We start from the raw sequence: 57,671 nt of genomic DNA, 5'->3' as shown, positions 1-57,671 counted from the left end.
CAAGAGCGTTGGCTCCGTGACCTACACCCTGCTGCTCGACGACGCCGGCGGCATCCGCAGCGACCTGACCATTGCCCGGATCGGGGAGGACCTCTTCCAGATCGGAGCCAACGGCGGCATCGACTTCGACTACCTGGTCCGCCGCGCCGCCGAGTACACCGAGGCTCATCCGGACCAGTGGGTCCGCGTGGAGGACACCACGGACGACACCTGCTGCATCGGCGTCTGGGGCCCGCGGGCCCGCGACCTGGTCCAGCCGCTGACCCCGCAGGACCTCTCCAATGACGGGCTGAAGTACTTCCGCGCGGCCAGCACCACCATCGCCGGCATCAACGTGCGCGTCATGCGCCTGTCCTATGTCGGTGAGCTGGGCTGGGAGATCTATGCCGATGCGGCCGACGGGCTGAAGCTGTGGGACGCGCTGTGGGAAGCGGGCCGGGAGCTGGGCGTCATCGCCGCCGGGCGCGGCGCCTTCAACAGCCTCCGCCTGGAGAAGGGCTACCGGTCCTGGGGCACGGACATGGATACGGAGCACGATCCCTTCGCGGCCGGGCTTGGCTTCGCGGTCCGCGGCAACAAGGAGGACTACGTCGGCAAGGAGGCCGTGGAACGGCGCCGGGACGCGGAAGACGGCAAGCGGCTGCGCTGCCTGACCGTCGACGACGGCGTCTCCGTGGTGCTCGGCAAGGAGCCGGTCTTCATCGACGGCAAGCCCTCCGGCTACGTCACCAGCGCCGCCTACGGCTACACGGTGCACAAGCCCGTGGCCTACGCGTGGCTGCCGGCCTCCGCCACCGAAGGGACCAGGGTGCAGATCAGGTACTTCGACCGGATGGTTGACGCAACCGTCACGGCCGAGCCGCTGGTCGATCCCGAGATGAAGAAGATCCGCGCCTGACACCGGCCGGGGCCCGGAACCGCATGGTTCCGGGCCCTTTCCGTGTCCCGGGCGCCCTACAGGGAGCGCTGGACCAGCTGCTCGAAGTGGCTGACGTGCTCCTCGGCCAGGCGTGCCGCCTTGTCGGGGTCACCGTCGATGATTGCCTCCAGGAGGGCCACGTGCTCCTGGACGTTCCCCGAGATGGGCGCCAGTCCCGCCAGCACAAAGTTCCACATGCGCTGGGACAGGGCAAAGTACTGGATCAGCGTCGCTTCGACATAGCTGTTGCGCATGGTGGCATAAATGGTGCGGTGGATCTGCGCGTCCAGGTCGATCGAGGTCTGGTTGGTGCCGTCGGGCGCCTGCTTTAAGGCCTCCAGGCAGGACCGCAGCTTGCCGCGATCCTCCCCGGTAGCGCGTTCGGCCGCCCTGCGCGCGGCGAAGGCCTCAAGGACCCGCCGGGCGTCGGAAATCTCCCCGAGGTCCCGGATATTGACCTCCGCGACGAAGGTGCCCCGGCGCGGGTACACGACGAGCAGGCGGTCGGTTTCAAGGCGCTTGACCGCTTCCCGCAGCGGGGTGCGGCCGAGCTCAAGGCTGGCCATGAGCGACTCCTCGTCCAGGGGCTCGCCCGGGGGCAGCCGCATGTCGATGATGCGCTGGCGAAGCTCCCGGTACGCGAATTCCGCCCGGGTAAGCCCGGTTTCTCCCAAGATGTTGGCCTTCCCGTCCGATTCGGGGATCCGTGAACGATCCTCCAGCATGATAGGCGCCCGCGACCGGTCGCGCGGCCCCTTCCTGCTCAGAGCCCCTGCTCAGGGCCCTCCGGCACCCGGTCGGGGAAAGGCTGGCGTGCGTGCGGACCGGAGGATCGAAGAAATCCCGGCGTCAGATTGGCCGGACCATCCTTGACACTCACTATGGCGTTGATCACACTGGGGAAGTCGTTGCGGATAGTGAGACCTGTTGCACAAGACGCAATAAAAACGTGCGTAATAAAAAGTGCTCGCACTAAGAATGAGGAGGGTGAATGGAAACCCTAGCCATCGTCGGGGCATCCTTGGCCGGCTTGTCGGCAGCACGCGCTGCGCGCGCCAAAGGCTTTGCGGGCAGGCTCGTGATCGTCGGGGACGAGGCGGAGCGCCCGTATGACCGGCCTCCGCTGTCCAAGGATTTCCTGCTGGGCAGGATGACGGCCGGGGACCTCGCACTGGAGGCCGGAAACGAGGACCTCCAGGCCGAGTGGCTGCTCGGGCACCGGGCCCTCGGCCTGGACGGCGAGGCCAAGGCCATCATGCTCGAGGACGGGACGATCATTGCCGCGGACGGCATCGTGATCGCCACCGGCGCCTCCGCACGCCGGCTTCCCAGCCTGGAGGGGTTCACCAACGTCCACACCCTGCGGACCCTGGACGACAGCCGGCAGCTGGCGGCCGAACTGCTTCCCGGCCGCCGGCTGGTGATCATCGGGGCCGGTTTCATCGGAGCCGAAGTCGCCTCCACCGCCTCGTCCTTAGGGTTGGAGGTGACCCTCGTGAACGCCGAACCGGTTCCGTTCAGCGCCGCCCTCGGCGCGGAAATGGGCGAAGTGGTGGCGGGGCTGCAGGTAAGCCGTGGCGTGGCCCTGCTCCGGGACACCACCATCGACAGCGTCGAGAGCGCCGGTGGAAGGGTCACCGGCCTGAACCTCACCAACGGGCAGCGGCTGGCCGCGGACCTCGTTCTGGTGGGCATCGGTGCCGTGCCGAACACGGCATGGCTGTCCTTCTCCGGCCTCGACGTCAAGAACGGCGTCCTGTGCGACGCGGCGGGCCGGACAAACCTGCCGGGCATCGTCGCCGCCGGGGACTGCGCCGCATGGTTCGACGAGCGCGCGGAAACACACCGGCGCGTGGAGCACTGGACCTCGGCCACGGAGCAGGCGGAAATCGCGGTGGAGGCGCTCCTGGGCGCTGCCCCGTCCGCCGCGAAGCCCAAGCCGCACTACTTCTGGTCCGACCAGCATGGCGTGAAACTGCAGTTCGCCGGCAACGCCGGGGAAGCTGACCGGGTGGAGATCGAAGCCGGCTCCGCCCAGGCCCACGACCTCCTGGCCGTCTATTACCGGGCCTCGGAGCCCGTGGCCGTGCTGGGTATGAACCAGCCCCGGCTGTTCGTCAAGTGGCGCCGCGCCCTCGCGCAGGCCGCCGCGTCCGCCCCCACTTCTTCCGTCCCCGCCTGACCCTCCCCGCCTGACCCTCACCGCACACTCAAGGAGAAACGATGGCCGTTGAAGTAACCTCCCCCAGCCTCATCTCGACCCTGCCCGGGCACACCTACACCGACGCCGCAATCTTCCGCGCCGAACAGGAACGCATCTTCGAGCAGATGTGGTTCTGCGCCATCCGGACCGCCGACCTGGACAAGGCCGGTGCGTGGAAGACGGTCCAGATCGGCCGCGAGAGCGTCCTGATCAGCCGGACCCGCAAGGGCGAGATCCGCGCGTTCTACAACATCTGCCGGCACCGCGGCGTGAAGCTGTGCATGGAGGAGTCCGGACAGGTTGAGCGTTCCTTCCAGTGCCCCTACCACGCCTGGACCTACGACTTCGAGGGCAAGCTCGTCGCTGCGCCCAACCTGACCAAGATGCCGGATATCGACCGGCACGAGTACGGCCTGGCGAAGGTCCACATCCGCGAGTACCTGGGCTACGTGTGGGTCTGCCTGGCCGAGAACCCGCCGTCCTTCGAGGAAGACGTGATGGGGGCCATCGAGGAGCGGCTCGGCGACCTGGAGGCCATCGACGGCTATGGCGTGGCCAACCTGTTGGTCGGCCGGCGCATCAAGTATGACGTCAAGGCGAACTGGAAGCTCATCATCGAGAACTTCATGGAGTGCTACCACTGCGCCACCATCCACCCGGAACTGACCGAGGTCCTGCCCGAGTTCGCCGACGGCCTGGCCGCGCAGTACTTCGTGGGCCACGGCGCGGAGTTCGGCGAGGACATCAAGGGCTTCACGGTGGACGGCTCGGAGGGCCTGGACCTGATTCCCGGCGTGAGCGAGGACCAGGACCGGCGCTACTACGCGATCACCATCAAGCCGACCGTTTTCGTGAACCTGGTGCCCGACCACGTGATCATCCACCGGATGTTCCCGCTGGCCGCCGACCACACCATCGTCGAGTGCGACTGGCTCTACCTGCCCAGCGTGGTCGAGTCCGGCAAGGACGTCACCGCCTCGGTGGAACTGTTCCACCGCGTGAACATGCAGGACTTCGATGCCTGCGAGCGCTGCCAGCCGGGAATGGCCTCCAAGGTTTACTCCAAGGGCGGCGTGCTGGTGCCCAGCGAGCACCACATCGGCGCCTTCCACGACTGGGTGAGCTCCAGGGTCGGCGACGTGCAGCCTTCCGGAGAGGACCTGCTGGGCCTTGCCCCGGCCACGGCTCCACTGGAGCAGCGGGCCCAGGTGGTGGTGGGGTAGCCCTTCCTCCGGGCGATTTCCAGCCCGGCCTGCTTGAGGAATTTGGGCAGGCCGGGCTGTTCCTTGGGCCGGAACCGGAAGGGCGGGCCCGAGACGCTGGCGCTGGCGATGCGCCCGGCCGTCCCCTAGCCTCCGATGGCGCTCATGGAACGGTCTGGCTGGACGAAGTCCTCCGCGCCCAGGCCCGCATGGTCCATGCCGTGGGCGCGCGGCTTGACCCACATGGCCGCCCGCCACCGCCGGGCCACCTCGGCGTCGGCGGCTCCCGAGCGCAGCAGCGCGGACAGGTCGGTTTCCTCGTGGGAGAAGAGGCAGCTCATGACGCGCCCCTCGGCGGTGATGCGGGTGCGGCGGCAGTCCGCGCAGAAGGGTTCCGTGACGGAGGCAATGATCCCGACGGTGCCCAGGATCCGGTCCGGCTCGGCGGGGCGGGAGACCAGGAAACGCTCGGCGGGGGCCCCTTCCCGTGCGCGCGGGTCCGGCGTGAGCAGGTGGGTGCGCTGCAGCAGGGAGCGCGTGTCGGCTGCGGTCACCATGTCCTCCCGGCGCCACCCATGGTCGGCGTCCAGGGGCATCTGTTCGATGAAGCGCAGTTCGTACCCGCGCTCCAGCGCCCAGGCGAGCAGGTCCGGGGCCTGGTCCTCGTTGACGCCGCGCATCAGCACGGCATTGATCTTCAGCGGGCGCAGCCCCGCCGCGTCCGCGGCCTCGATGCCGGCCAGGACCCGGTTCAGATGCGCGCGGCGGGTGAGCTTTTCGAAGGTGCCCGCATGCAGGGTGTCCAGCGAGACGTTCAGCCGGGTCAGGCCCGCCTCCGCCAGGGCCCGCGCCTTGGCCTCCAGGCCGACGCCGTTGGTGGTCATCGAGACCGGCAGGTGCGGGTGTTCGGCGCGCAGTCCGGCGACAATCTCCACCAGGTCCGCCCGGACCAGGGGTTCTCCGCCGGTGAGGCGCACTTCCCGCACGCCCAGGTCGCGGACCCCGATCCGGACCAGGCGCAGGACCTCCTCAAGGGTGAGCAGGCGGTTGCGCGGCAGCCAGGCCAGCCCGTCGGCGGGCATGCAATAGGTGCAGCGGAGGTTGCACTTGTCGATCAGGGAGATCCGCAGATCGCTCGCGACGCGCCCGAAGCGGTCCAGCAGCCGGGCCTCCCCGGCCGGAGCGGGCGGGGGCGCGGCCGGCCCGCTCCGGTCGGGGAGCCGCGGCATGCCCAGCGCGATGCTCACCGGTTGCCCCCGCGCCCGCCCGCCCCGGCGGCGGCTTCCGCGGGCGTGGCCGGATCCGGTTCGCGGCCGTGCCGGCCCGCCGCGCTAGGCATGGCCGCCGGCACCGCCGGGGGAGGAGGCGGCAAGGGATGGCTGGCGGGCCCGGGCCAGGGCCGCCTCCGTCGTGTGAAGGACCAGGAGTGCCGTGGTCACGGTGCCGACGCCGCCAGGGACGGGGCTCAATGCCGCGGCGACCTCGCCCACCGACGCCGGGTCGGCGTCGCCCACCAGCTGTCCGTCCTCCTGCACGTTGGTTCCCACATCGACCACCACCGCCCCGGGGCGGATATCGCTGCCGGTGAGCAGCCCCGCCCTGCCGGCCGCGGCGACGACGACGTCGGCGTCGCGCGTATAGCGGCCCAGCGGCTGTGAGCGGGAATGGCAGACGGTCACGGCGGCGTCCCGGTGGAGAAGCAGCTGCAGCAGGGGCTTGCCGACCACTGTGGACCGGCCCACGACGGCAACGGACTTGCCCGCCAGGGGGAACCCGTAGTGGTCGAGGACCTCCACCACCGCGCGGGCGGTCGCCGGCGCGAAGGCGGGCAGTCCGGCGGTCAGGCGGCCCAGGCTCAACGGATTGGCGCCGTCGATGTCCTTGTCGACGCTGATCTCGGCGGCGAGCCCGTCGGCTGAAACCCCCGGCGGCAGGGGCGTCTGCAGGATGATCCCGTGGGTGTTGTCATCGGTGCTGAGCCCACGCAGGACCGCAGCGATCTCCCCGGCCTGCGCGGTGGCCCCCAGGTCGAGGACCTCACACTCCACCCCGGCCTTCTCGGCGGCCCGGGCAATGGAGCGGACGTACCAGAGGGTGGCTTCGTTGTCGGTTGCCAGCACGACGGCGAGCCGCGGCGTAATGCCCCTGCCATGGAGTTCGCGCACATTGGCGCCGGTGGTTTCGCGCAATTGCCGGGCCACGGGCGGCCCGGCCAGGGCAAGCGCCTTCATGCCGCCACCTTTTCCCGTACCCGCCGCGTCACGGCCTGGGCCAGTTCGAGGGCGTCCTCCGCGCGGTCGGCCGCGGCCCGGAGGCCTTCCTGCGCCTCGGCCTCCTTGAGGGAGCTGATGTTGATATGGAGCGTTACCAGCGCCGTCGCGATCGCTGCCCGTGCAGCCTCGGCAGCCGCGGCGACATCGCTGATGACGTTCGGATTGCTGAAATTGACCAGGTCGTTGCTCAGTTCCACGATTTCCGTGGCCAGAAGGATGAGGGCCTGTGGCGGCGCGCCGGCCTCAAGCACTGCCTCCTGGATGGCTTCAGAGCGTGCGGTGCGTTCGGCCTCCGTACCGGCGGGACGCCCGTAAGCCGCGATCACCGCCCCAAAAGCTGACTCGTCGTCGTCCGCCGTCTGCAGGGAGGCGGAGATGATCTCCTCCGCCCGGGAGGCGATCTGCCGGGCCCGGTGCTCGTGTTCGGCGTACTTTTCTCCCGTGGTGTAGCGGGAAGCCATGGCGAGCAGGGCTGCGCCTTGGGCCGCATGCAGGGCCCCGGCGGCTCCCCCGCCGGGTGTCGGCTCCCGGGCGGCCAGGCGTTTCAGGTAGTCGCTGATAGTTTCCGAACCGATCATGGGCTGGTCCTTTGAGGTAGCTGGGCGGAACAGGGCTGGGTACGGCGCCGGCCCCCGGGTGCAGGCCGGCAGGGTGTATCCGGCGGACGGCCCGGCACGGGCCTCCTGCGGTTTGCCGTCGCCGCGGGTGAAGGCGTCGGCCTTTTCAGCGCGGTCCTCACTGTCGAGGCCGTCACTGTCGAGACCGTCACTGTCGAGGCCGTCACTGTACTGCTCCGGGGGGATTTCATGAAGCAGGAGGAGGCCGAGAGGGTGGGGCCGCCCATGCCACGGTCCAGGCCGGCCTTCTTGTAGTACCCGACGCCCTGGACCAGCGGCGTGGCACGGCTGCCAACGCCAACAATTGCTACCCGGATGGGATGAGTGGCGGCAGGGAAGGTGCCGCCGTCAAGGCTGAAGGTGCCGGAGGTGGCCAGGTTTTCCACGCGCGCGCCCGCCTTTGCCTCCACAGCGTCTTTCCGTGTGGCGGCAGTGGACTCATGTGCCATGGTGCAGGCGTTCCTTCCAGCCAGAACGGATCCTTCCCGGGTGCCGGCGCGGTCAGCAAATGGCCGGGAGCGCCCGTAGGGATGCTCGGGGTGCTCACGGGACTCCGCCGCCGTGCCGGGGCCTGCCAAAGGATCCCGCCGAAACCGATTCCGCAGTGACGCACGGGACGCAACAAGTCTCGGTATGTGCAACAGAGTGACCCACGTCGCTTTGCGGTGTCAACCCTCGACCGCTCGCCGGGCAGCTGCCGGGCCGGTGGCGGGGAGGGGCGGGTGACGGGGAATTGGGGGAGGAGTGTGACATTGGTAACCCAAAGTTGACAGCCTCCTGTGAAGTGAATCACTGTTGCTCATAATGAGTTAAGTTGATCAATGCACAACCGGGATCAATGCACTAATGGACTGCGGACAAGTGAGCCCTGTACCACCCATTCAGGCACCACTGGTTCGGGCACCCCTGATTAAGGCACGCCAACGGCTTCACGAGGATTCGGACGAGGCTCCGAATCTTCCACCCGGACCGATCTTCGACGGCCCCGTCCAGCCCTTCCCGCAACCCACACCATTTCCCTGACAAGGAGCAGCATCCATGGCACATAAGGTGAAGGCCGTCGTCGTCAAGGCCAAGAACGCCCCCGTCGAGATCGAAACCATCATCATCCCCGATCCCGGACCCGGAGAGGCCGTGGTCGACATCCTCACCTGCGGAGTCTGCCACACCGACCTGCACTACAAACTCGGCGGCATCGGGGACGACTTCCCCTACCTGCTCGGCCACGAAGCCACCGGCATCGTGACCGAAATCGGCGAAAACGTCACCGGCATCACCATCGGAGACCGCGTCATCCTCAACTGGCGCGCCGTGTGCGGCTCCTGCCGCTCCTGCGCCAAGGGCAAACCCCAGTACTGCTTCAACACCGCCAACGCCACCCAAAAAATGACCCTCGAAGACGGCACCCCCCTCTCCCCGGCCCTGGGCATCGGAGCATTCGCCGAAAAAACCCTCGTCGCCGCCGGCCAGTGCACCAAGGTCGACGAAGACGTCGACCCCGCCGCCGTAGGCCTGCTCGGCTGCGGAGTCATGGCCGGCATCGGCGCGGCCATCAACACCGGCGAAGTCACCCGCGGCGAATCCGTCGCCGTCATCGGCTGCGGCGGCGTCGGCATCGCCGCCATCGCCGGGGCCCAACTCGCCGGAGCAACCACCATCATCGCCGTGGACATCGACCCCGCCAAGGTCGCCCTCGCCCAAAAACTCGGCGCCACCCACGGCATCAACTCCTCCGAGACCGACCCCATAGAGGCCATCCGCAACCTCACCGGAGGATTCGGCGCCGACGTCGTCATCGACGCCGTCGGACGCCCCGAAACCTACACCCAGGCCTTCCACGCCCGCGACCTGGCCGGACGCGTCGTCCTCGTCGGGGTCCCCACCCCCGACATGAAACTCGAACTGCCCCTGCTGGAGATCTTCGGCCGCGGCGGATCCCTCAAATCCTCCTGGTACGGCGACTGCCTGCCCTCCCGTGACTTCCCCATGCTCGTGGACCAGTACAAACTCGGACGCCTGGACCTGGACGCCTTCGTCACCGAACGCATCACCCTGAACGACATCGAAGACGCCTTCCACAAAATGCACGACGGCAAAGTCCTCCGCTCCGTCGTCGAAGTGGCATCGGCCGGGGCGCTGTCCGGAACCGGGAGCCTCGCCGGACAGGCGGACCCCAAGGAATCCCTGGTTCGCTAGGGCCCACCCCTGGCGGACCCGGGTGCGGCCGTGCCGCCGGACCGCCAGGCTCCCCGCCCAGGGCAGCGCCCGGGCGCCTTACCTTTCACCAGCCCACATGTATCAGGAGGGCCAATATGGAACTTGGCAGACGGAACGCTCCCGTCAAAGACATCGACGAAAACGACCTTGAAGTGCATGGGCCCAAAACCGCGGCTGCGGGTGTGAAGGCCGTCATGGTTTCGCTCGACAGGGGCTTTTCGCAGGGAGGGGTCGCCCGGACCGTTCGCTCGATGCTGCGGGTGAACCAGCGTGGAGGATTCGACTGTCCCGGGTGCGCGTGGCCGGAGTCGATCACCGGGGCCCGGAAGCCGGCAGAGTTCTGCGAGAACGGCGCCAAGGCCATCGCGGAAGAGAACACCCTGCGCACCGTGACCCCCGAGTTTTGGGCCGCGCACCCGATCGAGGAGCTCGCCGGGAAGACGGAATACTGGCTGGGTAACCAGGGCCGGATCACTGAGCCCGTCGTGATCCGCGAAGGGGAGACGCACTACTCGCCAATCTCGTGGACCGATGCCTTCGAGCTCATTGGTGAACACATCCGTGCCACCACCCCGGACCGCTGCATCTTCTACACGTCGGGACGCACCGCCAACGAGGCCGCGTTCATGTACCAGCTCTTCGCCCGCTCGATCGGCACCAACAACCTGCCTGACTGCTCGAACATGTGCCACGAGTCCTCGGGCTCGGCGCTCAACCCGACCATCGGCATCGGGAAGGGCACCGTCTCGCTGGAAGACATGCACCACGCGGAGCTGATCTTCGTCGTGGGGCAAAACCCGGGGACGAACCACCCGCGCATGCTTTCCGCCCTCGCCGAGTGCAGGGAGAACGGCGGCAAGGTGGTCGCAGTGAACCCGCTGCCCGAGGCCGGCCTGCTCAAGTTCAAGGATCCGCAGGATCCCCGCAACCTGGCGCGCGGCGGGGCCCAGATCGCCGACGAATTCCTGCAGATCAAGGTGGGAGGCGACCTTGCCCTGATGCAGGCGCTGGGGCACCTCCTGCTGGAGGAGGAGCAGCGGCGTCCCGGGTCCGTGGTGGACGCGGAGTTCATCAAGGACAAGACCAGCGGATTCGAGGAGTACCGCCAGGCCCGCAGCAGCATCGACTGGGAGGAGACGGAGAAGGCCACCGGGCTTTCCCGGCTGGACATCACCCGGGTTGCCGGGCTGCTGGCGAAGTCCAAGGCCACCATCTTCTGCTGGGCGCTGGGCGTGACCCAGCAGCCGCATTCCGTGAACACCCTGCGGGAAATCATCAACCTGCTCCTGCTGCAGGGGAACTTCGGCAAGCCCGGCGCCGGTGCCTGCCCGGTCCGGGGCCACTCCAACGTCCAGGGCGACCGCACCATGGGCATCTGGGAGAAGCCGGCGGAATGGCTGCTGGAGGCCATTGACGCCGAATTCGGCATCACCAGTCCGCGGGCGCACGGGGTGGACGCCACGGAGACCCTGGAGGCGTTCGAGAAGGACGAGGTGGACGTCTTTGTCTCCATGGGCGGCAACTTTGCCCTGGCCTGCTCAGACACTGAGGTGCTCGAAGCCGGGATGAAGCGTGCCGGACTGACCGTGCACGTCTCCACCAAGCCCAACCGCTCGCACGTGGTGCACGGGAGGACATCCCTGATCCTGCCCACCCTGGGCCGCACGGACAAAGACGACAAGCACCCCTCGGGGGCACAGTTCCTCTCCGTCGAGGACTCGATGTCGGTCGTCCATTCCACCCAGGGGCGCCTGGAACCGGTCAGCGAGCACCTTTTGTCCGAACCGGTCATCATCGCCCGGATGGCCCAGGCCACCTTTGGGGAGGACCACCCCGTGGACTGGCGGGCGATGGCCGAGGACTACGACGTCATCCGCGACCACATCTCCCGCGTGCTGCCGGGGTTCGAGAACTTCAATGAGCGGATCCGGCAGAAGAACGGATTCGTGCTGCCGAACCCGCCGCGGGACACCCGGTCGTTCGCCACGGACATCGCCAAGGCGCGGTTCTCGGTCAGCCCCCTCGAGTACCTGCAGGCACCGGAGGGGCATCTGATCCTGCAGACCATGCGCAGCCACGACCAGTACAACACGACCTTCTACGGCCTGGACGACCGCTACCGCGGCATCTCCAATGGCCGCCGCGTCATACTGGTCAACCCGGAGGACCTGCAACAGCTGGGCTTCGCCGACCGCGAGCTGGTGGACGTGATCAGCACCTTCAACGGTGCGGAGCGCCGTGCGGACAAGTTCCGCCTGGTCTCCTATCCGACCGCCCGCGGGTGCGCGGCCGCGTACTTCCCGGAGGCGAACGTTCTGGTGCACCGGGAGCTGGTGGCCCGCGAGTCCAACACCCCGGGGTACAAGGCGATGACGGTCCGCTTTATCCGGCACGACTCCCCGCAGGGCAGCTAGCCACGGCTTGGTTGGTGCAGCGGGCTCAGGTGGTGGTGGGGTAGCCCATCCTGCGGCTGATTTCCAGCCCGGCCTGCTTGAGGGATTCGAGCAGGCCGGGCTGTTCCTTGGGCCGGAACCGGAAGGACGGGCCGGAGACGCTGACGCTGGCGATGACCTTGCCCAGGTGGTCCCGCACGGGCACGGCCGCGGCGTTGAGTCCGATCTCGTACTCCTCCTCGGTGAAGGCCAGCCCGGTCCGGGCGACCTCGAGCAGTTCCTTTTCCAGGCGCGGCCGCGAGGTGAGGGTCTGGGCGGTGAAGGCCGGAAGCCCGGTCTCCCCCAGGATCCGCTGGCGTTCCTCGGCCGGCAGCGCGGCCAGGAGGACCTTTCCGCTGGCGGTGGCGTGCAGCGGGGTCAGGCTTCCCACCCAGTCCTGGGTGGCCAGGGTGGCCGGTCCCATGGCCTGGTCCACGTTGACCGCGTAGTTGGCCCGCAACACGGCCAGGTTCGCGGTTTCCCTGTATTCCGCGGCCAAGTCCTGCAGGACCGGTCCGGTCTCCTGGACCAGGCTCAGCCGTCCGGGAATGGACGCGGCCAGGCGCAGGATGCCGAAGCCGAGCTGGTACTTGCCGCGTTCGCGGTTCTGCTGGACGATTTCCCGGGCCACCAGCGCTCCCAGAAGCCGGGAGGCGGTGGATTTGTGGATGCCCATTTCGGAGGCAACTTCGCTGACTCCTGCATGGCCTTCGCGCGAGAGGATCTCCAGCACGGTGATTGCCCGGTCCACGGACTGGACCCCGCCGTGCTGGGCGCCTTCGGCCGAATCTTCCCCGAGGGCTTCCGGCATCGCTTCTTCGTCCACACCTGCCACAGCACGGCTCCCTTTTGCTAGCCCAACTCCGTCATCCGGTCACAACCCCACCCTGACACATCTTCGCCAAACCTCTTCGCGAAACGCCCTACCGGGCATTACCCAACCGTACCGCTGTCCGGAACTCCCGCCACAGCGGCATCCTCGGCCGGCAGGAGTTCCGGCAGGGGCCGCTTAAATGGGGGGAGCGGGGGTGTTCTGAGCCGAATACCCCCGCTCCCCATCCGCGCGGCCGCAAGGCCGGGGTGGTTACTTCACCAGCTTCGGGTAGTGGATCGCCGCGGTCTGCGGGTGGGCACGCAGCCAGCCCTTCAGGACGTTGGCGCCATAGGAGGAGAGCATCGGGTTGTCCGGATCATCGGAGACGCCGCGGGCGTCAGCGGCGAGGTGCTCCGGCAGCGGTACGACGTCGATCGTCGCGTCCAGGCGCGGGGACCAGAAGAACGGCACGGAGTAGCGGTCCACGCCGGCCGGGGGCGCGGTGACGCGGTGGATGGTTGCCTGCAGGTAGCCGTTGGTCGCCACCTCCAGCATCTCGCCGAGGTTGACCACCAGTGCGCCCGGAATCGGCGGCACGTCGATCCATTCGTCCTGGCCGTAGGGCTTGACCTCGAGGCCGCCGACCTGGTCCTGCAGCAGCAGGGTGACGAACCCGTAGTCCGCGTGGGAGCCCACGCCCTGGTCACCGGCCTCCGGGACCAGCCCGCCGCCCACGTAGTGCACCAGCTTGCCCATCCAGGCCGGGGTGCCGGCGAAGGGCTCATCGAAGTAGTCGGCCGGCAGTTCCAGCGAGACGGCGATGGCGGAGAGCAGTTCCGCGCCGATCCTCGACATCAGCGCGGCCCAGTCCATCGCGGCCCGCTCCAGTTCCGGGAAGGACTCGGGCCACTGGTTGGGGCCCTGGAGGTTCAGGTAGGGGCGGTCCGCCGGGACGTTCTCCAGCGGCTCGCGCTCGGGGCCGTAGTCGATCTGCTCGCGGGAGTCGGCGCGGCCCTGCGTGATCTCGGTGCCCAGGCGCGTGTAGCCGCGGAACTGGGGGGAGTTGCGGTTGTCCAGCTTGAGGCGTTCCTCCAGCGGCAGCTTGAAGAAGCGCGCGATCGTGTCCAGCAGGGCCTCCGGCTGCCCCGGCGCGGCACCGTAGCCGGTGATCTGGAAGAAGCCGACGTTGTGGGTGGCGTCGCGCAGCGCGTCGATGAACGCGGGGTTGAACGTGCCGTCGGCCAGGCGGGCCCCGGACATGTCCAGAACGGGAACGGAGGTGCGGACTGTGTTCATGCCAGCAAGGTAGCAATCCTGTTACGCGCGGGGGTAGTGAATGTTACGGACGGTTCAGCGCTGTGTCGCAGTGTGACTCAGCCCTTGACTTTGGGGCCGTGCGGGGGCGCAGTCTCCGCCATCCGCCTTGGGTGCGGCCGCGCGGGCGCGGGGGGAGAGGAGGTCCCCGCGGAAGTGGGAAGAAAGCTGGTCATTCCAAGTATTGGGGGGAGTACCTAAGCTGGTGCCGTGATCTTCAAAGCGGTTGGCGACTCGCGCCCGTATCCGGAGCACAGCTGCGTGTCTCCACGCGACTGGGCCAAGGTCCCTCCGCGCCAGGTCCGGCTCGACGAACTGGTGACCACCAAGCGGACGCTGGACCTGGAGGCGCTGCTCGCCGAGGACTCGACGTTCTTCGGGGACCTGTTCCCGCACGTGGTCCAGTGGCGCGGCACAAAGTACCTGGAGGACGGGCTGCACCGGGCAGTCCGCACCGCGCTGCACCAGCGATCCGTCATGCACGCCCGGGTCCTGGTGCTGGACGACTAGCCAAGGAGCACGGGTGGACGCAAAAGAGGCAGGACGGCAGGATCCGCTCGAATGGCATGGCCACCGCATCGTCACGGAGGAGGATCTGGCCTACAGCTTCCCCGGCGCCCTGGATCCGGCTTCCCGGCGGCGGCGCACCCTGCGGCACGCGTTCCATGCGGCGGTGCTGGTGTTTTTGGTCCTGCTGCTGGCCGTTTCCGTCGCAGGCGCATACCTGCTCCTGACCCGGCAGATGGTGATTCCGGCCTGGGAGTACACCCCGACCCCGGCCGCCTCCGCCGCGGTGTCCGGCTGTCCCCGCGACATCCTGGCCTACGCCGAGCCGGGCACCGCCGTCGTCAATGTCTACAACGGCACCCGCATTCCCGGCCTGGCCAGGAAGGTGGCGGAGGATCTGCGGCAGCGCGGCTTCCAGGTCGGGGAGGTGGGCAACCGGACGCTCAGCAACACCAGCATCGTCGCGGCCGTGGTCTCCGGAACCGACGGGAGAACGGCCGCGCTGACCGTCCAGCGCCACATCAAGGGGACGGAGTACGTGGCCGACGCCCGGATGGGGGCGGCGGCCGTGGACCTGGTGGTGGGCCGCAAGTACGTGGGGCTGGTGGATGCGGAAAGGGTCTCCACGGAGGAGGGCCGGCTCAGCTGCCCCCGCGACGAGGGGTGACGCGAGGGGCAGGGCAGCCGGCCGCCGGGCCCAGGGCAGCCGGCCGCTAGGCGCAGCCGTCGGGGCCGCAGGCCTGCCCGTCTCCATGGGTGCTGTGTCCCTCGCCGCTGTGTCCCCCGCCGCTGTGTCCCTTGCCGCCGTGGGCGCCGATCAGGGTCAGGCCGGATCCGCGGATCTCATCCCACACCTGCGTCAGCGCCTGCTCGAACAGTTCCGGGGGCTGGGCGCCGGAGACTCCGTACTTGTTCTCCAGCACGAAGAACGGCACCCCGGTGATCCCCAGGGCGCGGGCCTGGGCGATGTCGGCGCGCACCTCCTCCGCATAGGCGTCGGATTCCAGGACCCGCACGACGTCGGCGGCCGGCAGCCCGGCCTCCTCGCCGAGGGTGCGCAGCACCTCCCGGTTCCCGGTGTCCAGGCCGCGTTCGAAGTGCGCGGAGAGCAGCGCCTCCTTCACCCCGTTGCCCAAGCCGTGCTCCTTGGCCAGCGCCAGCAGGCGCAGGGCGGTGAAGGAGTTGGCCGGGCGCAGCGAGGCAAAGTCGTAGGAAAGCCCCTCCCCGGCGGCCTGTTCGGTGACGTGGGCGAGCATCTGGCGCACCTGCTCCGGGGCCAGGCCCTTGACCTGCGCCAGGTACTCCTCCTCGGACCCCTCGTAGTGCTCGGGCAGGGAAGGGTCCAGCTGGTAGGCATGCCAGGTGATGTCCACCTGGTCCTTGAACGGGAGGGCGTCCAGCGCCTTCTCGAAGCGGCGCTTGCCGATGAAGCACCAGGGGCAGGCGATGTCGGACCAGATGTCGACGCTCAGTCGGGGAGTATTCACCCTGGGTGCAACCGGGTCTCCGGGGGCGGTATTCCCGCGGCCCGGGAACCTTTGCCCCACGGGATGCCTAGGAGCCCACCGCCTGGGCGACTTCGCCGAGGAGGAAAGAGGACACGAGCGCGGCCGGCAGCAGTGTTCCGGCCAGGACCAGGGCGGAGCGGTCATGGCGGGCGGTGACCGTGAACAGGCCGGCGGCGATCGCCAGGAGCCCCACCCCCAGCCCGGCCACTGCAAAGTGGGTCCCGAGCAGGATGACGGCCGCCACGAACAGTCCCAGGGTCAGGTACCCGGCCGGCGTGGAGGGGGCGATCGTCAGCGCCTCGCCCCGGTTGTGGTGGTCGGCCAGGATACCGATGCCGGCGCCGGTGAGGAGCACCACCACGGCGGTGTTGCAGGCCACCAGCCGGTAGGGGTCCCCGGGGACCAGGAAGGCCACGGGCAGGCCCACCAGGCCCACCGCCACCAGCCCCAGCGAGACCCTGCCGGCAGTGCCCGCCGCAAAAATCCTCATTGCCATCACCTTCGACGGACCGGCCCCCCACTGAATAACGCTGGCGGAACAGCGCTGGCCAAACACCCGCAGAACCCTCCGGCGCAACCGCTCCCGCGCCCCGGGCATGGCGTGGGGCGCGGGAGCGGGAGAGCTAAATGTCCGGGGGGTCCGGGGCCTCCTCCGGCTCGGGCCCGTCCTCCGGATCGTCGTCGGGGATCACGGGACGTTCGCTGTCGAGCAAGGCATCGTCGTCCGGCGGGCCGACGCGGCGGGCATCCTCCGCGTCGATCCTGCCATCGGCAAGGGCGTCGCTGTCGGCGGGGTCCGGGGGGTCCACATTCGTGCCCATGGCGGGTCTCCGTTCGTCGGGGCACCAACGCTAGGCGAAGCCCCCGCCCCGCCTCAAGGGGTGGGGCGTCCCTCCTGCCGGAGCGGCGGCCCCTGATGGCGCCCGTGGACCAGATGGTAGACGCCGATAGCCGCGACGGCGAGCGCGGAACAGGCCGCATACATGCCCTGGAAGCCGGCGGCCGGAACCAGGAGGCCCAACGCCACCGGCCCCAGGCCAACGCCGACGTCGAGCACCAGGTAGAAGGTGGAAACCGCAGTGCCAATGTGCGTGGACGGCACCTTGGAGACGGCGATCGCCTGCAGGCCGGACATCAGGGTGCTGTAGCCGAAGCCGGCCAGGAGGGCAGCCGCGGCGATCGTCGCCGGGGAGGGCGGGAACGCCAGCATTCCCACGCCCGCCGCGAAGGCGGCCAGTGCCGGATAGATCACGGCGTTGTCCCCGTGCCGGTCCTGGAGCCGTCCCATGAACAGCCGGGAAAACGCCACCGCCACCGCATAGGTCAGGAAGAACCCGCTGGCCGCGTTCGCCACCCCGCGGGAGTCCGCGTAGGAGGCCAGGAACGCGACGACGCCCGAATACCCCACTCCGGTGAGCAGGATGACCATCGTCACCGGCAGCACGGTCCGCTCCACCAGCGAGGCCAGGAACCTGCCCTGCCGCAGCCCGCCCTGCCGCAGCCCGCCCTGCCGCAATCCCGGCTGGCCCGCGGCGGGCCGGGTCCGTTGGGGCCGCCGGGGCATGCGCAGCATCAGCGCGATCACAAAGGACGCCACGGAAAAGGCGGCACTGGCGTAGAAGATGGCGGTGTAGTTGCCGCTGCTGGAGAGGGAGACGGCCAGGAACGGGCCGGTCGCGGTGGCCAGCGTGGCGGAAAGGCCGTAGTAGCCGGTGCCTTCGCTGCGCCGGGCGGGGGGAATGATGGCCTGGACCGAGGCGCCCAGGGCCGTGTTCCCGGCCCCGAACGCCACGCCGTGCAGGAAGCGCAGTCCGATCAGCCCCGGGAGCGTTTCGGCGGGGATGTACAGGAGCGAGAACACCACGAAGGCGGCCAGTGAAACCATCAGCATCCGCTTGCGTCCCACGACGTCCAGCAACCGCCCCGCAAACAGCCGGGCCAGGATGGAGCCGATGATGTAGGCGCTGGAGGCCAGTCCCGCGGCGCTGTCCGAGGCCTGGAAGCGCTCGGCGGCGTAGAGGGCCATGGAGGTCAGCAGCAGGTAGAACACCATCATGGAGAAGGCGTTGGCGCCGAAAGCCAGAATGAAGTCCCGGCTCCAGAGCCGTGCGGGCGGGCGGCTGTCCCCGGTCACCTGGTTCCTCGATTCCGTTCCCCGCGCCGGCACGGGCCACCGGGCGCACGGCTCCCATTATGGTCTGCACGCCCTGCCGGCTGGCACCCACCCGTTCCCGCACGCCAAACGGCGGGTCTCCTGGCGCCATTGCCAGGAAACCCGCCGTCGTTCCGGCGGCCGCGCCGGCAAGAACGCGGCCGCAATGCAACCCGGCCCTACACGGTGGTCATGACCTTCAGCGGCGATTCCTCGCAGAGGAAGCGCGAGTACGCCGGCAGGGTCAGGAACGCCGGGAACTCTTCGGCGAGCGCGCACTCGGCGAAGATCTCGCGGGCGTCCTCGAAGCGGTCGTCCTCGAAGCGCTCCAGCTTCGAGAACTCCTGCTCCAGGAGCTCCTCGACCCAGTGGCGGGTGATGATCTCGCCCTCGTCGGTGACGGCGTGCTGGTGGATCCACTGCCAAATCTGGGAACGGGAGATCTCCGCGGTGGCGGCGTCCTCCATCAGGTTGTGGATGGCCACCGCGCCGTTGCCGCGCAGCCAGGACTCGATGTAGCGCAGGCCCACCTCGATGTTGTTGCGCAGCCCCGCCTCGGTGATGAGTCCCTGGGTGCCGGCGATGTTCAGCAGCTCGCGGTCATCCGGGATCACGTCCTCGCGCTGGCGGTCCCGCTGGTTGGGACGCTCGCCCAGCACCGAGTCGAAGACCTCCCGGGCCACCGGAACCAGGTCCGGGTGCGCCACCCAGGAACCGTCGAAGCCGTCGTTGGCCTCGCGGGTCTTGTCCGCGCGGACCTTCTCGAACGCGACCGCGTTAGCCTCCGGGTCGCGGCGGTTGGGCACGAACGCGGCCATCCCGCCAATCGCCATCGCCCCGCGCCGGTGGCAGGCCCGGACCAGCTGCTCGGTGTAGGAGCGCATGAACGGGGCGGTCATGGTGACCATGTTGCGGTCCGGGAGCACGAAGCGCGGGCCCCGGTTCCGGAAGTTCTTGATCACCGAGAAGATGTAGTCCCAGCGGCCGGCGTTCAGGCCCGCGGCGTGGTCGCGCAGTTCGTAGAGGATCTCCTCCAATTCGAACGCGGCGGTGATCGTCTCGATCAGCACGGTGGCGCGGATGGTGCCCTGCGGAATGCCCAGCAGGTCCTGGGCCAGGACGAAGACGTCATTCCAGAGGCGCGCCTCCAGGTGGTTCTCCGTCTTGGGCAGGTAGAAGTACGGGCCGCGGCCCTGGGCGATCAGGCGCTGGGCGTTGTGGAAGAAGTACAGCCCGAAGTCCACCAGGGCCCCGGCCACCGGCTCCCCGCCCACCAGCAGGTTCTTCTCCGGCAGGTGCCAGCCGCGCGGGCGCACCACGATGGTGGGCAGGTCGGTCAGGCGCTCGCCGGAGAGCCGGTACTTCTTGCCCTCCGGGGAGGTGAAGTCGATCCTGCGGTCCAGAACGTCACGCAGGTTCAGCTGCCCGTTGACCACGTTGGACCAGGTGGGGGTGGAGGAGTCCTCGAAGTCGGCGAGCCAGACCTTCGCGCCGGAGTTCAGCGCGTTGATGGTCATCTTCCGGTCCACCGGTCCGGTGATCTCCACGCGGCGGTCTTCCAGGCCCGGGGCCGGGGAGGGGACGGACCAGGTGGCGTCCTCGCGGATGTGCCGGGTTCCGGGCAGGAAGCGCGGGTCCGCGCCGCGGGCAATCTGGTTCCGGCGGACCTTGCGCGCCCGGAGCAGCTCCTGGCGGCGGTCCTCAAAGGCGCGGTGCAGCGTGGCCAGGAAAACCAGGGCCTGGGGCGTGAGGACTTCCTCCTGCCGGCAAACCGGCACCGCGGTGAGGGTAACTCCGTTGAGGGTGATCGGATCGTTCATGGTTCTGGCTCCTGCCTGGAAAAGTTCTGGTGTGCGACGGCGGCGCGGTGGTCCGGTGCTGCGTGGAGACCGCGCCGCCATCAAACGGGGTGGGGTATTAGTGGAACTGGCCCTCTTCGGTGGATCCCACCAGGGCGAGGGTGGAGGCGTTCGGGTTGAGCGCCGTGGAGATGGCGTCGAAGTAGCCGGTGCCGACTTCGCGCTGGTGCTTGGTGGCGGTGTAGCCGCTGGACTCGGCGGCGAACTCGCGCTCCTGGAGTTCCACATAGGCGCTCATGCCGCGCTCGGCGTAGCCGGAGGCGAGGTCGAACATCGAGTGGTTCAGGGCGTGGAAGCCGGCCAGGGTGATGAACTGGAAGGTGAAGCCCATGGCGCCGAGCTCGCGCTGGAACTTGGCGATGGTGGAGTCGTCCAGGTGCTTCTTCCAGTTGAAGGACGGCGAGCAGTTGTAGGAGAGCATCTGGTCCGGGAACTCGGACTTGACGGCCTCGGCGAACTTGCGCGCCAGCTCCAGGTCCGGGGTGCCGGTCTCCATCCAGATCAGGTCCGAATACGGGGCGTAGGCCTTGGCGCGGGCGATGCAGGGCTCGATCCCGTTGCGGACCTTGTAGAAGCCCTCCGCGGTGCGCTCGCCGGTGATGAATTCCTGGTCCCGCTCGTCGACGTCGGAGGTGATCAGGGTGGCGGCCTCGGCGTCGGTGCGGGCGATGATGACGGACGGGACGTTGGCCACGTCCGCGGCCAGGCGGGCGGCGTTCAGCGTGCGGATGTGCTGCTGGGTGGGGATCAGGACCTTGCCGCCCAGGTGGCCGCACTTCTTCTCCGAGGCGAGCTGGTCTTCCCAGTGCACGCCCGCGGCGCCGGCGGCGATCATGGACTTCATCAGCTCGTAGGCGTTGAGCGGGCCGCCGAAGCCGGCCTCGGCGTCGGCGACGATCGGCACCAGCCAGTCCTCGACGGACTGGATGCCCTCGGAGTGCTCGATCTGGTCGGCGCGCAGCAGGGCGTTGTTGATGCGGCGGACCACCTGCGGGACCGAGTTGGCCGGGTAGAGGGACTGGTCCGGGTAGGTGTGGCCGGAGAGGTTGGCGTCGGCGGCAACCTGCCAGCCGGAGAGGTAGATGGCGCGCAGGCCGGCCTTGACCTGCTGCACGGCCTGGTTGCCGGTCAGGGCGCCGAGGGCGTTGGTGTAGCCGCCGTTGGGGGCCTCGGTGGTGAGCTGGTTCCACAGCTTCTCCGCGCCGCGGCGGGCGAGGGTGTGCTCCTCCTGGACACGTCCACGGAGACGGACAACGTCCGCGGCCGAGTAGTCCCGAGTGATACCGTCCCAGCGGGGGTTGGCGTTCCACTCGAGCTCCAGGGCCTCTTCGCTGGAAGCGGGGGTGTTCTGGTTCTCAGTCATTGCGGTCTCCTTGGAGGGGGTTCGGTGTGCCGGCGACGTTGCCGGTTCCCGTTTTCTTTCCTGTGCCAACTACTTTTCCGCGGATCTTCGAGGGCCTCTAGGGGTTTTCTCTGGAAAGAAATGCAGTTCTTCGCGTATCCTCAAGAAGTGACCCAATCCACGTGGAACCGTTCCCCGAAGCCCGCCTCCCGGAGCGTCGGTGGCGCCGCCGGCGCCCCGGATGCCGCGAACGACGCCGGCACGGACGTGATCGCCCTCGGCCGCCGCGTGCGCCACCTGCGCAAGGCCAAGGGGCTGACCCTGGACGCGCTGGGGGAGCTGGTCGGCTCCGCCCCTTCGCAGTTGTCTTTGATCGAAAACGGCAAGCGCGAGCCCCGGCTGGGGATGCTCACCGCGCTCGCCTCGGCGCTGGGCGTGGGCGTGGACGAGCTGCTCGGCACCGAGCCGCCCAGCCGCCGCGCGGCCCTGGAGATTGCCTTGGAGCGCGCCCAGCGCGGGCCCCTCTACGGGTCCCTCGGATTGCCGAAAGTCCGCGTCAGCTCGCGGTTGCCCCTGGATGTGCTGGAGGCGCTGGTGGGGCTGCAGCATGAGCTGGAGCGCCGCCTTGACGAGCAGGCTGCCACCCCGGAGGAGGCCCGCCGGGCCAACACCGAACTGCGCGTGGAGATGCGGGACAGGAACAACTACTACGGGGAGATCGAACGCCAGGCGCAGGAGCTGCTTGCCGCCGTCGGGCACTCCTCCGGACCGCTGTCCCACAACGTGGCCGCGGACCTGGCCGATCACCTGGGGTTCGCGGTGCGCTTTGTGGGAGACCTGCCGCATTCGACGCGCTCGCTGACGGATTTGAAGAACCGCAGGATTTACCTTTCGCAGGGCCGCTCCAGTGATTCGGACCCGCGGACGGTGCTGCTGCAGGCGCTGGGACACTACGTGTTGGGGCACCAGACGCCGGTGGACTATTCCGATTTCCTGCGCCAGCGCGTCTACACCAACTACTTCGCCGGGGCGCTGCTGATGCCGGAGCAGGCCACCGTGGAGTTCCTGCGCCAGCGCAAGGCCGCCAAGGAACTCGCCGTGGATGACCTGCGGGACGCCTTCGCGGTCTCCTACGAATCCGCCGCCCACCGCTTCACCAATCTGGCCACTGAGCACTTGGGCCTGACCTGCCACTTCCAGAAGGTCCACGAGTCCGGGATCATCCACAAGGCCTATGAGAACGACGGCGTGAATTTCCCGGCCGACCACACCGGGGCCATCGTGGGGCAGTCGGTGTGCCGGTACTGGACGTCCCGGGCGGTGTTCGAGGTGCCGGATAAGTTCCGCTCCTACGAGCAGTACACGGACACGGTGACCGGGACGTACTGGTGCACCGCGCGCACCGAACGGCACTCCTCCGGAACGTATTCGCTCTCCATCGGGGTGCCGTTCCAGCATGTGAAGTGGTTCCGGGGGCGGGACACCACCGAACGTTCCAAGTCCAGGTGCCCGGAGGAGTCGTGCTGCCGGCGCCCGCCGGCGGCCCTGTCCGAGGTGTGGGCCGGCCAGGCCTGGCCGGCGGCGCGAGCGAATACGCACCTGCTGGCGGCGATGCCGTCCGGTGCGTTCCCGGGGGTGGACGAGACCGAGGTGTATTCGTTCCTGCAGGCGCATGAGGGGCGTTAAGCCGGCGCACCTAGTGCCATATGGTTTGAGTGTGCGCGGTCCCGTTCGTCATAGGCGCCGCGAACGGCGTCGGCCTGAAGCACCCGTTAGCGCGTTGATGAACGTGGTCAGCATCGATCACATCGGGTCCAGGGAGGCTTGGGCGGGCTGCTCTGACAGGAAGCGGGCAGGGCCGGCAGCATGGGGTGCTTGTCGATCGCACGGAAACCCCCGGGAGAAGACTTTGGCCGGTCTTGCCAGGAACTGTGCGATCGCTGCCTCACGTTCCGGAGCAAGGCGCCCCTGACCGGGGCCGTTGCACCATGTTAAGGGGCGCGCTACTTTCAAAGCCGTGTTCGCTTTCGCTGGGGAGATGTCCGACATAATCATCTGATGATGCGCACACTCAACTCGTTTTCGCGTTTCCACAGGGCGTTGGACCGGATCGGATTTAATCGCTTGGCGACCAGGGCCAGTCTGGTCTTCTGGCGACCTGCCGAAACAGCAGGCGAAAACTTCCAGCGCGTGCTCGACGCGGCGGGGGATGGCATGTACGGCGTCGATGAGACGGGCCGGATCACCTTCGTCAACCGCACACTGTGCGAACTGCTCGGCGCAGACCGGGCGGAGGCCCTGGTGGGCCGGGACCACCACCACGCGCTGGGCCACCGCCCGCCGATAGGGGAGGTGGCTGCGGGGAACCTGGAACGGGGTGACCTGGACGAGTGCGCGTTGTGTGCCTCCGTCGGCCGCGCCGCACCCGCCGATGGTTACATGTCCCTTGGGAGCGTCGACCAGGAGCCGCTGCCCATCGAGTTCATCTCCCGTCCGGTCACAGCGACGGGGATATACCGGGGCACCGTCATCACCGTTCACGACCTGCGGGAACGCCGCGCCCGGGACGCTGAGCACCGCCGTGCACAGACGGAACGCAACCGGCTGCTCTCCGTCGTGGAGGCCAGTGTCAATTTGGTTGTGGTGGGCAGGTCCGATGGGCAGGTGCAGTGGATGAACGCCAGCGGGCGCAACCTGCTTGGCATCGCCGCCGACGAGAACGTCGGGGCCTACAGCATCGAGGACATGTTCTCGCCCGAAGAGCTGGCGCGGATCCAGGAGGAGGACATGCCGGCTCTTGTTAGGGACGGGCGGTGGCGGGGTGAGCGCACCTTGCTGTCCCGCGCCGGAGAATCGATTCCCGTGGAGGTCGCGTCTCAGCTGCACCACGACGAGGACTTCCCCCAGGGCTACTACGTCACGGAAATAATGCGGGACCTGCGGCCACAGCTTGAGCAGGAGCGCAGCCTGCGGCTGAGCGAGAACCGCCTTTCCACCGCCGAGACTGTGGCCCGGCTGGGCAGTTGGGAATGGAATCCCGAGACAGGTTCCGTCAAATGGTCGCGCGGGCTCTACCGGCTGTACGGTATGGAGCCCGGCAGCGGGGAGGAGTCCCTGGACACCTGGCTGATGACTTTGCATCCGGATGATCAGGAACGCGTCACGGAGATATGCGCACGGGTAGCCGAGGGAGAGGGCGCCCTTGATCTTGTGTGCCGTTCCAGCCGCGCCGACGGTACTCCAATGGTCGTCCATAGCCGGGGCGAGGTCGTCGATGAACCCGGCACCCCGCGCGTCGTCATAGGTTCCCTGCTGGACATCACGGAGCATCATGCCGCCCTTGCAGCGGTGCAGCGGAGTCAGGAACGGGCCCGGCGGATCCTGGAGTCCGCGGGCGAGGCCTATGTGCAGTTCAGTGCGGAAGGACTGGTCACCGAATGGAATGTCCAGGCCGAAAGGACGTTTGGATGGACCCGGGCTGAGGCGATGGGCCAGCCGCTGGCCTCGCTGGTCATGAGGCCAGCGGAGCGGGAATCCCTTGAGCGGCTGCTCGGGCTGCCCCATGGATCCGACGAAGCAGGGAATCCCGCAGAGCATTTTGAACAGCCGATGCTGCACCGTTCAGGCCATGAATTTCCCGCTGAAGTAACCGCCTGGACCACGGACGACGGCGCGAAGCGCGTCTTCAGTTGCACCATCCGCGATATCAGCGAACGGCACGCCGCCGAGCGGGTCAAGGACGAGTTCGTCTCGGTGGTGGGCCACGAACTGCGGACTCCCCTGACCTCCATCCACGGGGCATTGGGCCTGCTGCGGGCCGGCCTCTTGGGCGAATTGAATCCCCGCGGAAAGCAGATGGTGGACATTGCCGCCCATAACACGGACCGTTTGGTCCGGCTGATCAATGACATCCTGGATATTGAGCGGCTCAATTCGGGCAAGGTGGCCCTGGAGTTGCAGGCATGCGATGTCGCCGCCCTGGCGGGGCGGTCCCTGGAGGTCATGCGGTCCATGGCTGACGCTGCCGGGGTACGCCTGACGCTCGACGCCCGGCCAGCCGTGCACTGGGTCGACCCGGATCGAATCGAACAAACCATGACCAACCTGCTCAGCAACGCGGTCAAGTTTTCCCCCGCTGGTGCGGAGGTCCGCTTGGTGGTCCGTTCGGATGCAGGCGGGCTGACCATTCAAGTCCGCGACCAGGGCCGCGGCATCCCGGTTTCAGACCTGGAACGGATCTTCGACCGTTTCCAGCAGGTGGATGGCTCTGATGCCCGAGAGAAGGGCGGAACGGGCCTGGGCCTGGCCATTTGCCGCACCATCGCGGAACAGCACGGCGGCCGGATATGGGCCGAAAGCAGCCCTGGCGGCGGGGCGTGCCTGACCATGACGCTTCCGGCCGCCTGCGCCGAGGGCCTGGAGGCGAGCATCGAGGCGCCTGGCGGGCCAAAGATCGTCGTTTGCAGCGAGGACGCCTCAGTACGTGCCCGCATCGTGGAGATGCTGTTGCCGCATGGTTATGAGCCCATCGAGGTCACCACCAGCTCGGTCCTCCTCGACGCGTCACTCCAGCACCGTCCTTCACTGATCCTGCTCGAACAAAGGACCCCGACGGTGGCCAACTGGGAGGCGATCGCCGGCTTGCGCGACCACTCCGAGACCCGGAACCTTCCGGTGGTCTTCCTGAGCTTCGAGGGTGACAGCATCCGGGCCGAATCTGACGTCCTTACTTGTGTGGGCGAGCCCCTGGAAACAGGGGGGCTGTTGGCCGCCATCGGCGAGGCCATCGGCAAGCGGGACACGGGCCCTCAGTTGCTGCTCGTCGAGGATGACGCGGGCTTGGCCGCCGTCCTGACGGAGGGATTCCGGCAGCTCGGCATCGAGGTGCATCACTCACCCACCGCCCGGCAGGCCCTGGCGTTGTGTGCCCACATCGTCCCGGACCTGGTGGTGCTTGACCTTCAGCTGCCGGACCAGGACGGTTTCGCTGTCGTGGCGCAGTTGCGCCGGGACGCACGGCTGGAAAGCGTGCCGTTGGCCGTTTACAGTGCCCGCGACCTGAGCGAGGACGACCGAAAGCGGCTCCGTCTGGGGAAGACCGGGTTCTTCACCAAAGGACGGGTCAACCCGGAGGAGTTTGAACGACACGTGGTGGACCTGCTCGGCCATCTGACCCAAAACGCAAAGGTAAAGACCCATGGATAACCCCCGGCGCATCTTGCTGGTTGATGACGACTCAGGCATTCGGGAAGTGGCCCGCACCGTCCTGGAAATGGTGGGCGGATACGACGTCGAAACGGCCGCCTCCGGGCTGGAGGGCCTCGAGAAGGCGCGCACCAGCCCGCCGGATGCGATCGTGCTGGACGTCATGATGCCCGGGCTCGACGGGCCGGCAACCTTCGCCCGGCTGCAGGAGCAGCCGGAAACGCGCGACGTGCCGGTCATCCTCCTGACGGCCAAGACACAGGCAGCCGACCGTAGCCGGTTCGCATCGATGGGAGTGGCCGGCATGCTCCCGAAACCTTTTGACCCCATGGCGCTCTGTGACCAGATTGCGGGCATGCTGGACTGGCAGCCGTGAACGGCGCCGTCCAGACGGCCCCCGGGCTTGATCCGACGGCGGCGATCCGGGCCATCTGGAACAGCAACCGCGATGAAGTCATGGGTCGCGTAGCCGTGCTCGAGGACGCGGTAGCGGCCGCGATTGAGGGGCGGCTTTCCCCGGAGAATCGCGTCGCCGCCGAACGTGAGGCCCACAAGCTGGCCGGCGCCGCCGGCACCTTCGGCTTCGGGCGGGCCTCCGAGGCGGCGCGCAAGCTTGAAGGGATCCTGGCCGGAACGGACCCCATTCCGCTTGACCGGACCCTCGTCGCGGCCGACGAAGTGGTGGCCCTCCGGGGCGACCTCAGCCGGGACCCCTCACCCCCTGCGGAACCTGCACCGGACCGCCCCTTGACGCCGGTCCCGGCCACCCAGGGCAGCCCGCTTGCGGGTGGCCCCCCACGGCAGGAGGCACCCTCCGGGCCGCTCGTGGCCATCGCGGTGGCCGGCCAAGGGCGCCGAAAACAATTGGCCGCGGCCGCGATCGACCGCGGTTTCCAAACTCTGGTCATCAGTGAGAACGGCTGGCTTCCGCAGGAGGGACCACCGCCCGCCGCCGCGCTCGTCGACCTTGGTGAGGGTGACGGCAGCCTTGTCCTCCTAGCGGCCCTCGCCGCGCTGGATCCTCCCGTTCCCTCGCTGGCCCTGACGCCGTCGAACGCACCCTGCGACCGGGTTTCGGCGGCGCGCGCGGGCGCCCGCGGATTCCTCAGCGCCGAGGCGTCCCCCGGTGAGCTCTTCACCGCGGTGCAAAACCTGCTTGCACCCCCCAAGGCGCCCGAAAGCACAGTGCTGGTCCTCGACCACCTGCCGGCGAGCCTGTCCTCGGTGCACGCCGCGCTGCAGAACGCCGGCTTGGCCGTGGTGGGGCTGACGGAACCGGCGCGGCTGTGGGAGGCGATGGAGGAGACGCAACCGGACCTGCTGATCCTTGAATCCAGTTTGCCCGGGGTTGGGGGAGCGGAACTATGCCAAGTGCTGCGCAGCGACGCCCGATGGGCCAGCCTGCCTGTGCTCCTCTTGACTGCATACGACAATGCGGCCGCCACGGCCGCTCTCTTCGACGCCGGCGCGGACGACGTCGTGGCCAGTCCCTTCGACGGCGCCGACCTGGCCGCGCGGGTACGGAACCGGCTGAAACGCACGCGGGCGCTCCGCGGCCACGCGCCCGTTGCCCGGGACGGGGATCCGCTTGCCGTTGACCACCCTGCCACGCGGACAGCCGGAACTGTCGCCGCTGAAGACGATGTTCAAGTCGTAGTCGTCGAGGATGATCCGCTGCTCGCAGAGCTCCTCCGGCATGCCTTGACCACGCGCGGTTACCGGTTCCGGCACTTCACCGACGGGCAGGCCGCAGCGGACGAGCTGGCGGGCAGCCCGCCCGCGCTGCGGCCGCGCGTGGTCCTGCTCGACGTCGGTCTGCCCGCCCTTAACGGGTTCGGCGTGCTGCGGCAGATGGCGCTCACGGACAACCTCGCGTCCACCCGGGTGATCATGCTGACCGCCCACTCCAGCGAGACGGAAATCCTCAATGCCTTGGAACTGGGCGCGTTCGACCACGTGGCCAAACCCTTCAGCATGCCCGTGCTAATGCAGCGCGTGCGCCGGGCCCTGGGAGACTGACCTGGTGCTGTACGACGTGCTTATCAGTGTTTTGCTCGCCGAAATCGGCATCCTCGGCGCCGGGCTGGGCTTCATTTTCGGCCATGCAGCCCTCCGGCAGGTGCGTGCCGCGCGACTGCGGCCCGACATGCGGGTCAGCATGGATATCTTGGCACGGGTCCTGGCCGGCTCCCCGGACCCTCCGCCCCTTCCAAGGCTTCCGCTGGACAAGGCGATCGAAGCGGTGGCCGCCGCAACGCGCAGTGTCGACGATGCGGGGCGGGCACGACTTGCACAGCTGCCCGCGTACGTGGCACTTACGGAGCGCTCCGTCCGCTGGTGCACCAGCCCGCGGTGGCCCCGCCGGCTCAAGGGCGTCCGGCTGCTGGTCATCCTGGGCGCCGGCCACACCACCGTACCCCTTTTGCTCGAGGACCCGCGCCCGGAAGTGCGCAGCGCCGCGGCCGTCTGGGCGGTCAACCATCCGAGCCCGCAGGTCACCACCCGACTGGTCCAGATGCTCGGTGACGAGGCTCTCGCCTGCCGGCTGACCGCCCAGGATGCCCTGATCAGGATGGGCCGCCACGCCGTTCCCGCCATCATCGGACACTTGTCCGAAGCGGTCCCGGCCGCGCTGGCCACAGCGCTCCTCGTCGCGTCCCGCGTGCGCGACTCCGCGCTGGCCGGACCGGCGCTGGAGCACCGGAACCACAGTGATCCTGCGGTTCGGGCCGCCGTCGCGCAGGTGCTTGCCTCCGGCGGGGGGACGGACGGCGTCGAGGGGCTTGAAGGGTTCCTGGCCGACCCCGCGGCCGCGGTGCGGACCGCAGCCGCGGCCGGGCTGGGCGCTCTGGGGCACTGGCCCAGCTCCCCCCTGCTCGCCGACAGGCTGGGCGATCCTGCCTGGGAAGTCCGCCGCGCAGCCGGCCTGGCACTCGACCGGCTCGGCGGCCCGGGTCAGCTGTACCTTCAGCGGGCACTCCACAGCCCGGACCGGTTCGCACGGGACATGGCCCAGCAGGTGCTGGACCGGGCCGGGCCAGGGCGCGGCAGGCCCACACCGGCAGCGTTTGCCATGAAAAGACAGGAAGAATGATGATCTTCGAGGTCGTCCCCCTGGTCCTAACGGGTTTCGCCTGGGCAGTATTCGCCTATTTCATTGTGGTCAACGGCTGCCAAACCGCCCTTCTGTGCAGCGCCACGGCAGCCATGCGCCGTCACCGGCAGCGGGTATGGGAAGAGGACCGGGTCGGTCTGCTCGGATCCGCCGTGACCCCGACGATCAGTGCCCTCGCGCCCGCGTACAACGAAGAAGCCAACGTAGCCGAAAGCGTCCACGCGCTGCTGATGCTCCAGTACCCGGCGCTGGAAGTAGTGCTCATCAACGACGGCTCCGGTGACTCGACCCTTGACGTACTGATCCGCACCTTCAACCTGTACCCAATCCACCCGATCTTCCGCAACCAAGTGCCGTCCCAACCCATCCGCGGCCTCTACCGCTCACGGATTCATCCCCAGCTGCTGGTGGTGGACAAAGAGAACGGCGGGAAAGCCGATGCCCTCAACGCGGGCCTCAACTGCGCAACCGGCGAGCTTGTCTGCGCCATCGACGCCGACACGCTCATCGAACCGGACGCGTTGCTGCGGATTGTCCGGCCGTTCTTGACCGACGAGAACGTAGTGGCCGCCGGCGGCACCATTCGCGTTGCCAATGGTTCGAAGGTGGCCCACGGGCGCGTCCTGGACGCACGGGTTTCCCCGGGGCTGCTGGCAGGCTGCCAAACCGTGGAATACCTCCGCTCGTTCCTGTTCGGAAGGCTGGGCTGGAATAACCTCGGCGGGAACCTGATCATTTCGGGGGCCTTCGGTCTGTTTCGCCGGGAATCCGTGCTCGAGGTGGGTGGCTACGTCCACGACACGGTCGGTGAGGACATGGAGCTCATTGCCGACCTGCGGCGCCAGGGCCAAGACCGCGGAACCCCCAGCCGGGTGGACTTCGTTCCCGACCCGGTGGCGTGGACCGAGGTCCCGGAGTCCTGGCGTGTGCTCGGACGGCAGCGGGACCGATGGCACCGGGGCCTGACCGACGTGCTGTGCCGGCACCGGGGCGTACTCTTCAATCCGCGGTACCGGGCCTTGGGCCTGGTGGTCTATCCCTACTATCTGGGGGTGGAACTGCTGGGTCCCGTTGTCGAGGCGCTGGGGCTGATTGCGGTGCCGCTCGGATTGATGCTCGGAGCGGTCGATGTGACGTTCGGCGCGTTGTTCCTGGCGGTGGCCTACGGCTGGGGCGTGCTGTTGAACGTGGCGGTCATCGCGCTGGAGGAATTGACGTACCGACGGTACCAGCGTTGGCCAGACCTGCTTCTGCTGCTGTTTTGGAGTGTCGTGGAGGGTGTTGGCTACCGTCAGCTCACAGTCATCTGGCGGCTGCGCGGACTCTGGCGTTATGCCCGGGGCAGCAAGGACTGGGGCGTCATGAGCCGGAAAGGCCTCGGAACTCCAGCACAGGTCTGATAGAGCAATCCCAGGGACCGTAAACCCAATATGATCTGGTGGCCCCAACGCCTGTCGGGAAGCCTCCGGGCACGCGGGTCTTCCCACGAAAACGGTGCTGCTGCCGGCCTTCGAGGAAACCCTGGCCATGCTGGGCAGGATCGGCAACCGGTAGCCGCACCATCACCGGCCGCACGGGCCACGACTCCGGCTGCGCCCCGGCGGGGCGGCCGGCTTGTCTGGTGTTCTTGAACGAGTGAGGCCCCAGCCTTGGGGGGGAAGGCTGGGGCCTGCAATCACTCATCACTCGCACCGTTCTGAGGTATTTCCAAAGTTACCGAGCCAGCCTGCGAGGTTCCTGTGTCCGGGGTGGGAAAACCCCCAGACGGCCGTGGTTGCTGGTCCGGTTTGGCCCCGGGACCGGCCCGCGGGCTCTACTCGACCAGCTTGCCGGCTACCGAGTCGTCGGCGTTGGCCTCGGCCAGGGACCGGAACGAGTCCGGCGCCGGGGGCAGGGCCTCGAAGCTGACTCCCCCGGCCGGGGACCAGGTGAAGTTGCCCTGCAGTGAGGGGTCCATGTCGGGGAAGTCCGAACGGTTGTGGCAGCCCCGCGTCTCGCGCCGCTCCAGGGCGCACTCGAGCGTGGCGCGGGCCGCGAGGAGTGAGCCCAGCAGGTCGTAGGCGTGGGCCAGGTCGTCGAACCCGGCGATGTCGGGATGGGCAGTGACGTGCTGGGCGCGCTCTTCGAGGGCATCCAGCTTGCGCAGGCCCTCCTGGAGTCCCTGTTCGGTGCGCACGACGCCGGCGTGTTCGGTCATCAGGTTGCGCACTTCGCGCTGCAGTCGCCGGGCCGATTCGGTTCCGCGCTCCTGCAGCAGGGACTGCATTTCGGCGCGGGCCAGCCCGACGGCGGAGGGGTCCCGGAGGACCTTGGTGCGGGAGGCCACGTATTCTGCGGCGTGCGTGCCGGTGATGCGCCCGTAGACGAGCAGCTCGATCAGCGAGTTCCCGCCCAGGCGGTTGGCCCCGTGCAGGCCCGAGGAGGCCTCGCCGATCGCGTACAGTCCCTCCACGCCCGTGCCGTGGTCCTCCGGCGCCACCCACACTCCGCCCATGGAGTAGTGCGCGGTCGGGGCGATCTCCATTTTCGTGGTGGTGATGTCCAGCATCTGCAGGTCGATCAGGGTGCGGTAGACGCGCGGCAGTTTCTGGAGGATGACCTCCCGGGGCAGGTGGGAGACATCCAGGTACACCCCGCCCTTCTCGGTTCCGCGACCCGCGGCGATCTCGGTGAATCCGGCCAGGGCCACCCGGTCGCGGGTGGAGAGTTCCATGCGCTCGGGGTCGTAGCGCTCCATGTACCGCTCACCCAGGGCGTTGGTGAGGATTCCGCCCTCCCCGCGCGCGGCCTCCGAGACCAGGGTGCCGGCGGCGTCGTCGGGCTCCAGCAGTCCCGAGGGGTGGAACTGGACCAGCTCGGCGTCCCGGATCCGGGCGCCGGCCAGGGCGGCCAGGCGGAAGGAGTCGCCGGTGTTCTCGTCCCGCCGGGAGGAGGTGTGGCGCCAGATGCGGGTGTGCCCGCCGGCGGCCAGGATGACCGCGTCGGCATGGATTTGGACGGGCGTGCCGTCCACGATGTCGAACCCGTAGGCTCCGAAAACCGTGCCCCCGGCCACCAGCAGGCGGGTGATGTAGATGCTGTCGATGATCTGCACGTTCAGCTCGGCCGCGCGGCGCATCAGTGTGCGCTGGATTTCCAGGCCCGTGTAGTCGCCGGCGTAGGCGGTGCGGCGGTACTTGTGGGCTCCGAAAAAGCGCTGGGAAATCCGCCCGTCCGCCTCCCGGGCGAAGGGCATCCCCCACTTTTCCAGGTCCTCGATCCCTTCGGCCGCGTTGCGCGCCACGGTTTCGACGATGGCCGGGTCGGCCAGGAAGTAGGACTCGCGCAGGGTGTCGGCGGCGTGCTGCTGCCAGCTGTCCTCGGGATCCATGGTGGCCAGGGCAGCGTTGATGCCTCCGGCCGCCAGGGTGGTGTGGGCATCGTGCTTGCGCCGCTTGCCCACCGCCAGCACCTGGACCCCGCGCTGGGCCAGTTCGATCGAGGCGCGCAGGCCCGCGCCGCCGGTACCGATAACGAGGACGGAGGTGGACATCAGGCGTTCAGGTGCGTGCTGTGTGGTCATGTATTCAATGCTAGGAAGGCCCGTATGATGAGTCCAATGCATTATGTGACTGATCTCGATGCGCGGAGGCTATGATGAAACTGGAGCAATTGTCCTCCTTCGAGGCTGTGGCCCGGATAGGCCACTTCACCCGCGCCGCCGAGGAGCTCTTCCTCGCCCAGCCGTCCCTGAGCCGGCAGATCGCCGCCCTGGAGGCCGACCTGGGCGCCAAGCTGTTTCGCCGCGGGCCGGCCGGAGTGGCGCTGACCGACGCGGGCGAGGTGCTTTTGCCCATCGCCCGCCGGATGCTTGGTGACGCGCGGTCAGCACGCGAGCAGATGGACGAACTGGCCGGGCTGCGCCGCGGGCACGTCCGCCTCGGCGCTCCGCCGACCCTGTGCGTCTCACTGGTCGCAGACGTGCTGGCCGCTTTTCGGGCCGCGCACCCCGGCGTGGACCTGCACATCACCGAGGGCGGTTCACGTTCCCTGGTGGACGCGCTGAACGAGAACGCACTGGATTTGGCCCTGGTGGTCACCCGCGGGGCAAACCCATCCGTGCCCGGCACCGAACTGATCCCCCTGCTGTCCGAGGAACTGGTGGTAGTCTCTGCGGCAGGTGCCCCGCTGCCGGGACCGGCGCACCAGCAGCGGGGCGAAAGCCCGACCCCGGCCGAGCTCACCCCGGCCGAGCTCACCTTGGCGGAGCTGGCGCAGATCCCCCAAGTCGCCTTCAACCGCAGCTACGACCTGCGCGGAGCCACCGACGCAGCCTTCTCCGCGAGCGGACTTACCCCGACGATCGCCGTCGAGGGCGCCGAGATGGACGCCGTGCTCCGGTTCGTGGAGCGGGGGCTGGGAGTGGCCGTGGTTCCGGCGATGGTGGTCATTGACCGCCCCGCGCTGCGCAGCACCCGCCTGGTGCGCCCCCAGCTGACCCGAACCGTCAACCTGGCCCGCCGCACCGACGTCGGACCCTCGGCCGCCGCGGCGGCCATGCAACGGTTCGTCTTCGAAACCGTGGACCGGCTCGCCGCGCCGGGCACCGACCTCGCCAAACTGGTCACCGTGACACCGCGCGCGACCGGTCCGGGGCGCTGAGCTGGATGGCACCGCCGAACATCCAGGAACGCCCCATCCCGGACTCCGGCCCGTACAGGGAATTCAGATACGGAGCCTGTTAGCGGTCATGAAAAACTGCCCATGAGCGGTCCCGAAAATGCCTGCGGGCGACTCATCGCTCGCGCCGGCCGACGTCGGCGCCTCCGCATGCCCGAGGGTCTTGCTCGTAATACAAGAATTGCCAGCTTTCCGCGGGAGGGCCCACAGCCGATCCGTTTGCTGCGTCCAAGAGGTGTCGGAACCAGACCGGAATCGGGCTCCGGGAAACTAAAGGATTCGAACCTGTGCCTTCGGCCAGCAACGTAAGCGCCGTGACCGGCCTTAAGGGATGGCTCATAGAGGCGTGCCATGGGCTGGAGGCCTCCGGGGTTTGTCTGCGGGTAAGGCCGCTGCCGTGTGGGACACGCCGGTAGCCATCAAACAGGTGCGAAGGACAAGAAGCCTGCCTGTCCGGGCCGGCCCAGCTGCCGCACCAACCAGTGACGCGCGTGGTCTCGCCGGTCGTTCTCCCTTATAAGGTCTCGGACCTGTACCGCCGGTAAGGGGGATTACCGGCGGTAGGGTGGGGGTGACCCCATTTAAGGCTGGAATGACCAAAACCGCCCCCTGAAGAGACAACGGAGCCTGCGTGACCGAGATCCTTGCCCCCGCCGCACCCATTGACGTCGCGGGGACCGTGCTCGCGCACGCGGACGCGGAGCGGGTACGGCGCACCCTGGAGAGTTCCATCTCACCGGCCACGAAGCGCGCGTACGCGTCGGACTGGCGCTCCTTCGCCGCCTGGTGCGCCGCGAAAGGCTACCCGCCCCTGCCGGCGTCGGCCGAGACAGTGATCGCGTACCTCAGTGAGGCCGCCGCGACGGTCCGGCCCGACGGGGGGTGGGCGTACGCGGTGTCCACCCTGACGCGGAGGGCCGCGGCGATCAATGCCGCCCACGTGAGCGCCGGGGTCCCGGCCCCGGGGGCGGGCGGCCAGGTGGCGAGGGCCCTGCTCGCGATCCGGCGGGAGCGCACGCAGGGGCCGCGGCGGGTGGATCCGCTGCTCACCGATGACCTGAAAATCCTCCTGCGCGCCCTAGCCGATACGACGTGGCCGGGCGCGGTGGCCGCCACCCGGGACGCGGCCGTGCTGCTGGCCGGGTTCGCCGGCGCGTTCCGCCGCTCCGAACTGGCTGCCCTGAACCTCTCGGACGTGATCCCGTCCCGGCACGACGGCGTGCACCTGCGGGTGCGCCGGTCCAAGACCGACCAGGAAGGAGCGGGCCTGGTCAAGGCCCTGCCGTTCGGGCACGATCCGCTCACCTGCGCCCCGTGCGCCCTCTACCGGTGGATGGACCTGCTCACCGCCGTCGACGGGGCCGGGGGCCGGGTCGCGCTCATGCGCGCCGTCCGCGACATGAACGCGCAGGAGACGCACGTGTGCCGGCGGGAGAGGGCCCGCACCGACTCCGAGGCGCCTTTGTTCCGCTCCCTGGCCGGAGGAGGAGCCGTCAAGGACGCGCGGATGAGCGGGCATGCGGTCAACGAAATGCTCAAGCGCCGCGCGGCCGCCGCCGGCCTGGACCCCACCCGCTACGGGGGACACTCCCTGCGGGCCGGGTTCGTCACCCAGGCCTTCCGCGCCGGGGCCGACTCCCGCGCGATCCGCCGCCAGACCGGACACAGGAGCGATACGGTCCTGGCCGTCTACGACCGCGAATACGCGCCCCTGGTCGGCAACGCCGTCACGGCCATCGGCCTCTAACCGTGGACGCCGTGAACAGGGAACCCGTGAACAGGGAGCCGAAGGGCAGGGGCGCGACCGCGAACCCGGCGTGGGTGCTGTTCCGGGACTGGTGCGAGGCCGCAGGCCTCTCCGCCCTGCCCGCCACCGCGGATACGATCGCCGCGTTTGTCGCCGAGGTGCCGGCCGCCCCGGCCACCCGGGCCAAACGCCTGCAAATCATCCGCCGCGTCCACCGCCACACCGGACACCCCCTCGCCCTGCCCGACCCCACCCCCGCCTTGCCCTGGCGGGAGGGGGAAGGCTGGCTGGACCTCACCCAAACCTTGGCCCGCTGCCCCACCGCCGGATGGCCGGCCGGGCTGGCCGGGCGCCGCGACGCGTACCTGGCCGTCCTGGCCGGGACCTGCCGCCTCACCCGCGAAACGGCCCGCCAGGTGGGAGTCGCCGACATCACCCAGGGCCCGGACGGGGCCTGGGCCATCTGCGGCATCCCCGTCGAACGCACGCCGGAGCCGGCCGGGTGCCCGGCCTGCGCCCTTACCCGATGGCTGACAGTCCTGGTGCTCTGGGAGGAGCGGGGCAGGGCCTCGGTGCGCTCCCTGCTGGCCGGACACCGAACGACAGGCACCCACGCCTGCCGGGAAGCCTCCGGGCACCGGGGTCTTCCCCCGGGAACGGTGCTGCTGCCGGGCATCGACAAGCACGGCTGGCTCACCGACTGGGAACCCGTCTCGGCCCGCACCGTCTCGGCCATCCTCGCCCACCGCCAGGACGCCTCCCGCGCACCCCTCCCTGAATTCACTGCGGGGCGCGACCCCGACCGGGAGGTCGCAGAGGACTACCAGCGCGCCTCCCTGGACGAGCTGGCCGGAATCCTGGAGGCGCTCGACACCCAGGCCGCCCAAGCCCTGAAGGCATCCGACGCGGCCATCGAAGAGACCCTGGCCATGCTGGGCCGCATCGGCGACCACTAGGCACGCTCCCGTCTGCCGCCCGTACCGGCCGCGACTCCAGGCGCGACGGGCGGGGGCGGCCGGGCCGTTCCGGGCCTCAACGGGTGAGACCCCAGACCAGGGGCGGATTCGACGGATCCAAGCTTCTTCGGCAACTATTCCGGATTCAAATGTGTTCGCTCAATGAACAAACTGCCCTCATGTGTTGCGCATCACTTGATCATGAAGACGAGTCCAAACTGTCCACATGATCGAAGGGGTTGCTCCTTGTCCACCTCCAACCTTTTGTCGCCACGTCGCGTTCACCCGCTTTGGGTGGTTGTCCTTTGTTGGCTCGCAGTCGTCTTTGATGGCTATGATCTGATCGTCTTTGGGGTCGCCGTCCCCGAGTTGCTGGAGTACAAGGCGTGGAACCTCAATCCAGTCCTCGTCGGCCAAGTCGGCTCGCTGGGTCTGGTTGGCATGTTCTTCGGCGCATTGGCCTCCGGCACGCTCAGCGGGCGCTATGGGCCTCGCAAGCTCCTCATTACCAGCCTCATCGTCTTTTCCTTGGCCATGCCCTTGGCGGCAATCGCGCCGACGCTGTTCGTTTTCGGCCTCTGCCGCTTGGTTGCCGGACTCGGCCTGGGGGCTCTCATGCCTGTCGCGATCGCACTCACCGTCGAGTTCTCCAATCCGGCCAGGCGCCAGCTGAACAACGCACTGATGTTTTCCGGCTTCTCCGTCGGCGGCATTCTGGCCGCCGTCGTCGGTCTTGTGGTCCTTCCTGTCGCCGACTTCCGTGTCCTCTTCGCCCTCGGTGCCGCCCCCTTGGTACTCGTCCTGCCCTTCATGCTGCGTTTCCTCCCGGAATCCATCGCCTTCCTCAAGCATTCGGGCCGGGAACAACAAGCTCGGGAAACCGCTGCCCGCTATGGCATTCCCTTCGCCGAATCGCCGGCATCCCAAGAGAAGGCCAACCCCGCCGCACTGTTCAAGAACCGTCTGGCCACGCCGACCCTTCTGTTCTGGCTGGTGTCCTTCTGCGGTTTGTTGATGGTTTACGGGCTGAACACCTGGCTGCCGCAGATCATGCGTTCCAGCGGATACTCCCTCGGTTCCGCGCTCACTTTCCTCCTCGTCTTCAACATCGGCGCGGTTGTCGGGGTGATCGTGGCAGGCGGACTGGCGGATAAGCTGGGCGAGCAGCGAGTCATCGTCGTTTCGTTCCTCATGGCTGCGGCCGCTGTCCTGCTCCTGGCCACAAAGCCGGACGGCTTCTTCCTGTACTTCCTCATCGCCGTTGCCGGTTTCGGGTCCAATACCCAGACTTTGGTCAATGCATTTGTCGCCGGCTTCTACCCCGCCCACCTGCGTCCCACGGGTCTGGGTTGGGCCCTTGGTGTCGGCCGTCTTGGCGCCATCGTCGGCCCGACCTACGGCGGGATCGTCATGTCTCTGGTTGCCGCCGGCGCCGTCGGGAACACCTGGAACTTTTACGCGTTCGTCATCCCATCAATCATTGCCGCAGTCTTGCTCAGCCTCGTGAAGAAACGCCCGCTGCTGGCAACGCCAGCGGTTCCGCCACTTGGCGGAGATGAAAAGGTTGACGCCGAGAAGTCAGCGAGTGCATGAGGTTTCGGCTGTGTCCGGGACGTGGCAGCAATAGCGGCCACGTCCCGGTGTTCGTCCGCAGCGGTGGGCGGCAACCCATCAGGTGGTGGACGCTGGGACGCGTGAGAGCCCACCGGATAGGAGCCGATGCGGCGAGACCATGTCGGGCTGCAGTGACGATCCGAACGCCGGCTCGGGCGCCGCAGGATGCGCCTGAGCCGGCCGGGCCGGCGCTGGGACTCCTGCGGGGTGCGTCTTGGCCGGTTCGGCGGCATCCGCATGGATGCCCGGCATCCGGGTGCGGCCATTCGGGTCTCCTTGCCCCAGCCCCTGCCAAGGAAACCGGCAGGGGCTGGGGCAGGGTTGCCTAGCCCATCTTGCGCATCGCGCCGGAGACGCCTTTAGCCGCCGCCACCACGGCGGGCGCCAGGCTGGACAGGGACACCGTCCTGCTGGGCACGACCACGGACAGCGCGGCGATCACCTCGCCCGTCGGGGCAGTCACCGCGGCAGCCACCGAGTCCGCTCCCGCGCTCGTCTCCTCGCGGACCATTGCGAAGCCCTGCGTGCGCACGTCGGCGAGTTCCCGGGCCAAGGCGTACGGATCCGTGATCGACGCCGGCGTCAGCTTCGCCAGCGGCTTGGCGAGAACCCGGTCGATCTCCTGCTGGCCCGCGTGCGCCAAGAGGACCTTCCCGACCCCCGAAGCGTGCAGGGGCAGACGCCCGCCAACCCGTGAAACAACCCCAACCGCATGCTTGGCCGAGAGCCGCTCGACCACCACCGCCTCATCGCCCTCGAGTACCGCCAGCTGTACATGCTGGCGCAGGGACTCGTTCAACACGCTCATGAACGGCATGGCCACCTCGCGCAGTGGCAGTGTCCGTGGAGCCAGGGACCCGACTTCCCAGAGCCGGATCCCTACGACAAACGTTCCACGTTCCGTGCGTTCCAGGAGCCCGGCATCGACCAGTTCCCCCGCGATCCTGCGCGCCGTCGCGTGTGCAAGTCCGGACCGGCGCGTTACCTCGGCGAGAGCCAGCTCCGCCCGTCCGGGTGCGAAGCAGCCAAGAACGTCCGATGCCTTGGCAATGACGCTCCGCGGATCTTCCGGGCGGCGCCTCAGGGTTCTCCCCTCCAGCAGAATCCAATGTTCATTGAGTAAACACTAGCTCCCGGCCCTCGCATCGGCCAGTCAAGAATGATGCAAACGCCGGGAGATCCCTTCCATCCTCCGTCCGAAAGGTAAGCCATGGACACCTCAACCATTCCCTCCCCACCACTGCACGTTGCAGTGGTGGGCGGCGGCATCGGCGGCTTGGCGGCCGCGGCCTTCCTCGGCCGGTCCGGCCACCGCGTCACCGTCTTCGAGCAGGCTCCCGCCCTCGGAGAGGTCGGTGCCGGTTTGGTCGTGGCTCCCAACGCCGTCAGGCTGCTCCGCCGCCTCGGCGTCATGGACCAACTCCAGACCCGGGCCGTCCGGCTTGAAGCCGGTTGGGAATTCCGTCGCTGGTCCGACGGCACCGTGCTGTCCGTCGAGGACCTGGCCAGCCGTTGCGCCGAACTTTACGGCGAAGACACCTACGTGCTGCACCGAGCCGATCTTCTCTCCGCGATCCGATCCGCCGTGCCCGACGAGGCGCTGCGTTTGGGCAGCCACGTCGACTCCGTCGAACAGGACGCGGATGGGGTACGCCTGACTCTCGGCGACGGAACGACCCACCACGCCGACGTCCTGCTCGGAGCCGACGGCGTGCACTCCCTGGTCCGCGGCATCGTGGCCGCCCCGACGCCGGCGGAGTACTCCGGCATGTGCGCGTTCCGCGCTCTCGTCCCCGCGGACAAGGCACCCGACTTCGCACGTCGTCCCGCGCAGACCCTTTGGATCGGACCGGACCACCACCTCGTGCACTACCCCATCTCGGGAGGCGAGTATGTCAATGTCGTCGCCTTCGCCCCGGCGGGGGAGTTCACCCGCGAATCCTGGAGCGCCACGGCTGAACTCGAGGAACTCCTCGTCGAGTTCAAGGGCTGGGACCCCCGTCTCGAAGAGCTCATCAAGGCTGCCGACCGTCCCGGACGTTGGGCACTTCTGGACCGCAAGCCGCTCGACCGGTGGACTCATGGACGCATTACCCTCCTCGGCGACGCCGCGCATCCGATGTTCCCCTTCTTCGCGCAGGGTGCGGCACAAGCCATCGAGGACGCCGCGGTCTTCGCAGGATGCCTTACCAAGCACGCTGACGAGCCGGAACTGGCCCTGAAGACGTACGAGTCCCTGCGCATCGAACGCACCACTCGGCTCCAGGAAATGAGCCACGCCCGCAAGGACATCAACCACCTGCCGGATGGGCCCGAGCAGCAGGCTCGCGATGCGCAACTGGCGGACGGCGATGCGCTGACGAAAGCCTCCTGGATCTATTCCTACGATCCGGCGCGGGAACTGGACGGGGCGGTGCTCTGATGCTGACGTTTGAACATGTGACGTTGGGCCAGCGGGTCCTGTTCGGTTCCGGGAAGGCCGCGGAGTATCTGGCCGCGGAGGTGGCCCGGTTGGGTGCTTCGCGGGTGATGGTGATTGCCTCGGAGTTCGAACTTCCGATGGCCCGAAAGGTGGCGGCGGACATTGAGGTGGCTTTGTGGCACCACGAGGTCATCATGCACGTGCCGGTCGAGGTCGCCGATCGCGCCCGTACCGCCGCGATCGAGGCGGGGATCGACTTGATCGTGTGCGTGGGCGGGGGCTCGACCACGGGTTTGGCGAAGGCGGTGGCGATGACCACGGGGATCCCGATTATCGCGGTGCCGACCACCTACGCGGGGTCGGAGGCGACCAACGTGTGGGGCCTGACCGAGGCCGCCCGCAAGACCACCGGGGTCGACGACAGGGTCCTGCCGGTGACGGTGATTTACGACGCGTCGCTGACCCTGTCCCTGCCGGTGGACATGTCGGTGGCCTCGGGCCTGAACGGGATGGCGCACTGCGTGGACTCCCTTTGGGGTCCGCGGGCGGATCCGATCAACAGCGCGCTGGCCGCCGAGGGAATCCGTGCCCTGGCTGCGGGGCTGCCGGCCATCGTCGCGGACCCGTCCGGGTTGGAGGGCCGGGAACAGGCCCTCTACGGGGCGTACCTGGCCGCGGTCGCCTTCGCCTCCGCCGGGTCCGGGATGCACCACAAGATCTGCCACGTGCTCGGCGGGACGTTCAACCTGCCCCACGCCCAAACCCACGCCACCGTGCTGCCCTACGTGCTCGCGTTCAACGCACCCTTCGTCCCGGAGCCCGAGGCGAGGATGGCCGCGGCGTTCGGCGCGCCCACCGCGCTGGAGGGGCTGCAGGGACTGCGCGCGAGGCTGGACGCGCCGAAGGCCCTGGCCGACTACGGGTTCACCGCCGACGGGATCGCCGAGGCCGTTCAGGTGGCCCTGCCCGCAATTCCGGCCAGCAACCCCCGCCCCGTCACCGAGGCGAACCTGACCGCCCTGCTTCAGGCCGCGCTCACCGGTGCGGACCCCGTGACCCTGTCCGAGCAGGCCCTGGAAGGAGCCACCCGATGAGCGCCGACGCCACCTCCCACGCTCCCGGAACCACCATCAACGGCGTCAGCCCGCAGCAGCGCACGATCGAGGAAACCCTCACCGACACCGTGCTGGCGTCCTTCGAAAAGTGCGAGGACCCCCGTCTGAAGGACCTCATGCAGGCCCTGACCCGGCACCTGCACACCTTTATCCGCGAGGTCCGCCTGACCGAGGCCGAGTGGGACGCAGCGATTGCGTTCCTCACCGCGGCCGGGCATATCACCGATGACAAGCGCCAGGAGTTCATCCTGCTCTCGGACGTGCTCGGAGCCTCCATGATGACCGTGGCCGTGAACAACGAAGCGGTCGGGAACGCGACCGAGGCCACTGTGTTCGGGCCGTTCTTCGCCGAGGACGCCCCGGAGATCCCCCTCGGCGGGGACATCGCCGGCAGCGCCTCCGGCCAGCCCTGCTGGGTTGAGGGCACCGTCACCGACACCGACGGCAACCCGGTCCCGAACGCGCGGATCGAGGTCTGGGAAGCCGACGACGACGGGTTCTACGACGCCCAATACACCGACGGGCGCATCGCCGGACGGGCCCACCTCTACTCCGACAAGGACGGGAACTACAGCTTCTGGGGGCTGACCCCCACCCCGTACCCGATCCCGCACGACGGACCCGTCGGCATGATGCTCGAGAAGGTCGGCCGGTCCCCGGTCCGGGCCTCCCACCTGCACTTCATGGTCACCGCGCCGGGCCTGCGCACCCTGGTCACCCACATCTTTGTTACCGGCGACCCGCAGCTGGAGATCGGTGACTCCGTGTTCGGCGTCAAGGACTCCCTCATCAAGGACTTCGTCCCCCAGCCGGCCGGAACTCCCACCCCCGACGGGCGCGACCTGGAGGGCACCGGATGGGCCCGCACCCGCTTCGACATCGTCCTCGCACCAACGGGGGCCTGACTGGGGTAGCACTTCACCCCAACGCTCCCCGGCGGCATGTCCACCGGGGAGCACCTGTCATATGCGCCGTTATCGGCGTTAAACCCACCGGAGTTGTATTAGGTGTGGATACTCCCGGGCGAGGCCGAATGCGTATTTGAGCTGTTCGGAGGACGGTTGTCGGGCGAAGAGTCGTCATCGATACCTCCAACGACCGCATATCTGCGCAAACCGCCGTGGTGTTCCTGCAGCTAATGCATGTTTCCACGGTTTGGGTCGCCGGTCGTCCCGGCGCTACAGTGCGATCCACAACCATTGCCACTAGGCGCGGCCACGTTGGCCGCACACCATTGGAAGGCGCAAAATTCCATCAAAAAGACCCGCTTCCGTCTATGCGTTCACTGACGGGCCACCTCTATGAACGCCGCTGGCAGGGAACATACTCCCGGCCCTGGAATAGCCGCCTTTAGGAGCGCGCCGGGGCAGGTGGGACGCGGGTTTCGGACATTGGCCCTATGGCCCCGGCAGCTCCGCGGCGATGTACCAAGCGGTAAGCGGGTCGCAGTCGAGCACGATGGGCCATGAGGTGGAGGCCGGCCCTGAATGCCTTCCGATGGTGTTCGGAGGAAGAAGTAGCTAACCGTGCGGCAGGCCAAACCCCTCATTAATCTCACAGTCCCGACAGGCCTTGGGCACGGCCGTGCTCAGCCGCCGAGGATCAGCCGCACGGCCAGCACGACGGCGCCGGCCGCCGCGGCGAACAGGCCCGCCAGGCGCAGCCGATCCGCGTCGAGGAAGCGGTTGAGCCAGCGGGATGCGAAAAAGCCAGCCAGCACCACCGGGACCAGCAGCAGGAAGGCCTGCACCACCGCGGGCGTCACGAGGCCGGCGAAGGCCAACAGACCCACGGACATGAGCGATCCGACCAGGAAGAACGCGCTCATCGTGGCCCGGATGCGCGCCGGGGGAAGGCCCTGCCAGATGATGGCCATCGGGGCTCCGCCCACGGACGTGGCGGTACCCATGATGCCGGAGAGGACGCCGGCGATGGCCAGGGTGGCGGGAGTCCGGGCCGGGCGCCATCCGAGGAAGGCCGATCCGATTCCAGTGAGCACCGCAATGGCCACGATCCAGGAGAGAGTGGTCGCCGACACCGCCACTACCAGCCAGGCGCCCAGCATGCTGCCGGGAGCCCGCCCGGCCAGGGCCCAGCTGGCGCCCCTGACGTCCAGCGCCGCTCTGTCGCGGATCGCGACCAGCAGCGTCAGGACGCACGCCAGCATGACCACCAGGGCGGGCAGCAGAGAGGGCTCCACCAGCGCTATGACCGGCGCGGCCACGAGGCCGGCACCGAAGCCGATGGAGCCCTGCAGCCCGGACGCCACGAACATCGTGGCGCCCAGGACGGCGTAGTCGGCCGGGCTCACGTCCCGGCCGCGGTGGCCCGCAGGCCGGCGTCCTGCGGATCCTCGAGCGGGAAGTGGCACTCGGCGGCGTGCGCCGCCGGTGCGGCTCCGCGCAGGGTCGGCACGGGCAGGGCGACCCGGCCCGCTTCGGAGGCGGTGCGCCGTGGGGGAGCCTGGGTAGCGCAGACGTCCTGGGCCTTCCAGCAGCGGGTGCGGAACCGGCAGCCGGAGGGCGGATCCAGCGGCGAAGGCAGCTCACCCTGCAGGACGATCCGCTCGGCGGGGCGGGACGCGGCATCCAGCTTGGGGGAGGCGGACATCAGCGCCGCCGTGTACGGGTGCAGGGGACGTTCGAAGACGTCCTCGGTGGTGCCCGTCTCAATGATCCGGCCCAGGTACATCACCGCGACGCGGTCCGTCACGTGGCGGACCACCGACAGGTCGTGGGAGATGAAGATGTAGCTTACGCCCAGCTTCTGCTGCAGGTCGTTGAGCAGGTTCAGTACCTGGGCCTGCACGGACAGGTCCAGCGCGGATACGGGTTCGTCGAGGATGATCAGTTCCGGGTTCAGGGCAAGTGCGCGGGCGATGCCGATGCGCTGGCGCTGGCCGCCGGAGAACTCCTGCGGGGACTTCTTCGCGTCAGAGGGACGCAGGCCCACCAGCTGCAGGAGCTCGTGCAGCCGGGCCTCGCGCTCGCGTCCGGTCTTGTAGAGGCTGCGGTGGGTGGCCCACGGCTCGGAGATGATCTCCCCGGCCGTCATGCGGGCGTTCAGCGAGGCGAAGGGATCCTGGAAGACCATTTGGACGCGCCGCCGCCAGGCGAGCAGCTCCTTGCCCTTGAGGCCGAACGGGTCCTGCCCCTCAAAGGCCACGGTTCCGGAATCCGGCTTCTCCAGCAGCATCAGCGTGCGCGCCAGGGTGGACTTGCCGCAGCCGGACTCGCCGACGAGCCCCAGGGTCTCGCCGCGGCCGACCGTGAGGTTGATTCCGTCCAGGGCCCGCAGCCGGTTGTTGCCGGAGGCGCTGCGCGCCACCTGGAAGGTCTTGGTGACGTCGTGGACCTCGAGGGCGACGTCGGCGCCGGAGTGGGAACGATCCAGCAGAGCGGTCATGACTTGATCTCCTCAAGGGTTTCGTCGGTGGCCAGGAGTTCGGAGAAGTGGCAGGCGGCCTGCTGGCCGGGCGCCACTTCGCGCAGCACCGGGCGCTCCTGGCGGCACAGTTCCCGCGCCAGCGGGCAACGGTCCTGGTAGACGCAGCCGGCGGGAATGTTCTTCAGCTCCGGCGGGCTTCCCGGGATCGAGGAAAGGTTGCTTCCGCGTTCTGCGTCCACCGGCACCGATTCGAGCAGGCCCTTGGTGTAGGGGTGCCGGGGAGTGGCGAAGACCTGCTCCACCGGCCCCTGCTCGGCGACGGTGCCGGCATACATCACGGATACGTCGTCGGCCTCCTCGGCGACCACGGCGAGGTCGTGGGTAATGAGGACCACCGCCATGTTCTCCTCTTGGCGGAGGCGGCGGAGCAGGTCCATGATCTGTGCCTGAACCGTGACGTCCAGGGCGGTGGTGGGTTCGTCAGCGATCAGCAGCTTGGGGCTGAGCGCCACCGCCATGGCGATCAGGATGCGCTGGCGCATGCCGCCGGAGAACTGGTGCGGGAACGCGTCCACGCGGGATTCGGGCTCGGGGATGCCCACGCGCTTCATCAGCGCGATGGCCTCCTTGCGGGCGGCCTTGGCGGAGAGCCCGCGGTGGATGCGGAAGGCCTCGCCGAGCTGGACGCCCACCGGGTAGACGGGGTTCAGGACTGTCAGCGCGTCCTGGAAGACGATGCCCAGTTCGGCGCCGGCCACCTTGCGGCGTTCCTTGGCGGACATCCGGTTCAGGTCCTTGCCGTCCAGCTCCACCGTGCCCCCGGAGACATGGGCCACCGGGTCCAGCAGGCCGGCAATGGCCTTGGCCGTCATGGACTTGCCGCAGCCGGACTCCCCGAGCAGGGCCAGGGTCTGGCCGGCGCGGGCGACGAAGCCCGTGCCGCTGACTGCTCGAATTTCCCCCGAGGGGGTGCGGATGTCGACGTCCAGGCCCGCTACGCGCAGGACGACGCGGTTCGGCTCGCCGGGGCGCCGGGTCCCTTCGTTGGTTGCCGTCATGGTCACTTGGACTCCTTGGCCGGGATGCGGGTGATGAGCTTTTTGCGGCCGGGCACCGCCAGGCGCCAGCGCTGGGACGGGTCGGTGGCGATGCGCAGCCAGGCGGCCAGCAGGTTCGCCGAGATGGCCGTGATGACGATGGCCAGGCCCGGGAAGATGGACAGCCACCAGGCGGTCTGCAGGTACTGGCGCCCCTGGGAAACCAGGAGGCCCCAGCTGACGTCCGGCGGCTGGATGCCGATGCCGAGGAAGCTCAGCGAGGACTCGGCCAGCATGACGTAGCAGAACTCCAGGGTGGCCAGCGTCAGGATGGTGGGAATGACCACCGGGATGACGTGGCGGCCAATGATGGCGTTGGGGCGCGCGCCGAAGGTCCGGGCGGCGTCGACGAAGGTGCGGCTCTGCAGTTCGGCCGACTCGGCACGGGCGGTGCGCAGGTAGATGGGGATGCGGGTCAGGGCCAGGATCGCCACGATGTTCGCCACGGACGGGCTGAACACGTACAGGACGACGACGGCGAGCAGGAGCGAGGGGAAGCTCATGATGATGTCCGCGAGGCGCATCGAGACGTTCTCCCGCCAGCCCCGGTGATAGCCGGCCCAGACACCCCAGAGCGAGCCGATGATCATCGCCACCGCGACCGCGGGGACGGCCACCATGAGGGTGGTCCGGGTGGCCACCACCAGGCGGGCCAATACGGAGCGGCCCAGCGAGTCCGAGCCGAGGAAGTATTCCCAGCCGTTGGCCGGATTGAAAGGAGCTTTGTTTGCGAAGAGCAGGTTCTGCTTGGTGGCCAGGTCGCCCATCAGTGCCGGTCCGAAGATGGCGGTGAGCAGGACGGCCAGCAGTACCACGGCACCGGAGCAGGCGAACTTGTCCCGCAGCAGCAGCCGGAACAGGCTGGGGGTGGTCGACTTGGTTTCCCGCAGGGCCTTGCGGTTCGCGTCGGGCAGGGCGGGGCCGGCTGGGGCCGGGCCGGTACCGGGGAGGTCTTGGGTGGTCTGGCTCATGGGTTCCTCCTAGGGATCGGGGCGCTCCCGCCGTGTCGGCTTCGTCGCCACGGCGGGAGCTTGCGACCCTACTTATTCAGGGATGCTCTGGGCGGGCACGGCGGGCACGGCGGTCCTTGGTGGGCCAGCGGACCTTGGCGGCCCCGCTCACGCAGGGGCGCTTTGGACAGGCACGGCGGCCTGGCGGGCCTTGGCGCGCCGGGATGCGGCCGATGCCGGGCGGACGCGCGGATCGAGCAGCGCGTACAACAGGTCGATGACGATGTTCAGGACAAAAATGGCTAAGGCTGTCAGCAGCACGCAGGCCTGCAGGACGGCGAAATCGCGCTGGAGGATCGAGTCGATCATCAGCTTGCCGATGCCGGGCCAGCCAAAGATGGTTTCCACCACCACGGCCCCGTTGACCAAACCCACGGTCAGGTCACCGGCGACGGTGAGCGCCGGCGCCGCGGCATTGCGCAGCGCGTGGCGGGTGACCACCCGGGACTGGGAGGCCCCCTTGCTGCGCGCGAGCTTGATGTACGGCTCGGCCAGGGCGGACACCATGGCCCCGCGCACCACCTGGACCAGGGCGCCGAAAGGCCTCATCACCAGCGTTCCGATGGGCAGCACCCAGGCGGCCGCACCGGCGACGCCGGACGTGGGGACCCAGCCGAGGGTGATGGCGAAGACCCAGATGCCCACGATCGCAAGCCAGAAGTCCGGGATGGAGGCGGCGGCCATCGAGATGAAGCTGGAGATCCGGTCCGCGACGCCGTTCGGCTTCAGGGCCGCCCAGCTGCCGACGATCACCGCCAGCACGATGGCCAGCACCATGGTGGTGGCGGCGAGCTGGAGAGTGGCCGGGAAAGCCCGCAGCGCCATGGCTGCTGCGGACTCTCCCGTCCGGAGGGAAGTGCCGAAGTCCAGCTGGAGCACGCCCCCGAAGTAATCGGCCATCTGGGCCAGCAGCGGCTGGTCCAGGCCGTTGCGGGCGGCGAAATCCGCGCGCATCTGGTCCGTGGCGTTCAGCGGCAGGTACAGGCTGGCCGGGTTTCCGGTGAGCCTGGCCAGCGCGAACACGCCCACAATCACCACCACCAGCGGCAAGGCGCTGGAAACGATTCGCTTGCGTAGATAGGTCAGCATTGTTCTCTTACCTACTCTCTGATGGCTGGCTGCCGGCCCTGCAAATGCGCTTTGGCGGTGGCGGACTCAAGGCCTGCCACGCCAGGCGCTCCGAGCCTAGAGTCCCCAAGGCGTTATCCCTTGGGTTTCATGTCGGCCACACGCATCTCGTCATAGGTCGCGGAATCGGGCTCGTAGGCGACCCGGTCGGATACCGCGATCACCCCGCCGACCCGGACCAGTACGGCATCGCGAACGATCTGGTCGTGCTGATACGCCAAAGCCTTTTCGAAGGCTGCCTGGCGTTCCTCGCCGGATGCACTCTCGGCCTCCTTGATCAGCGAATCCAGTTCCGCAGTGCCGTAGGTGCTCTGGCCACCCTTTGATCCGTAGTTGTTGACCATCGTGAACGATGCATCGCCCGCCTGGTTTCCGTGCTGTCCCTGCAGAATGGTCGGGCCGGCTCCCTCTGGGAACGGCCTCAGTGCGTATTCGAGCCAGGCGTTCACGTCCAGCATCTCGATCTTCACGTTCAGCCCCGCCTCGGTCAGCGCCGCCTGGACAACTTCCATGGCCTGCGTTGCGTTGGGATAGATGTTGTTGCGACCGATGAGGGTGATCTCGTTCTCCACCGGGACACCGTCGGCCTTGGCTGCGCGCACCAGCTCCTGCGCTTTGGCCATGTCGTAGGACGTGGGAGCGATGTTGGAATTGTGGCCGATGACGCTGTCCGGGACGATTTGGGATGCCGTTGTGCCGACGCCGCCGAACACCGATGCAAGCAGGCCATCGCGGTCCAGCGCGTAGTCGATCGCTTGGCGAACACGCATGTCGTCCATCGGTGCTTTTGTGGGGTCCAGTCGCAGATAGGCGGTCTCGTTCGTTTCGAAGACGACCGCGTTCTTTTTGTCCTTTTCCTGCGGTGTCAGGGTCGTCGCAACGTCTGCTTCTCCGGTCTCGACCATCGCTGATCGGATGTCTGCTTCTGTTCGCCAGGAATACTCCACGGAGGCGAAGTCAGGCTTGTCCCCCCAATAGCCATCGAAACGCTCCAGGGTCAGTCGGGTTCCCGCATCCCAGGTTCCCACCTTGTATGGGCCCGTGCCCACAACTTCCCTCACCCGCTCTTCGGGATCTGTGGAGGCCGGCACGATGCCGATGTACGAAATCCGGAGCGGCAGGATGGGATCGGGGGAACTCGTCTCGATCTCGATCGTGTGGTCGTCCACCACCGTGGGAGTGAGGCTGATTTCCCCGAAGAACTGCGCGGCGACATCGCAGCTGAGAGCAGGCTTGAGGACCCGCTCGATGGATGAGGCAACGGCCTTGGCGTCGAACGGGGAGCCGTCCTGGAACTGAACGCCCTCGCGCAGGTTGAAGGTCCACGTGGTCTTGCCTGTCTGCTCCCAATCGGTGGCAAGCATGGGTTCGACTTCGCTGGTGGAAGGGTCCCGAAACGTCAGGCCTTCGGTGATGTTTGCACGGGTGACGCGTCCGGTGGAGGACTGCGAATTCATGCAGGGGTCGAGGGTGGGCGGTTCTTCGGGAAGGACGATCCGCACCGTGTCCGGGGCGGCGTTGGCGGGGCCGGCTGCAGCGCCGGAGTTGGCCACGGAGCAGCCGCTGAGTACGGCTACTGCAGCGGCTGCTCCAAGCACGACCGCTGAACCACGACGTTTGGCCAGGCCGTTCAGGCCCAAGTGCTGCTGTGATTTGTGATAGGTCATCATTGACTCCGGGTGTGGGATGGGTTCCAAGCCGCGGAAGGTTTCCGATTCTTGGACTGCAGGACAAGGCCGCGATCAAACGCTGAGGCATGCGGTCGGGGCGGGTCAGAAGTCGATGAAGAAGGCTGGCGCAGCGAGCATGTGTCTTAGGTCACGCCTCCGTCATATCTCGTATCTTAGATCTCGTATTTGGCATACGTCAACGACTATGATGGTAGGGACTATTGAGTTCCCAGAAAGGCGTCCCAATGTCTGCCAACAGCGTGGGCTTGACCCGAACCCTTGATCTGCCCCCCTCGCGTATCGAACTCGTTCTGAGCGAGATCCGGGAGGGCATCCTCACCCGCAAGCTGGCTCCCGGGCAGCCCTTGGTCGAGGCGGAATTTGCGAAGGCGATGGGGGTGTCCAAGACTCCCGTCCGTGAAGCCTTGAAGATCCTTTCCCAGTCAGGACTGGTGACATTCACGCCTTTCAAGGGAGCGTCCGTTACTACGGTCGATCCGCCGTTCATTCGCTCCGTGGCCGAGGTGCGCCTTCTGCTCGAACCCGAAGCCGTAAGGCGGGCAGTCAGCGACGGAGATCCGGGCTTGTTCCAAGGCGCCGCCACCGCTCTGGACGAAGCCCGAGATGCTGCCGCGGCCGGAGACCAGGGACGGCTCAGCCTCTTGAACCGCCAATTCCACGCAAGCATGTATGCGGGGTGCGGAAATCAGATGCTGATCGACATCCTTGAAAACCTGCGGGATCGCGCGGCTCTGATTAGTGTGGTTGGCTGGACCGCCTCGCCTACCTGGGAGACCGAGTGGGCTGAGCATCGGGCGATCCTTGAGGCCGCGCTCAACGGTGATGCGGGAAGCGCCGCGGATCTGCTGCGGAATCATCTGCAGGAATTTATGGACCGCGCCCTGAAGCAATTTACGCCTTAGATCAGAGCGCACCGCCGTCCGGACAGCGAACTGGTGTCCCCGGCAGATGGGGCTTTAGGCGGGACGACGCCCTTCGGGATGAACGGAGATCGGCCTGGTTGGGCGCGACGGCGGCGGCTCCGGCGCGTTCTGCTTCACCCTAATCCTCGGCGGCATCGCCACGGCGTGGACGGTGGGGCGGTCGCTGCGGAACGGGGCCGCCCAATGATCCTTCGACGCCCTTGAGTACGTCACCGCCGTGTTCCCGTTCCCGACTCTGGGATCGATTGGGACGATGGGTCGGAGGTCGCCAACGAGCAGCTGGCGGCCTGTTGCCAGGCCCGTCGGATCACCTTTGCCCGCTGTGGGCCCCAGAACAAGGATGACGGGGACGCCACGGGCAGAAGGACTGGGCGCGGGTCCGCGACCTGGGCGGTTGCCCGCGCTTCGACCCCGTCGCCGAGCCGGACGAGCCCCGGCGCAATTGGGGAGCGGGCAGGCCCTTCATCAACACCCTTCCCCGCGGAAGGGCGTCTCCAGGCGGCGCTACACGGCGCAAGTCCTCAAGAAGCGCGACGATGCCCCGGCCGCGCGCCCACCGGCGCGGCACGAAACGATCCGCACTCTGGGGAACGCCTCCTTGGAGCGCATCAAGTCCCAGGCGCTGTCACGCCAGACCCCGCCCACGGCCGCCGAACCCGACACCCCGGACCTGACCTGTGACCGTGCTCCCGGCGTCAAGCCGGCGGGCCTGCTCAGTCCTCTTGGAGGGGGCGGGGCAGGGGCACGTTGGCGCGCTCGGACCAAGGTTCGAGCCGAGACAGGACCTCGGGATGGAGGCTGACTCCGTGCTGCAGCTGGCTAGCACGGGTGGCAAGAGCGCGCTCACCAGGGAGCCGGGTTTTTTTGCCCGGGGCGCCGGGATCGGAGTGGACCGCCGAGACCAGGTAATCCACCTCGTCGAGGAAGTCGTCCGAACCGGAGAAGCGCTTCGGGTCGATGACCTGCAGGAAGACGCCTTGTCCGAACCGATTCGGCTGAGAGCGCCTGCCGTATCCGGGCAGCGCGAGGGCCAAGGCTTCGCACATCAGCCCGAACCCGAACCCCTTGTAGCCGAAGTCCGTTTGTCCCAACGGTTGGATTGTTCCTGCGGGGGTGCCGTTGAGGACCGATGCATCATCGGTGGGTTCGCCGTCAGCGTCAAGAACCCAAGGGCCCGGTAGCCGTTCGCCCCGCGCCGCGTAGCTTTCGAACAGCGCGTTGCTGCCCACGGAGGTGCTCTGGTCTATCAGAATGGGGTTTCCACGCGTGGGGATTCCCATCGCAATGGGGTTAGTCGTGATGACCCCCCGCGTGCCGCCCGGTGCCGCCACCGAGGCCACGCCGGGGTTGGTGGCCATGAGGAGCACAAGGAGCCCCTGCTCGGTGAAGGGCAGGAGATAGCTCTGCAGGCAGCCGATGTGAGAACAGTTGGCGATGGTTATCGTGAAGACGGCTTGCGTGCGGATGCGCTCCAAGGCCAGTGACGTGGCCTGTTCCATGGCCCAAGCACCCGGGAGGCGATGCGCGCGCCAGGCCGCTGCGCCGGGTTCATCGTGGATGACTTCGATTTGGCCCGAGCCGCTGATGTGGCCTCCTGCCAAACGCTCGAGGTAGGTGCCGAGAAACGCCAAGCCATGGGTGCGATGCCCAAGCAGGTCACCGTCGATCATTCGAGCCGTCATGGTGACGGCCTTGTCCGTATCCACGCCCGCGTGCTCCAGGAGCCGCGTGGAAAAGCCCGACAAGGAATCTATTGAGTAACGGGGGAGGGTATCGACCGGGCTAGTGTTCATGAAATTTCCTTAGGCGTGAATGTGGGCGATCCTTGGTGCTCCTTGTCAGTTCTCCGCGGTGAGGGAACGCATATAACGTCCCCTCGATGCTATTGGGTCCGCCGGCCTCAAGGCATCCCTGCCGGTGGCGGTCCGCCAAGCGTCTGACCCTGCCAATCATATCTAATATACGAAACTCATACCAGCTTTAGGACGCAATCGCTTCAGGCCCTCTCCACCCTCCAGCGGCGCTCCGCCGACCGCATCTGATTTACGGGGCTCAAGACACGGCTCGGAGTCTCCGTAGCAACCCACCGGCAACACGGGAGTCCCACTCGCTTAGTGCCGCCGAGCGTTCGACCTGCCGGCGGGTGGCAAACGAGGCCGCACGCGATGCAACCTTGTTTATCGCCGGCACGGAGGCGCTTTTCGGGCCTCTCCATGAGGCTCGCGGGCGATCCAACCGCGACAGGCCCGCAACCCTCGGTGCATTGGCGCGACACCAGAACCGCCCTGGGCCGTCCCGGTGCACGCAGGAAGTCCGGCCGTTCCAAACGGCCGGACTTCCTGCGTGTCAGTGAGTTCTGCTCGGCGCCACCAGAGGGAGTTCCGTAGCCGCCACCGCTTTCCTAAACCCCTGGGGCGTAGCCTTTGTCGGCCTTGATCGCACTGACGGGGCACGGGGCGTGGGAGAGCAGCGTGAGCGCGGTGCTCCCGAGAATGAGCTTGCCAACCTGAGACCTCCTGCGTAGGCCGATGACCAGGACTTCCGCGCTGTGGGATTCCACCGCCGACAGGAGCTGCTCCGCTGGGGAGCCGCCATGTGCCGGCTGGAGAGTCGTGACGGGGATTCCTGCGTTCTTGGCCATCTGCTGCAGGACCTTGAGTTCCTCGTGGCTGGCCATCGTGGCTTCGGCCGGTGCCTGCCCACGAGAGGCGTTCACGACGGTGAGTGTCGTTCGACGGCGCACCGCCTCCTCGATGGCGAATCTGGCTGCGGCACGTCCTTCGGGGGAGGGGACGAATCCCAACATGACGGTCATGCGTTCTCATACTCCTTCTGGAGGTCGGTCTGGGCGACACGTTTGCGCAGGAACAGGCGCACGGCCATGACCAGGAAAGGGACGGCAATCATGAGGACCAGCAGTGTGCCCGAGATCGGACGGGCGAAGAAGCCGAACAGGCTGCCGTCGAGCAGCTGCAGCGACTGGCGGAACGAGGTCTCGAGCAGGTTGCCCAGAACGAAGGCCAGGACCAGGGGGCCCGGTTCGAAACCGAACTTCTTCATCAGGAATCCGAGGAGGCCGAAAGCGATGACGATCCAGAGGTCGAAGATGCTGTTCCGGACCGAGTAGGCGCCGATAAGGATGATCATGACGGTGATCGGCGCCATGATTGAGGCGCGGACCTGCAGGATTTTGATGAACAGGCGTACCAGGGGGATCGACATGATCAGCAGCAGGATATTGCCGATCCACATGGAGTCGATGACGCCCCAGAACACGTCGGGGTGCTCGCTGATCAGCTGGGGCCCCGGGGCGATGCCCTGAAGCAGCAGGGCTCCGTAGATGATGGCCATGGTCGCATTGGCCGGGATGCCGAGGGTAAGCAGCGGGATGAAGGACGAGGTCGCTGCCGCGTTGTTGGCCGATTCCGGGCCGGCGACGCCCTCGATGGCGCCCTTGCCGAACCGGCTCGGATCCTTTGCCGCGCGCTTCTCGGCGGCATAGGAGACCATCGAGGACAGTGTCGCGCCGCCGCCGGGCAACACTCCGAGGATGAATCCGATGAGAGTGCCGCGGGCGATGGCCATGCGCGACTGGACCCAGTCCGTTCCCGTGATCCAGGCGTTCTTGACCTTGGGTGTTGGGGCGCTGTTGCCCTTGATGCGGCGTTCGAGGTCGTAGAGGACCTCTCCGAGACCGAACAGTCCCATGACCAGGGCGGCGAAATCGATTCCGTCGGCCAGTTGGGGGCTGTCCAGGGTGAAGCGGTCGACGCCGGTGAACAGGTCCCGTCCGACCGAGGCCATTAACAGCCCGATCGTGGCGGACACGATGCATTTCCATGCGGAGCCGCTGCCGAAGGAGGAGACGAGCAGGATGCCTGCTAGGGCGAGGACGGCGTATTCGGGGGGCCCGAAGTCCAGGGCGAAGGCGGCGACCACCGGTGCCAGAAGGCTGAGACCGACGATCGCCAGCGTGCCGCCGATGAAGGATCCGATGGCTGCGATGCCCAGGGCCGCGCCTGCTCGGCCGCGGCGGGCCATCTGGTAGCCGTCGAAGGTGGTAACGACCGCGCTTGCCTCGCCTGGCAGACGCAGCAACACGGAGGTAATGGTCCCGCCGTACTGCGCTCCGTAGAAGATGCCGGCGATCATGATGATGGCAGTCTCCGGCGGAAGGCCGAAGGTGATGGGCAGCAGCACCGAGATGGTGGCCACGGTGCCCAGCCCGGGCAGTACGCCGATAAGCATGCCGATCACGACGCCGATTAGGCAGTACAGCAGGTTGTTTGGCTGGAAGACGACTTCAAACCCGGAGGCGATGCCGTTGAAGATATCCATGGTCACTCCTAGAACGAGAACAGATGCGGGATGGCCACGCCGAGACCCTCGACGAACAGCAGGTGGAAGGCTGCCGTGCAGAGGATTGGGACCATGGCAACCACCCGCCAGCTCTCCTGGCCGAGGATCTTGAGCCAGAAGGCGGCCAGGACGATGGCCGGGATCTCGAAGCCGATCAGCGGCAGCAGGATGGTGAAGGCGGCAATGCTGCCCACACCGGCAATCACCGTCAGGGTTCCGCTGCCGAAGGACTCACAGGGGCCGAACCTGCCGCGCCCCACCAACAGGCCGATCGAGAGCGCGATGAGCAGGACACTAAGCGCGAAGGGCCACAGTCCCGGTTGAGGGGAGGTGGGGCTTCCCAGACCGAGATTGATCGATCCCAGCATCATGACCACGCCGAAGGCGAGCGGCACGCCACCGGCGACGAGGTGGGACCAGGCTCCGGCCGGTGTCACAGCCTCATCGTCGACGTCGGCCTCCACCACGCCCACCTCCTCGCTCTGGGTGGCGGTGTCCTGGCTCCGCCGTGTGGGGACGCCCATTCTCTGTCCTTCCATGTGTTTGCCGTCCTGGATTCGGGCCGATGCGACCTCTGGCGTCGCCAGGTCCTCGGCCCCCAATGGCCCCGGCGCCGGTGGGAAAGCCCCGCTCAATAACCTCAGCCGTTCTGTCCGAAGTCGATCCCGAGCTCCTGGGTCTTGGTCGCGATCGCTTCCGTTGCCTCCTTCAGTTGCTGCTTCGTTGCCTCAGGGTCGGCGCCCCAGTAGGCGATGTAGTTCTTCTCCAGGAAGTCCTTGTAGGCCTGCTGGCTCTCGGCCTCGCCGATCGCGGTCTGGAGCTTGTCGGCGACCTCGTCCGAGAGTCCGGCTGGCGCCGCAATGAACCTGCGCTGGTCCAGGACGATGTCATACCCGGCCTCCGTCGCGGTCGGCACGTCCGGCAGGAACTCGCTGCGCTCGGCGGAGAAGGTAGCCAGTGGCTTGATCTTCCCGGCCTTGATCTGGGGCATCACCTCGGCGATGTTGCCGGCCGATACGTCGACCTGGCCGCCCAGAAGCGCCGTGAGGGACGGATTGCTTCCGTCGAACGGCACCCCGTTTGCCTGCACCTCGGCATCCTTGAAAAGGACCTCAAGGGCGTAGTGCGTTCCCGTTCCGACACCGGAGTGGCTGAAGCTCACCTTGTCGGCGGTCAGCAGGTCCTGCAGGGACGCATAGGGCGAGTCCGCAGGAACCACCAGGGCGTACTCCTCGGTGGTCAGGCCCGCGAGCACCCGCATTTCCTCCAGGTCGAGCAGGTTGCTGTCGGATTCCACGAGCGGCGAGATCGAGAATTGCGACTGCGACAGTGTCACGATCGAGTAGCCGTTGCCGGAAGTGCCCAGCACCTCGCGGGCGCCCAGGACTCCGCCTCCACCGGGCTTGTTGGCCACCACGACCGGCTCGCCGAGCGGTTCGTCCAGGCCCTGCGCCAGAGCGCGGGCAATCAAGTCCGTGCTTCCGCCCGGGTCGTAGGGGACGGTGAGTTCGATCGCCCGGCTGGGGTACTTGCTTGGGTCTTCGGCCTTGTCGCCTCCCTGGACGCCGCCGCATCCCGTAAGGGCCAAAAGCGCGGCGACCCCGGCCGCTGCTGCGAGGCCGCGACGCGAACCGGCCCCAATAGTTTGGATTTTCTTCACTCTGATCTCCTTCGTCGGTACCCGCCTCAACGCGGGCAATCCGGATGGTGAGCTCCGAACGGCGCTCTCTCGCTGTGCGCGAGCGGTAGGACTCAACTCGCGGTACTGATAAGCGTGCTGGAAGCCGTAAATCGAACGGTCTCGACCATTACGTGGCGCGCATCACGTAAATATCGTATCTCATATATGACACACCGCCAAGGGAATATCAGCAGATGACGTAA

General features: G+C 67.9%; 46 protein-coding genes (1 of these 46 only partly in view). 21 read left to right on the top strand and 25 right to left on the bottom strand.

Annotation, left to right across the window (positions count from 1 at the left end; all coding sequences use genetic code 11):
- Positions 1 to 898, top strand: the 3' end of a protein-coding gene (locus tag NCCP_RS09130; RefSeq protein WP_149956932.1) for a GcvT family protein. Its footprint begins 1,595 nt before the window's first position; only the last 898 of its 2,493 coding nucleotides appear in the window; its start codon lies beyond the left edge, outside the window; the stop codon is at positions 896 to 898.
- Positions 899 to 954: 56 nt separating this feature from the next.
- Here NCCP_RS09130 and NCCP_RS09125 read toward each other — a convergent pair whose 3' ends face one another.
- The gene (locus tag NCCP_RS09125; RefSeq protein WP_149956931.1) at positions 955 to 1,644 is read right to left on the bottom strand and encodes a GntR family transcriptional regulator; all 690 of its coding nucleotides are present in this window, start codon (positions 1,642 to 1,644) and stop codon (positions 955 to 957) included.
- A gap of 266 nt (positions 1,645 to 1,910) precedes the next feature.
- Between NCCP_RS09125 and NCCP_RS09120 the strand changes: the two genes are divergently transcribed.
- The gene (locus NCCP_RS09120) at positions 1,911 to 3,101 is read left to right on the top strand and encodes an NAD(P)/FAD-dependent oxidoreductase (protein WP_149956930.1); all 1,191 of its coding nucleotides are present in this window, start codon (positions 1,911 to 1,913) and stop codon (positions 3,099 to 3,101) included.
- Positions 3,102 to 3,142: 41 nt separating this feature from the next.
- On the top strand, positions 3,143 to 4,345 hold the full coding sequence (locus tag NCCP_RS09115) for an aromatic ring-hydroxylating oxygenase subunit alpha (protein WP_149956929.1): 1,203 nt from the start codon (positions 3,143 to 3,145) through the stop codon (positions 4,343 to 4,345).
- 125 nt (positions 4,346 to 4,470) lie between these two features.
- Here NCCP_RS09115 and moaA read toward each other — a convergent pair whose 3' ends face one another.
- The 3 genes from moaA to NCCP_RS09100 all read right to left on the bottom strand — a co-directional run bounded on the left by moaA (position 4,471) and on the right by NCCP_RS09100 (position 7,175).
- Positions 4,471 to 5,571: a GTP 3',8-cyclase MoaA gene (gene moaA / locus NCCP_RS09110; RefSeq protein ID WP_414727718.1), complete on the bottom strand. Its 1,101-nt coding sequence runs from the start codon at positions 5,569 to 5,571 to the stop codon at positions 4,471 to 4,473.
- An 84-nt stretch (positions 5,572 to 5,655) separates the two neighbouring features.
- The gene (locus NCCP_RS09105) at positions 5,656 to 6,555 is read right to left on the bottom strand and encodes a bifunctional 5,10-methylenetetrahydrofolate dehydrogenase/5,10-methenyltetrahydrofolate cyclohydrolase (RefSeq protein WP_149956928.1); all 900 of its coding nucleotides are present in this window, start codon (positions 6,553 to 6,555) and stop codon (positions 5,656 to 5,658) included.
- The gene (locus tag NCCP_RS09100) at positions 6,552 to 7,175 is read right to left on the bottom strand and encodes a cyclodeaminase/cyclohydrolase family protein (RefSeq protein ID WP_149956995.1); all 624 of its coding nucleotides are present in this window, start codon (positions 7,173 to 7,175) and stop codon (positions 6,552 to 6,554) included. Before NCCP_RS09100 ends, NCCP_RS09105 begins: the two co-directional genes overlap by 4 nt.
- Before the next feature lie 1,077 nt (positions 7,176 to 8,252).
- Here NCCP_RS09100 and NCCP_RS09095 point away from each other — a divergent pair.
- Together NCCP_RS09095 and NCCP_RS09090 are read left to right on the top strand one after the other, a co-directional pair.
- Positions 8,253 to 9,410, top strand: a complete 1,158-nt coding sequence (locus NCCP_RS09095) for an S-(hydroxymethyl)mycothiol dehydrogenase (RefSeq protein ID WP_149956927.1) — start codon at positions 8,253 to 8,255, stop codon at positions 9,408 to 9,410.
- Positions 9,411 to 9,526: 116 nt separating this feature from the next.
- Positions 9,527 to 11,845 carry an FdhF/YdeP family oxidoreductase gene (locus NCCP_RS09090; protein WP_149956926.1) on the top strand — a complete coding sequence of 773 codons (2,319 nt, stop codon included), beginning with the start codon at positions 9,527 to 9,529 and terminating at the stop codon, positions 11,843 to 11,845.
- A 25-nt stretch (positions 11,846 to 11,870) separates the two neighbouring features.
- Here the strand turns inward: NCCP_RS09090 and NCCP_RS09085 are convergent, their stop codons facing one another.
- Together NCCP_RS09085 and NCCP_RS09080 are read right to left on the bottom strand one after the other, a co-directional pair.
- The gene (locus NCCP_RS09085; protein WP_149956925.1) at positions 11,871 to 12,674 is read right to left on the bottom strand and encodes an IclR family transcriptional regulator; all 804 of its coding nucleotides are present in this window, start codon (positions 12,672 to 12,674) and stop codon (positions 11,871 to 11,873) included.
- Positions 12,675 to 12,947: 273 nt separating this feature from the next.
- Positions 12,948 to 13,973, bottom strand: coding sequence for an isopenicillin N synthase family dioxygenase (locus tag NCCP_RS09080; protein ID WP_149956924.1), 1,026 nt, complete (start codon positions 13,971 to 13,973; stop codon positions 12,948 to 12,950).
- 228 nt (positions 13,974 to 14,201) lie between these two features.
- On the opposite strand from NCCP_RS09080, the gene NCCP_RS09075 reads away from it, so the two are divergent.
- Complete coding sequence (locus tag NCCP_RS09075; protein ID WP_149956923.1) at positions 14,202 to 14,501, top strand: type II toxin-antitoxin system VapB family antitoxin; 300 nt, start codon at positions 14,202 to 14,204, stop codon at positions 14,499 to 14,501.
- Positions 14,502 to 14,514: 13 nt separating this feature from the next.
- The gene (locus NCCP_RS09070) at positions 14,515 to 15,165 is read left to right on the top strand and encodes a LytR C-terminal domain-containing protein (RefSeq protein WP_149956922.1); all 651 of its coding nucleotides are present in this window, start codon (positions 14,515 to 14,517) and stop codon (positions 15,163 to 15,165) included.
- Positions 15,166 to 15,211: 46 nt separating this feature from the next.
- Here NCCP_RS09070 and NCCP_RS09065 read toward each other — a convergent pair whose 3' ends face one another.
- From NCCP_RS09065 to aceA, 6 genes are all read right to left on the bottom strand, one after another.
- Positions 15,212 to 15,985: a DsbA family oxidoreductase gene (locus NCCP_RS09065; RefSeq protein WP_225873768.1), complete on the bottom strand. Its 774-nt coding sequence runs from the start codon at positions 15,983 to 15,985 to the stop codon at positions 15,212 to 15,214.
- Between the two features lie 67 nt (positions 15,986 to 16,052).
- Complete coding sequence (locus NCCP_RS09060; RefSeq protein ID WP_149956920.1) at positions 16,053 to 16,496, bottom strand: hypothetical protein; 444 nt, start codon at positions 16,494 to 16,496, stop codon at positions 16,053 to 16,055.
- A 133-nt stretch (positions 16,497 to 16,629) separates the two neighbouring features.
- A complete protein-coding gene (locus NCCP_RS09055; protein ID WP_149956919.1) occupies positions 16,630 to 16,827 on the bottom strand; it encodes a hypothetical protein in 198 nt (65 codons plus the stop codon).
- A gap of 53 nt (positions 16,828 to 16,880) precedes the next feature.
- Positions 16,881 to 18,140: an MFS transporter gene (locus NCCP_RS09050; RefSeq protein ID WP_149956918.1), complete on the bottom strand. Its 1,260-nt coding sequence runs from the start codon at positions 18,138 to 18,140 to the stop codon at positions 16,881 to 16,883.
- Between the two features lie 197 nt (positions 18,141 to 18,337).
- Positions 18,338 to 19,978: a malate synthase A gene (aceB, locus tag NCCP_RS09045; RefSeq protein WP_149956917.1), complete on the bottom strand. Its 1,641-nt coding sequence runs from the start codon at positions 19,976 to 19,978 to the stop codon at positions 18,338 to 18,340.
- Positions 19,979 to 20,075: 97 nt separating this feature from the next.
- Entirely contained in the window at positions 20,076 to 21,380 is a 1,305-nt protein-coding gene (aceA, locus tag NCCP_RS09040; protein ID WP_149956916.1) for an isocitrate lyase, read from the bottom strand.
- A 120-nt stretch (positions 21,381 to 21,500) separates the two neighbouring features.
- Here aceA and NCCP_RS09035 point away from each other — a divergent pair, with 120 nt between their 5' ends.
- The 6 genes from NCCP_RS09035 (at position 21,501) to NCCP_RS09010 (ending at position 31,079) form a co-directional block, all read left to right on the top strand.
- A complete protein-coding gene (locus tag NCCP_RS09035) occupies positions 21,501 to 23,045 on the top strand; it encodes a helix-turn-helix transcriptional regulator (protein ID WP_149956915.1) in 1,545 nt (514 codons plus the stop codon).
- A 372-nt stretch (positions 23,046 to 23,417) separates the two neighbouring features.
- Positions 23,418 to 26,564 (top strand): PAS domain S-box protein, encoded by a 3,147-nt coding sequence (locus tag NCCP_RS09030; protein WP_149956914.1) that lies wholly within the window; start codon positions 23,418 to 23,420, stop codon positions 26,562 to 26,564.
- Positions 26,557 to 26,940 carry a response regulator gene (locus tag NCCP_RS09025; protein WP_149956913.1) on the top strand — a complete coding sequence of 128 codons (384 nt, stop codon included), beginning with the start codon at positions 26,557 to 26,559 and terminating at the stop codon, positions 26,938 to 26,940. The genes NCCP_RS09030 and NCCP_RS09025 overlap by 8 nt, the downstream gene beginning before the upstream one ends.
- The gene (locus NCCP_RS09020) at positions 26,937 to 28,583 is read left to right on the top strand and encodes a response regulator (RefSeq protein WP_149956912.1); all 1,647 of its coding nucleotides are present in this window, start codon (positions 26,937 to 26,939) and stop codon (positions 28,581 to 28,583) included. Before NCCP_RS09025 ends, NCCP_RS09020 begins: the two co-directional genes overlap by 4 nt.
- A gap of 4 nt (positions 28,584 to 28,587) precedes the next feature.
- Positions 28,588 to 29,658, top strand: coding sequence for a HEAT repeat domain-containing protein (locus tag NCCP_RS09015; protein ID WP_149956911.1), 1,071 nt, complete (start codon positions 28,588 to 28,590; stop codon positions 29,656 to 29,658).
- Positions 29,655 to 31,079: a glycosyltransferase family 2 protein gene (locus tag NCCP_RS09010; protein WP_216364695.1), complete on the top strand. Its 1,425-nt coding sequence runs from the start codon at positions 29,655 to 29,657 to the stop codon at positions 31,077 to 31,079. The genes NCCP_RS09015 and NCCP_RS09010 overlap by 4 nt, the downstream gene beginning before the upstream one ends.
- A gap of 413 nt (positions 31,080 to 31,492) precedes the next feature.
- On the opposite strand, the gene NCCP_RS09005 is transcribed toward NCCP_RS09010, so the two are convergent.
- Positions 31,493 to 33,241 carry an L-aspartate oxidase gene (locus NCCP_RS09005; protein WP_149956910.1) on the bottom strand — a complete coding sequence of 583 codons (1,749 nt, stop codon included), beginning with the start codon at positions 33,239 to 33,241 and terminating at the stop codon, positions 31,493 to 31,495.
- Positions 33,242 to 33,315: 74 nt separating this feature from the next.
- On the opposite strand from NCCP_RS09005, the gene NCCP_RS09000 reads away from it, so the two are divergent.
- From NCCP_RS09000 to NCCP_RS08985, 4 genes are all read left to right on the top strand, one after another.
- Positions 33,316 to 34,320 (top strand): LysR family transcriptional regulator, encoded by a 1,005-nt coding sequence (locus tag NCCP_RS09000; RefSeq protein ID WP_172627356.1) that lies wholly within the window; start codon positions 33,316 to 33,318, stop codon positions 34,318 to 34,320.
- Between the two features lie 649 nt (positions 34,321 to 34,969).
- A complete protein-coding gene (locus NCCP_RS08995; RefSeq protein WP_216364694.1) occupies positions 34,970 to 36,085 on the top strand; it encodes a site-specific integrase in 1,116 nt (371 codons plus the stop codon).
- 26 nt (positions 36,086 to 36,111) lie between these two features.
- Positions 36,112 to 37,041 carry a hypothetical protein gene (locus NCCP_RS08990; RefSeq protein ID WP_172627355.1) on the top strand — a complete coding sequence of 310 codons (930 nt, stop codon included), beginning with the start codon at positions 36,112 to 36,114 and terminating at the stop codon, positions 37,039 to 37,041.
- 246 nt (positions 37,042 to 37,287) lie between these two features.
- Positions 37,288 to 38,634, top strand: coding sequence for an MFS transporter (locus tag NCCP_RS08985; RefSeq protein WP_172627354.1), 1,347 nt, complete (start codon positions 37,288 to 37,290; stop codon positions 38,632 to 38,634).
- A 346-nt stretch (positions 38,635 to 38,980) separates the two neighbouring features.
- Here NCCP_RS08985 and NCCP_RS15125 read toward each other — a convergent pair whose 3' ends face one another.
- Positions 38,981 to 39,706: an IclR family transcriptional regulator gene (locus tag NCCP_RS15125; protein WP_422664936.1), complete on the bottom strand. Its 726-nt coding sequence runs from the start codon at positions 39,704 to 39,706 to the stop codon at positions 38,981 to 38,983.
- A gap of 159 nt (positions 39,707 to 39,865) precedes the next feature.
- Between NCCP_RS15125 and NCCP_RS08975 the strand changes: the two genes are divergently transcribed.
- The 3 genes from NCCP_RS08975 to NCCP_RS08965 are packed head-to-tail and all read left to right on the top strand — an operon-like array spanning position 39,866 to position 43,097.
- Positions 39,866 to 41,077: an FAD-dependent monooxygenase gene (locus tag NCCP_RS08975; RefSeq protein ID WP_149956905.1), complete on the top strand. Its 1,212-nt coding sequence runs from the start codon at positions 39,866 to 39,868 to the stop codon at positions 41,075 to 41,077.
- Positions 41,074 to 42,171 (top strand): maleylacetate reductase, encoded by a 1,098-nt coding sequence (locus NCCP_RS08970; protein WP_149956904.1) that lies wholly within the window; start codon positions 41,074 to 41,076, stop codon positions 42,169 to 42,171. Before NCCP_RS08975 ends, NCCP_RS08970 begins: the two co-directional genes overlap by 4 nt.
- Entirely contained in the window at positions 42,168 to 43,097 is a 930-nt protein-coding gene (locus NCCP_RS08965) for a dioxygenase family protein (RefSeq protein WP_149956903.1), read from the top strand. The genes NCCP_RS08970 and NCCP_RS08965 overlap by 4 nt, the downstream gene beginning before the upstream one ends.
- A 683-nt stretch (positions 43,098 to 43,780) precedes the next feature.
- Here the strand turns inward: NCCP_RS08965 and NCCP_RS08960 are convergent.
- The 6 genes from NCCP_RS08960 to NCCP_RS08935 all read right to left on the bottom strand — a co-directional run bounded on the left by NCCP_RS08960 (position 43,781) and on the right by NCCP_RS08935 (position 50,481).
- Complete coding sequence (locus NCCP_RS08960) at positions 43,781 to 44,503, bottom strand: sulfite exporter TauE/SafE family protein (protein WP_216364692.1); 723 nt, start codon at positions 44,501 to 44,503, stop codon at positions 43,781 to 43,783.
- Positions 44,500 to 45,597 (bottom strand): ABC transporter ATP-binding protein, encoded by a 1,098-nt coding sequence (locus tag NCCP_RS08955; RefSeq protein ID WP_149956902.1) that lies wholly within the window; start codon positions 45,595 to 45,597, stop codon positions 44,500 to 44,502. Before NCCP_RS08955 ends, NCCP_RS08960 begins: the two co-directional genes overlap by 4 nt.
- Complete coding sequence (locus tag NCCP_RS08950) at positions 45,594 to 46,637, bottom strand: ABC transporter ATP-binding protein (protein ID WP_149956991.1); 1,044 nt, start codon at positions 46,635 to 46,637, stop codon at positions 45,594 to 45,596. The genes NCCP_RS08955 and NCCP_RS08950 overlap by 4 nt, the downstream gene beginning before the upstream one ends.
- Positions 46,638 to 46,639: 2 nt before the next feature.
- A complete protein-coding gene (locus NCCP_RS08945; protein WP_149956901.1) occupies positions 46,640 to 47,647 on the bottom strand; it encodes an ABC transporter permease in 1,008 nt (335 codons plus the stop codon).
- A 147-nt stretch (positions 47,648 to 47,794) separates the two neighbouring features.
- On the bottom strand, positions 47,795 to 48,775 hold the full coding sequence (locus NCCP_RS08940) for an ABC transporter permease (protein ID WP_149956900.1): 981 nt from the start codon (positions 48,773 to 48,775) through the stop codon (positions 47,795 to 47,797).
- A gap of 113 nt (positions 48,776 to 48,888) precedes the next feature.
- Positions 48,889 to 50,481: an ABC transporter substrate-binding protein gene (locus NCCP_RS08935; RefSeq protein ID WP_149956899.1), complete on the bottom strand. Its 1,593-nt coding sequence runs from the start codon at positions 50,479 to 50,481 to the stop codon at positions 48,889 to 48,891.
- A 248-nt stretch (positions 50,482 to 50,729) separates the two neighbouring features.
- On the opposite strand from NCCP_RS08935, the gene NCCP_RS08930 reads away from it, so the two are divergent.
- Positions 50,730 to 51,407: a GntR family transcriptional regulator gene (locus NCCP_RS08930; protein WP_216364691.1), complete on the top strand. Its 678-nt coding sequence runs from the start codon at positions 50,730 to 50,732 to the stop codon at positions 51,405 to 51,407.
- Positions 51,408 to 52,141: 734 nt separating this feature from the next.
- Here NCCP_RS08930 and NCCP_RS08925 read toward each other — a convergent pair.
- The 5 genes from NCCP_RS08925 to NCCP_RS08905 all read right to left on the bottom strand — a co-directional run bounded on the left by NCCP_RS08925 (position 52,142) and on the right by NCCP_RS08905 (position 57,447).
- The gene (locus tag NCCP_RS08925) at positions 52,142 to 53,221 is read right to left on the bottom strand and encodes an Ldh family oxidoreductase (RefSeq protein ID WP_149956898.1); all 1,080 of its coding nucleotides are present in this window, start codon (positions 53,219 to 53,221) and stop codon (positions 52,142 to 52,144) included.
- A 608-nt stretch (positions 53,222 to 53,829) separates the two neighbouring features.
- Entirely contained in the window at positions 53,830 to 54,243 is a 414-nt protein-coding gene (locus NCCP_RS08920; RefSeq protein WP_149956897.1) for a universal stress protein, read from the bottom strand.
- Entirely contained in the window at positions 54,240 to 55,766 is a 1,527-nt protein-coding gene (locus tag NCCP_RS08915) for a tripartite tricarboxylate transporter permease (RefSeq protein ID WP_149956896.1), read from the bottom strand. The genes NCCP_RS08920 and NCCP_RS08915 overlap by 4 nt, the downstream gene beginning before the upstream one ends.
- 8 nt (positions 55,767 to 55,774) lie before the next feature.
- Positions 55,775 to 56,311: a tripartite tricarboxylate transporter TctB family protein gene (locus NCCP_RS08910; RefSeq protein ID WP_172627352.1), complete on the bottom strand. Its 537-nt coding sequence runs from the start codon at positions 56,309 to 56,311 to the stop codon at positions 55,775 to 55,777.
- Between the two features lie 116 nt (positions 56,312 to 56,427).
- On the bottom strand, positions 56,428 to 57,447 hold the full coding sequence (locus tag NCCP_RS08905; protein WP_172627351.1) for a tripartite tricarboxylate transporter substrate binding protein: 1,020 nt from the start codon (positions 57,445 to 57,447) through the stop codon (positions 56,428 to 56,430).
- Between the last annotated feature and the right edge of the window lie 224 nt (positions 57,448 to 57,671).

The sequence above is a fragment of the Zafaria cholistanensis genome, assembly GCF_008580665.1.
GTDB classification, from domain to species: domain Bacteria; phylum Actinomycetota; class Actinomycetes; order Actinomycetales; family Micrococcaceae; genus Zafaria; species Zafaria cholistanensis.
The sequence above is the reverse complement of the archived record's forward strand: the minus strand, read 5'-3'. Positions and strand labels throughout refer to the sequence as shown.

Excerpts from the sequence above, each read along its gene's own strand:
- NCCP_RS09090 (WP_149956926.1), top strand. The coding sequence starts at position 9,527 with ATGGAACTTGGCAGACGGAACGCTCCCGTCAAAGACATCGACGAAAAC.
- NCCP_RS09120 (WP_149956930.1), top strand. The coding sequence starts at position 1,911 with ATGGAAACCCTAGCCATCGTCGGGGCATCCTTGGCCGGCTTGTCGGCA.
- NCCP_RS08945 (WP_149956901.1), bottom strand. The coding sequence starts at position 47,647 with ATGAGCCAGACCACCCAAGACCTCCCCGGTACCGGCCCGGCCCCAGCC.
- NCCP_RS09030 (WP_149956914.1), top strand. The coding sequence starts at position 23,418 with ATGATGCGCACACTCAACTCGTTTTCGCGTTTCCACAGGGCGTTGGAC.
- NCCP_RS08915 (WP_149956896.1), bottom strand. The coding sequence starts at position 55,766 with ATGGATATCTTCAACGGCATCGCCTCCGGGTTTGAAGTCGTCTTCCAG.
- NCCP_RS08920 (WP_149956897.1), bottom strand. The coding sequence starts at position 54,243 with ATGACCGTCATGTTGGGATTCGTCCCCTCCCCCGAAGGACGTGCCGCA.
- NCCP_RS09005 (WP_149956910.1), bottom strand. The coding sequence starts at position 33,241 with ATGACCACACAGCACGCACCTGAACGCCTGATGTCCACCTCCGTCCTC.
- aceB (WP_149956917.1), bottom strand. The coding sequence starts at position 19,978 with ATGAACGATCCGATCACCCTCAACGGAGTTACCCTCACCGCGGTGCCG.
- NCCP_RS09055 (WP_149956919.1), bottom strand. The coding sequence starts at position 16,827 with ATGGGCACGAATGTGGACCCCCCGGACCCCGCCGACAGCGACGCCCTT.
- NCCP_RS08950 (WP_149956991.1), bottom strand. The coding sequence starts at position 46,637 with ATGACGGCAACCAACGAAGGGACCCGGCGCCCCGGCGAGCCGAACCGC.
- aceA (WP_149956916.1), bottom strand. The coding sequence starts at position 21,380 with ATGACTGAGAACCAGAACACCCCCGCTTCCAGCGAAGAGGCCCTGGAG.
- NCCP_RS09125 (WP_149956931.1), bottom strand. The coding sequence starts at position 1,644 with ATGCTGGAGGATCGTTCACGGATCCCCGAATCGGACGGGAAGGCCAAC.
- NCCP_RS08965 (WP_149956903.1), top strand. The coding sequence starts at position 42,168 with ATGAGCGCCGACGCCACCTCCCACGCTCCCGGAACCACCATCAACGGC.
- NCCP_RS09035 (WP_149956915.1), top strand. The coding sequence starts at position 21,501 with ATGCAGTTCTTCGCGTATCCTCAAGAAGTGACCCAATCCACGTGGAAC.
- NCCP_RS08925 (WP_149956898.1), bottom strand. The coding sequence starts at position 53,221 with ATGAACACTAGCCCGGTCGATACCCTCCCCCGTTACTCAATAGATTCC.
- NCCP_RS09085 (WP_149956925.1), bottom strand. The coding sequence starts at position 12,674 with ATGCCGGAAGCCCTCGGGGAAGATTCGGCCGAAGGCGCCCAGCACGGC.
- NCCP_RS08955 (WP_149956902.1), bottom strand. The coding sequence starts at position 45,597 with ATGACCGCTCTGCTGGATCGTTCCCACTCCGGCGCCGACGTCGCCCTC.
- NCCP_RS09105 (WP_149956928.1), bottom strand. The coding sequence starts at position 6,555 with ATGAAGGCGCTTGCCCTGGCCGGGCCGCCCGTGGCCCGGCAATTGCGC.
- NCCP_RS09100 (WP_149956995.1), bottom strand. The coding sequence starts at position 7,175 with ATGATCGGTTCGGAAACTATCAGCGACTACCTGAAACGCCTGGCCGCC.
- NCCP_RS08910 (WP_172627352.1), bottom strand. The coding sequence starts at position 56,311 with ATGGGCGTCCCCACACGGCGGAGCCAGGACACCGCCACCCAGAGCGAG.
- NCCP_RS09060 (WP_149956920.1), bottom strand. The coding sequence starts at position 16,496 with ATGAGGATTTTTGCGGCGGGCACTGCCGGCAGGGTCTCGCTGGGGCTG.
- NCCP_RS09095 (WP_149956927.1), top strand. The coding sequence starts at position 8,253 with ATGGCACATAAGGTGAAGGCCGTCGTCGTCAAGGCCAAGAACGCCCCC.
- NCCP_RS09025 (WP_149956913.1), top strand. The coding sequence starts at position 26,557 with ATGGATAACCCCCGGCGCATCTTGCTGGTTGATGACGACTCAGGCATT.
- NCCP_RS08935 (WP_149956899.1), bottom strand. The coding sequence starts at position 50,481 with ATGACCTATCACAAATCACAGCAGCACTTGGGCCTGAACGGCCTGGCC.
- NCCP_RS08940 (WP_149956900.1), bottom strand. The coding sequence starts at position 48,775 with ATGCTGACCTATCTACGCAAGCGAATCGTTTCCAGCGCCTTGCCGCTG.
- NCCP_RS08930 (WP_216364691.1), top strand. The coding sequence starts at position 50,730 with ATGTCTGCCAACAGCGTGGGCTTGACCCGAACCCTTGATCTGCCCCCC.
- NCCP_RS08975 (WP_149956905.1), top strand. The coding sequence starts at position 39,866 with ATGGACACCTCAACCATTCCCTCCCCACCACTGCACGTTGCAGTGGTG.
- NCCP_RS09115 (WP_149956929.1), top strand. The coding sequence starts at position 3,143 with ATGGCCGTTGAAGTAACCTCCCCCAGCCTCATCTCGACCCTGCCCGGG.
- NCCP_RS09000 (WP_172627356.1), top strand. The coding sequence starts at position 33,316 with ATGAAACTGGAGCAATTGTCCTCCTTCGAGGCTGTGGCCCGGATAGGC.
- NCCP_RS09080 (WP_149956924.1), bottom strand. The coding sequence starts at position 13,973 with ATGAACACAGTCCGCACCTCCGTTCCCGTTCTGGACATGTCCGGGGCC.
- NCCP_RS09010 (WP_216364695.1), top strand. The coding sequence starts at position 29,655 with ATGATGATCTTCGAGGTCGTCCCCCTGGTCCTAACGGGTTTCGCCTGG.